The following is a 57671-nucleotide window of genomic DNA, read 5'->3' as shown; positions in this document are numbered from 1 at the left end:
GCGTCGCGCTCACGCTGTACTTCTGCGGCCGTACCCTGCGGCGGCTGGGTCAGCCCCGGCGGTCGGCTGATGCCCTGAACCAGGCTGAAGACCTTCTGACGTGGCTGGGGGACGGCCGGATGAGGGCCCGCGTGAGCATCGATCGCGGTGCTGCCCTTGCGGAAGCAGGCGCGTACGACGAAGCAAGAGCGATCTTGCAGCGGGCGGCGCAGGAGCTGGGAGGACTGCACTACGCCGCCGAGGCCGAGGTCCTGCTGGCCGGCCTTGCCGGTCAGCAGGGGGACGAGGAGCGTGCCCGCGAGCATCTGCGGGCCGCATGGAGCATCTACCACCGGGCCGGGCACCCTGAGGCGGACGTCGTCGCCGCCCGACTCAGCGAGCGGCAGGCGTGACATTCACCAGGCGCAAGGGCCTTCTGACGGTGCCCAGCTGGACCGTCACCGGGCCGTCCGGGATCCGACCTTCTCGCCAGCAGGTGTAGACGACCGCCGCTGCCAGCAGCGGGTCGTCAGGCTGCCCGTCCACGAGAGAGGCGAGGATCCTCTGCCCGTCTCGCATGCCGCTCACGATGCCGTTACGTGTCGCGGCCACGCCCATCAGCGAACCCGGGTAGTGATCCAGGATCTGGCTGATCCACCGATGCGCGTCCGTCTCGCCGGAGACCCGGTGCCGGGCGACCACCGAGGCATTGCTCACCAGCAGCCGATCCGGCTCGTCCTCGTAGCAGGCCAGATGCCGGTACAGGCCGGGCATCTCGGTGCGGCGCTGGTCACCTCGCGTGGGATACCGCCAGATGGAGATGCCTGTTTTCGCGTTTCCGCGGGAGTGGATGATGAAGGATCGAGGGTTGGTGTGGCCAGGTGTCGGAGCGTCGACGGCGCGTACGGATGGCGGGTGATCGAGCTCGGGCAGCTTCAGCAGTTCGTACGTGAAACGACGTAGTTCCGCGGTGGCCTGGCCGTGCAGGGCGAACATCCCGTTGCTGATCTCGTTCAGAGCGCCTGTGCGGTGGCCTTCGATGGCTTGAGCGATTTGATCTTTGATCGGCCGGTCATCGCGAAAGACGGGCACCAGGGTGCGCAACCGGTCGGGCGGTGTGCCCGTGATCGTCTCGTCGCTGGCTCCTGAGAGCAGCAAGGGCCGGTCGATCGCCGCACCGTAGAGGGTGACTGATCCGTGATCGCCGATGATGCAGTCAGCGGCGATCAGTGCTGCCTGCCATCCCTGCGTCGGCGGAATCCGTATCAGGCCCATGTCATCGGCGTCAGCCAGGACCTGCTGGAGATGGAAGGCCCCGTGCCAGGAGACGATGTTGGGGTGCGTCACCAGAGCCACCCGATACTCATCGATCGGGAGCTGGCCGAGTGCCTTCGCCGGTAGGCCGGGATTCCTTCCCAGCAGGGAGTCTGCCCCCCACGTTGATGTCATCAGCACAAGCCGCTGGTGTGGGCCGATCCCCAGCAGGTGGCGGAAGTGCTCGCGGAGGGGCAGGCTCGCGATCAGACGATCGTAGGTCACATCCCCGACCAACACACAGTGGTCAGCGGCGTCCGGGCTCAGTTCGCGCAGTTGCTCCCGCTGGTCGGGATGGGATATCGCCATCCAGACCTTTCGGCCCCGACGATACCGGGAAGGAACCAGCCCCGAGACCCGCTCTCCCCGGGAGCGGGACTCCGGCACCATTTTGTGAAAGCCGATGCCGTGCGGCAGCACGAGGACCGGCGTTTCCGCATGGCGTAGGTCGACGTTCTCACTTGCCGTGATCACAGCGTCGCACTCCAGGTCCTGCGCCTCCTCCCAGGAGATCACGCGAGCACCCGCCGTGGCCAGCAACGCATGGATGCCGCCGCTGAACGCCGATGATTCATCGATCGAGAAGAGAACCTGGACACGAGTGTCGCCCCGGAACATCGACAGCGCGTCTATCAGCCGGATCGCCGAGGTGAAGGTACGGACGACCGCCAGAACCACCCTCTGCGCGGCAAGAGTCTGCCAACGGCCGCCTGCCAGGGGCGGCCTTGGTGACACCGAAGCTCCATCAGCCACGAAGGCCCACCCCTATCGCGTGGTCGCGTGGTCGCGTGGTCGCGTGGTCGCGTGGTCGCGTGGTCGCGTGGTCGCGTGGTCGCGTGGTCGCGTGGTCGCGTGGTCGCGTGGTCGCGTGGTCGCGTGGTCGCGTGGTCGCGTGGCGGCAATTCAATTATCTCATTCAGAAAATCAAATGTAAAGACATGAGGACAATTCTGCTGCGTCAGCCCCATGAGCGCTCGCGATAAATACCTGCCATCCCACGAACTTCCTGCATTGAAATCGAACTAAATTTGACCACTACTCGACCTTCTTCGCCCAACCCAGCAAGTTATCTGCGACACGAACCGCATCAAGGCATTCTCAACACTGATCACAGAAGTCGTACCCATTCCGGCTAATGATCTTCCGGAGGCGGGTCCACCAGTCGATCAAGTGTACGGCTCCGCCTGCGAAATGCTGGACCGACCAGGACGACGGGGCACCTCAGGACAACCAGAGCAGTATCGAACTGGGCGACGATTCATGCTCCACATGTCCGCGGCGAGGGCGGTCGGCGACTGGGCCGCTGATGGTCCGCACCACCGTCCGTCCAGCATGATGGCAGGACCTCCTCGGCCCCTGACCGTGGCGCATCTCGCATCCGCACCACCAGAGACCGGTGGCCTCCAGACGCTCTCGCCGAACCAGGCCCAGCCCCTCAGGTGAGGGTGATCGGCCCGTTGCTCTCCTGGATCTGGAGGACGTTCTTGGCAGTGCCGGTGAAGGAGTTCCCTTGGTTGACCTGCTGCCACAACGCACGAATCTCTTCGGCGAAGGCCGGGTCACGAACGAACTCTTCGTGGAGAGCCGCAGCCGTTTCCTCCGTGCTCTGCTGCGCTCCGGTGAGGCGCTGACGGACTCGGCCGATCAGCGTCGCCAATGCGGTCCCTGCCCGTTCGCCGGCACCGGTCGCCATTCCCGTACCAAGGGCCGAGGCGATGGCCAAGATCATCGGGTCCATACGGTTCCCTTCCACGCGGGGCCTCCATGCAGTCAACCACGACCGCGAGCTTCGCTGAAAGCAAACAGGCGATGTGCCCACCCGGACGGCCGTGTCGACGAAGAGTCCCAACGTTGTGACACCCCGTTTCGCGACCATTGACCAGCCGACGACCCCACGATCAGCGTAGCCCGATGCAGGCAGCTACGCGGCACTTGTCAGGCGCCGCCGCAGATCGGCGCACCGCCGGAGCCATCGGCTCCTCCACTCGTCCATGGGATTGAGCGACATGCCGTTTGAATCGCTCCGCGATTGCTTTAGGCCCCGGGTCGCTCGTCACGGGGCAACCAGATCCCATCGCGAGGTGCTGACTGCTCGCCAGACTCAAGTTGATCGAAACCCGGCTGCCACCGCTCTCGGAGGAACAGGACAAGATCACATCATCCGTCCCTTGCGCCCCGCTATGATTAACCCCTTGTGACGGACTGGGTAGCGGATCCTCCCCTTGTCGCCCGGCGGGTCAGCTCGGTCCTGACGGCATGGCGGACGGCTCGAACATCGATACGCGTCCTTCTTGTCATCCACAGCCTCACCGCCGCGACGAGGTTGGCGGACCTTCTCCCCGCTCTCCAAGATCAACGCATTCAACTGTTCTGTACGCAGACCAGCGACTCCATGTTTCCCGCAGGAGTGAAGACTTTCATTCAGCGACTCGGCCTTCTTCATCTGTCCTGGGAACAAGCAAGAGCGATTGAATTTCACGCAGTCATCACAGCAAGCCTAGGCGACAATCTTCATGAGATAAACTCGCCAATATTGCGAATTCCTCACGGAAACGGTTACAATAAACGCTGGGATCAGCGATCAGCGATCAGCGATCAGCGATCAGCGATCAGCGATCAGCGATCAGTCTTCGGTCTGTCTGCTGAAACTCTGAAGAACGGCGAGCGGATAATCCCTGCAGCCATCGGCCTCTCCCACCCCGAGCAGTTCGAACGACTTGCCGAGGGGTGTCCCGATGCAATCTCCCGAGCGTTTGTCGCAGGAGACCCCTGCTACGACCGGATGCTCGCGAGCCTGCCGCGCAGACTCCACTATCGTCGCTCCTTCCACCTCCGCCCTGGCCAGCGGCTGATCACCGTCGCCTCGACCTGGCGGGAGGATTCTCTCTTCGGCATCGACCCGTTGCTCGTTTCCCGACTGCTCGGCGAATTGCCCTTCGACCGGTACCGGGTAGCGCTGATCCTTCACCCCAATGTCTGGGCCTCTCACAGCAGCTTCCAGATCAAGGCGTGGCTGGCCGAGGCGTTGCGCGCCGGGCTCTTACTCCTACCCCCGGAAGAAGGCTGGCGAGCCGCGGTCATCGCTGCCGACTGGGTGCTGTCTGACCATGGGTCCGTCGGCATTTACGCGGCAGCCATCGGACGGCCGGTGCTCCTGGACAAAACCGGTCTGGACGTGATCGATCCGCGTTCCGCGCTCGGCAGGCTGCTGACCGTCGCACCGACGCTCGACCCGCTCGCTCCCCTTGAGCCTCAGTTGCGTCGCGCTGAGGAACTGCGTGATCGTTGCCGCGATGTCGCCACCACGTGGATCAGTTCCGCGCCGGGACGTTCACTTCACTTGATCCGCGAAGAGATCTACCGGCTGACAGGCGAGGCGCCACCTGACACCGAGCCCATGCTCCTGGCCGTCGATGCTCCCGAGATCGATGACGTTCCTCCTTCGTCCTTCTGGACGCACGTCGAGCACATGGGACCCGAAAGGGGAGACCTGGCCGTCCACCGAGTGCCGGCCTCCATCACCCGATCGGGCCCGGCCGGGATACTGATAGCTTCCGATCGAGAGCTGGACCACCGCTTGGCCGGCCTGGCCAGCATCGTCCAGATAAGGCGGGACGAGCTTCCCTCGGACGAGGAAACCTGGTCAGCCGCTGTTTTCGAGTATCGACCAGGTGTCGAACTCACAGTGGCTCATGACGAGCAGAATGCCAGTCTGCGAGGCCGAGATGGCTCGCTGACGCAGGTGACTCTCAACGAGATCGACCACCCCGCTGACGCGGAACTCGTATTCGCCGTATTAGCCGAACGCTCTGTCAATGGCTCGGACGATATCACCGCCCTCAGCCCGCTCACCCTGGCCGCAGGATCAGAACACATCGTCAGGGCAACGTTTCGGGTCCACGCTCATTGAAGTTTCACTCGAACGCGCTCGCTCGCTTCCTGGGCACCGACGCTCTCGTACAGCTCAAGGGCGTTCTGCCACGCTGCCGCCCCGTCGCCGAGGTCGCCGAGCACCTCCCACACCTTGGCCTCCTGATAGGGCCGGCGCGCGGTCTGGAACAGCGTCAACGCCTCCTCGAACAGGGCGCGCGCCTGCCGCGGACGGCCACGTACGAGCAGCTCGGCCTGTCCCATGAGCACCTTGCCCTCGTTGACGTGATCGCGTCTGCCCTCGTCGGCGAGCCGGCGGAACAGCGCGGTGGCCGCCGCATAGCGTTCCAGCGCGGCCGGCACATCGCCCAGGACCGCGTGGGCGTCCCCTCGGTGCATCTGCAGCAACGCCTGACTTCGCGGACGGGCTGGATCGAGGAACGGCATCGCGCGATCGAAATACTCCAAGGCCGCCGCGGGATTGCCGCAGCGGCGTTCGGTGATGCCCAGCCATTCCAGGGCAGCGCCGATTCCCCGGTATTCGATGCCCGCCTCCGCCGCCTCCAGAGAACGTTGAAAACGCTGCTCGGCTTCCTCCAGCCGTCCCTGCCCGAGCAGCATCTCGCCCCACTGAGCCTGAATTCGCGCCTGCGCGTCTGGATTCTGGCACGCATCGGCATCCTCCTCGGCCCAAGCCAGAACGGTGGCGCGTTCGTCACTCCGTCCGCTGACGGTGAAGTACGCATGGGTGGCTTCCGCCATTTGCCACCGGTAGCCTCGCGGCAACCCGGTCCCTTCCCAGACGCGGCCGACGCGCTCCATGCAGGCCATGATCGCGGCCAGATTGTCACCGATCCACGCGATCGGATCCCGTTGCCCTTCCGATAAGGCGAACTCCGGAAGCGGGAACGGTGCCGTTTGCTCATAGAGGGGGCTCAGCGTCCAGCGTTGCGACAGATGCCTGCTCGCGGCGATGGCGCCGTACAGGTAGTAGTCGGCGATGCGCGAGCGCAGCCACGTCCGTACTGCGGGATCGAGATCTCGCCGCGCTGCTAACGCGGCATGCTCGTAGGTGAGGTCCTCCATCAGGTAGCGGTGACGTTGATCTGACTTGACCATGCCACGCTTCTTCAGCTGCTCCAGACCTGCCACGCCATCACCGGGCGACTCCGAGAAGAGCGCCGCCACCAACCCTGGATCGAAATCCCGGACCGGGTGCAGCCCGAGTGCGCGGTAGAGCTGAGCCGCCGGCGCGCCAAGCTCGCGGTACATCACCTCGAACACCGCGGACGGCCTGGCCATGGGATCGTCGTGCCCGGCTTCCAAGGCCGTCAAGCGTCCCTGCACGGCCATCTGGTGAGTGAGGTCGGAAAGTCGTAGCTCCCAGTCGTCGTGCAGCAGGCCTGCGGCATGGCTGGCCAGGATGGGAAGCCCCGCGCACAGCCGAACGAGCTCGGCCGTGGCTTCGGGCTCAGCCGCGACCCGGTCCGCCCCGACGATCTCGACCAGCATCTCCATGACCGCCTCATCGGGTAGCGACGCCAGGCTCAGCCGCTGTGGCTGGTACTGCGCGAGCCCGGCAAGAGGCAGCCGGCTTGTCGATATGACGAGCACGCCAGGTAGATTCGACAGGAACGGGAGCACCTGCGCGGCCGACTGCACGTCATCCAGGAGAAGAGCGACCTTCTCTCCCTCGATCAGCGAACTCAACAACTCCATCTTCGCGGCAGGGGTGCCGGCCGCCTGCGCCATACCGGCCAATGCGAAGTAGCGGTCACAGACCTCCTCGACGCTCCGGCCACGACCTTCGCCCGGACCACCGCCGCACTCCATCGCGATCTGAGCGTGATCGAAGCGGTGCCGGTTCTCGTTGATCCAGGTCAGTGCCAGCGTGGTCTTTCCGATACCCGACGGTCCTGTGATGTTCCACAGGCGGCTCCCACCCTCCTCGGCGCGCTCGGCCCACGCATCGAGCGTCGCGAACTCAGGCATCCGATCCCGGAACACCGACGTGATCGCGGGTACCAGCCGCACCGCTCGTCGTGTCCGTTGGCCCAGCTCCACCGAGCCGTTGAGCGTGCCAACCTGAACCACTGTGCCAGATCGGCCATCGAAGAAATTGACGCCTGCGCTCACAAGCCCCCATCTCGACCCACAATCGTTGGCGCTATCAAGCTACCAAGATCGGCCTTTGACCGTGGGTAAAACTGTCGCTTGAGTGTGAGCCAAGGTGCGGCATCTGACATGGACATCCCTCTGCCCCATGTCAGGAGGACAGTTCTCAGCCACCTCTACGGCGAAGGAAGAATGAGCGCTGCCTGCGGATCTTGGATTGCGCTTTCGAAGGATCTGTGAGTCTGGTGGTGGCACTTGAGGCGAAGCGCTGACAGGCTCGGTATCGGTGATCTCGGATGACTTACGAAGGATCTGGCCGCCCCGGGGGCCCCAGCGCGTGACGTGTCCGGTCCCCCGGCGCGCGCCGCTACCGGCCTGGTTCGCCCCGCTGACTTGATCAGAAGCCTGTCCGCGCTGCTGGCGTGACTCCTCACAGAGGTGTCCGCGCGGCGAGTTCGCCCAGGCCTTCACATCGTCAAAGGGAGCCGCATATGGCGCTGCTGTCCGACTCGGTCGATGCCGTCATCGGGGTCGACACCCACCGCGATAGCCACAGCGCTTGCCTGGTCAACCCGGTCGGCGGCGAGCTGGCCGCCATCACCGTCACCGCCGATGCGGACGGGTATGCGCACCTGGTCCGCTGGGCCACCGCACACGCGCCAGGCCCCACGGTGGTCTGGGCGATCGAGGGCCCGCAGCCACGGCTCCGGCCGGCCCGTGTCCTGCGTTCCACTAGCCGGCAGGTCATCGAGTCCGATCGCCCCAAACGCGTCAGCCGGCGGGGCAGCGGCAAGAACGACGCACTTGACGCCCGCCGCGCCGCCCGTGAAGCGCTCGGCCGCGAGCAGAACGCCATCCTCGCACCGATGGCCCGCGGGAGGCGGTCCGCATGCTGCTGGTCAAGCGTCACGGGAAGGCCGTCACCATTTCACAACACCAGGCCTCTTGCCCAGGTCAAACTCGTACATCACCCCCGTGGACGCAGGGGTATCGCTCCTGGAAATGACAACCTCTGGACGCAACCCTGCGGCTCCCGATCATGCCGTGGACAGTGAGTCTCGCATCGGAGGATGAAATAGGTTTGGTCTTCAGCACCGAACCGCCAGACTCCTTGTCGAGGCGGTTGACGCGGCATCGATTGATACCCGTGATCATCAGACATCCTCAGTTGAGAAAAGGCGTCGGAGGATGGCGTCATGTTCCTGATAGATGGCCTCGGAGGGAAGGCCCTCCATCGCGATCAGTTCGGCGCCGTAGAGTTCTGCCGCCTGGGCGGCGGCGAGTCGACCATCGGGATCGAGGTCTCCGGCGTAGCGAAGGTGGATTCCCTGGTCGTGGGCGAGTTGGAGGAGAGCGTGATCGACTCCTCGGAAGTGTCCGCTCGTGCACGCCAAAGGGATGGTTGCTCCTGCGACCATGGCTGCTTCGAGGACGGAAGGGTTTTCCACGACGGTGAGGGGTGCCGCGGTGGAGAAGGCCGGTGGGTACTCGACGAGGTCGAGGAGCGTCAGTGCCACCGGGGCAGCCGCATCACGCAATCGACGGTCGATCGGGCCATCGCCGACGACGCGGACATTGTGGAGCAGGACCGTTGCTGAGAGCCTGTCGGCGGTGATCCCCCTGCTCGCTAGCAACGCCCGGACATGATCTGGACGCCTGGGCTCCGAGACTCCGACGAGCTCGGCGACCGCTGCCACCAGACGTGCGCCGTTGAGAGTGTTCAGGTCGAAGTAGTGGGGGTCGCCTGTGGCGTCGTGTGCAAGCTTCGGCAAGCTGACGGGCGGACGGCAGGGCAGGAGCGCGATAACGAGGGCGAGCGAGTCGATCAGGTGACGGATGGCGTCCTCGTCGCTTGAGACTCCGGCCATGCGCATCCGGGTGGTGAGCTTGGGGAGCCGTGGTAGCCGCTCGGCGGCGTAGGCCCAGAGATCTTTGCGGAGAGCCGCGGCGCCCTGGCGGAGAGCCGCTTTGTCGATCACGGGGATACCAGTGGCTCTCTCGGCGAGAACAGCCACCTGTTCGGTGGCGATCTCCAAGGCGGTCAGGAGCTCCCGAAATGGGATGACGACCGAGGTCGCATCGACCACAACGGCGGAGCGTCCTCTTCGTCGCCGGGCCGTGGTGTCGAGGCAGGTTCGCAGTTCGGCGATGGCGGGCGCGGTGAGACCGCGAATCCGCAGTGCCGCGATCTTCTCTGGGGCCTCACCGGCGCAGAGGCGGTCATGGACGGCCTTCCACAAGGGCAGGAACACGGGATCGTCGACGAACATGTGTGATCCGGCGGTCACTGAGCAGGCTCGGGGGTGACGATCCGGGGTTCACCCTCCCCGGACCAGTGCCAGGGAATCGTCACTCGCCGGCGGCCGGCGGCCACGACCTGGTGCACCATGGCCCGACCGGCTTCGCGCTTCATCATCGGCGTGATCGACGGCGTGGTGGCGAGGACGTCGAACTCCCATGAGCGCAGAAGCCCGAGGATCTGCCTCAGATTCGGTTCGTCGAAGGCGGCGTCGATCTCGTCGATGGACAGCAGGCGCGGGCCCTTGAATTCCTCAGCGGAGTACATGGACCAAGCCGCCGCCAGCAACGGCAGCATCGTGGCCAGCCGCCGCTCACCGGTCGACAGCGACTCAAGGGGATTGGAGCGTGCGGTCACCTTTCGGAAGATCTCCGAGCTGCCGTCGCCGAATGAGGAGTGGGTGACAGTGATCTCCCACTCGTGCCAGCTCCGGTAGTCGAAGGTGTGCGCCACCCGGTCGAGCCATGGCTCGCCGACGGTCTCATCCATGCGCTGGCGCAGCACGGAGTACATCTGGTCGAAGGTCTCATCGGATGGCGGGCTCGTGATGAGGTCGACCATGCGCTGGGAGTCCTCGTCGTCCTTCTTGACATCCCAGGCGACCTGGACACCAACGTCGGCGACTCCTGTGCGCACCCTTTTCAGGGTGCCCCGGACCTGCCGGACCAGCTCGTGCGCCGCCTGTTTACGTTCGAGAATATCCCTCCTGAGCTTGGTGAACAGGCTCGTCTTCATCGTTCGTTTGACATCCTCGCGCAGGTCGCCTTCGAGCTGATCGATGCTCGCCCGCAACGCTAGGAGCGCCTGCCCGAGGTCCTCGCCCCGGCTGGCGTCGGGGTCGGCCACCACGGCGCGGCGCCAGTCTGTGCCCTCGATGGTGGCGAGGGTGACCTGGCGGTTGAAACGCGCGAGAGCGGTGCTCGCGGTCCGCACGCTGTTCTCCAGCCCGCTATGCGCCCGATTGCGGTTCGCGATGAGCGTGTTCATCCGCTCGGTACTCGGTGGCTGATCAGAGAGGACGCGGCGTGCCCAGACAAGGCCCGCCGTGAGATGGGCGGGCCGGCCAGCGGAGTCGGAAGGGAGGTCGTCGGGGAGGGATGCCAGACGTTCCTCGGCGAGACGGGCGAACGCGCGGAAGCATGCCTCCCTGTGGATCTCAGAGGACTCGCGCCGGGGTGCGATGCCGTTGAGCGTCGATTGTTCGGCGGCTGCCCGCTCCCCGGCTTCCTGTTTCCGCAGGTCCAACGTCCTGATCTTCTCTTTGAGGCCCGCCAGTCGCCCGGTGAGGGTCTCTTTAACCTCGATGAGATGCAGGTACTCGGCACCGTGCAGAGCTCTGATCTTGTCGACCGTGGCGCGTGCGGTCACCGCTTCTTGACGGGTGTTGGTCGCTGCAGTGGCCAACCGGTCTGCCACCTGCGCCTGGCCGGCGGCGGTGCGCAGATCTCTGCGTGCTCGGTCGAGGAGGTCGGAGCACCGCCTGGCGGCGGCCGCGCAGCCGTCGATGGATCGCACCAGTCGGTTGTTCTCCTCACCATGATGGTCGAGCGCGGCTCCCGAGGTCGGCAGGAGCGAGCCGTCCGGCAGCTTCGCCTCCGTGTTGAGGGCTTTGAGGGATTGCTGAAGATGCTCAGAGCTCTTGCGGTGCCGCTCGATCGCCTCGACGGTGAGCCGCCGCGCTTCGATCAGACGCTCCTCGGCCCGATCCTCAGCGGCCTGCGCATTTTCCGCTTCGGTGACACGGTCGCCAGGAAACCTGGCATGCTCGGCCTCTGCCTCCGCTTGTTCCTCTGCCGCGATCGTCCGGAGCCGTGTGCTCTCGGCGGCGGTCACGGCACTCTCCTCAGCCGCCTGTGCGGTGGCCTCGGCCTGCTCGTCCGTTTGCTGTTCCTGTTCCTCCAGGAGGAAAGTCGCCTGTCGCTCCGCGGCGATCCTGGCCTCCCGGCGCAAAGCGGCGGCGGCCAGGTCGGCACGGCTCTTCTCCAGAACCAGATCGGCGTCGGCCCTGCGGTGCGCGGCCGACCGCTGAGCCGCTGACACGAGGTCGGACAACTCCGCCAGCCGTTGCCGCGCCGCCGCAAGGGCATCCCAGTCCGGGAAGGAATCCGCCTCGGCCTCCGCCTCTGAGATATCCCTCTGCCGTTCGCGAACCTGTGCGCGCGCCTCTCCCAGCCTGCCCTCCAGTGTCGAGAGCCAACTCTCGAGCGCCGCGACGCGCTCACGCCGCGCCCGCTCTCGGGCGGAACGGCCGATGAAGGCGGACCGGTATCCCTCAGGACATGCCGCGGTCAGGACACCGTGGGTCAGAGTTCCTGACTCCGCACGACCGACGGGAATCGCGCGAAGCAATCCGGCGACCAGCGGTGCCGGAAGCGGGCTTCCATCGTCCGGTGTGAGCACGTCGGCCAGCGTCCGCCCATCAATCGGTCCTCCTGGAGTAAGGACCAGCTCACCCGCTACAAGCCTTCCTGAAGGCATGACGAGAGCGTCGAGCAAGCCGGCGACCAGAAGCGCGCCCTCGATCCGGTCCGCCTCCCCTTGGGCGAGGTCCGGTGCGAAGTCGACGAGCGCCCAGAGCGGAACGCCGTCACTCGGGCGTGGACGACGCCAGGTCGGCGCTGGAGGCAGCGGCGGTGTCTGACGGGCTTCGGCGAGCTCAGCTTCCAGGACGTCGATCTCATCGCCGATCCCATTGACTGTCTCCCGGGCCCGCGCCAGCTTTTCATGCAGCGCCCTGTCAGCTCTGGCATGGGCCTGAACGACGCTGAGCTTTGTCGCCGCCGGATCCAGCTGTACGTCGTTCGCAGACGGAAGCTCTGGGATCGGGATGTCGTCTCCGTTCAGCCACCGAAGGGCATTCCGCCATCGCGCCGTCCGTGCGATCCACTCCCCTCCCGCTTGCACTACGGCGGACAGTCCGTCAGCCCGGTTCAGTTCGGCCTCCGCAACCTCTTCCGCTGCCAGACGGAACTCTGCTTCATGTTCCGCGATGGCCTGGGCCTCACGCTCCGCGTCGGCCGCTGCCTCATCGGCGGCTTCGTCCTCCGTCTCGGCCAGCGCCGAGCGAGCCGTTTCCCACCGGCTCGCCGCGTCGGCGTGACGTGTCCGTGCCCGCCCGGCCTCTGCACGAGCTGCGGCTGCGACCGCCTCATCGGCACTGGCTTGCCGCTCTCGTCCTGCGAGATCGATCCGGCCGCGTGCCGTCTCGGCCGCTTCCATCAGCCAGGCACGCAGTTCCCCGAGAGCCAGACGCCCTTCTCCATCATCCGATCGGCCGAACTCGAACCCCGCAACTGGACGTCCAAGATGGCGATTCGCCGCGTCCCATTCCTCAAGAGCCAGCAGGAGCCCTTCTTCGGCTGACAGGCGATCTCCGCCTGCCACGTCGGCGGATTCCCTGGCAGCGTCCTCCGAGTCCTCCGCCCTCCGTCTGTCATCAGCCGCCCCCCGAACGCGGTGCTGAGCCTCTTCGTTCGCGCGCAGCGCCGCACGAACCCGCCCGATCTGCCCCGTACGGGCCTCTGTCCAGGCTTGCGGAGTACTGACGAGCTCGTCCATGTCCGGGGCTTCGACGACGACAGTCCGTTCAGCGTGAGTCAGTTCCCCGAGCACAGCGATCATGCGGTCCAGCGCCGCTTCCGCGCCCAGGACAGTTGCCTCACTGCGGAGACCCTGAACCAGTTGTTCCAGGTGGCTCTGGGCTTCCTGGAGGACGTCGGCCGATTCCTCAGCCTCCCGCGCGGTCACTTCCGCTCTGCCCTGGGCCTCTGCCGCGTTCTCCTCGGCCGTCCGAGCGGTGTCGGCCAGCTCAGCGGCACGCTGTTCGAGTAGCGGAAGCTCTGCGCCGGCATGGTCTCGTAACGCTGAGTCCGCCGCCGCGATCTCGCCCATCAACGCGGCCTCGTTCTCTGCCGCCTGGTCCCGCTCCCTCGCCGCAGCTCTCTTCTCTTCGACGGCAGCGTCTCTCCGCTCGGTCGCGGTACGTGCCTCCCTGGTCAGATCGCCGTGATCGTTGTCCGCTCTGACCAGTTCGGCCGCCTGGAGCTGCGCGACCGCGCCCAGATAGGTCCGGTAACGTCGGTCCGCGTCGTTCAGCAGACCCGCTTCGGTGCGCGCCCGTTCGAGCTGGTTCTCCAGCTCGGCGATGCGCTCCATCGCCTCGGCGATCAACTTGAGCTGGTCGGGATCCAGGGCGGGCAGTGCCTCGGTAAGAACCTCACGCATCCGATTCGGTGAGATCGCCTCGGCTGTGCGGACGCTGCGCAGGCTACGCAGCACCCCGATCAGAGCGTCGAACTGCACCTCATCCAGCGGCGCGAACAGTCGCGTCCTGATAGCCGACTTGAAGTGCCGCTCCTCGCCGACTGAGGCCAGAATCCCGGTCGAGGCCGAGCGTAGTGCGGATGAGGAGACGAACAGTTCTCCGGCGATCTCAGCCAGCTGTTCAGCAAGATCCACGATCCGCACCGGCTCGCGGTCGCGCTGCAGGAGGAGGTCGTGCCCGACCCTGCCCGGAGCGAGAAAGAACGCGCGTTGCAGCTCGCTGCCGGTAGATCTGAGCCAGACACCGGTGGTGAGGAACTCCGTCTCACCCGTGGCGGGATCATGCCGACCGTACTCCAACCACCAGGCTCCGGTCCGATCCTCACGTTCGTTTCTGTCGGTGTGCCGGCTGGTCAGCGTCCCACTTGCTTTGCCGGACACCGAGAGCGCGGTCTGAGACACCTCGGCGTCGAGCAGCACGGTGACGAGCATCGAAGCCGTCAATGATTTACCCGACCCGTTGGGCCCAGCCAGCGCCAGCCAGCCGTCGGCGAAGTAGAAGACCTCTTCGGCCCACGCCCAGGAGTTGACGACGCCAGCTCTGGTCGGCTGCCATCTGCCGTCGGTGTCGGGTTCCCCAAGCCGCAAGTCGTCAGCTCCGCGGAGGGTCGAGATCGTCATGTCGTGGTCTCCGAGGTCTCGACTGGTTTCGAGGGGCGGACGCGGACGCGCCACAGGTGGATTCCCGGCATCGGATGCCATGAGTCCGGCCGTTCGGAGTCCGCGCGCAGCAGCCCGACGGCGACGAGCTCGCTCGCAGCGGCCCTGGCGAGCACGGCGACTCTCGCGGAATATGCCGCCGCCCACCTGGGGACCGACTCACGAGCCTGCGCGAAGATCTGAACGATCTCGTCGAGGGGCAAGATCTCTTCCGGCCGCTCGCGCCTCGGTAGTTCAGCGAGGAGCGCGAGGGCGGCCTGCCGCTCGGTCTTCCTGCCACCGGGGAATCCGATGGCCGTCCCGACTCCGGTCGGATCCGTGACTTCCCACCAGTCCCGTCGAACGGAGACGGCGAACCCAAGCGAGTACAGGACGTTCAGCGCGCGTTCTCTACCGCTCAACGTGTGCAGGTAGGGGGAGCCGCTCGTCGGGTCATCCGATGGATCCGCAGCCGGATCGTCGACGAGTCGGCGCACTAGGCGCAGACGTCGGTTTTCGAGATCCGGAAGCTCCAAGCCGTTCCCTTCCTCACCCGGAAGGGAACCCGCGGAAAGAACGGCAGCGTGGCGGTCGGCGGAGAGATCTCCGAGCCTGAGCAGGACGGGCGAGAGCGAAGAGAACTTCGCGGCCAATCGTTCTCTCGACGAGCTGACCACCAGGTCCGCCTCTTCATCGGAGACGACCCGGTCCAAATCCGCGTCGACGGTGATCGTGCCTTCATCGACGAGAAGCCTCAACGCGTCCGCCAAAGTCTGGCGGTTCTGCCTCGCACGTCGTTTGGCTGGGCCGTCCTGCCCGACAACCTGGAACTCCGGAAGCGTCCCCGCCATGGATTCCGCAGCACACACCTGAGCCACCGCTTGAAGGAGCTCCCGAAGGCTCATCTTGGGGCGCCGCCAGAGCTGCTCGCAGATCAGCGCCTCGCAGACCAGCACCTCCCGCGGAGCCAGCCGCCCCTCGCCCTGAGCTCGAACGAGCACTGGGCCCCGGTCGCCTGGGACGTCCATCCGGCGTTTGTGCAGCCGGACCAGCTGTGCGACCTCGATAACCTCGAGCGTCCAGCCAAGTTCACCGTGGAAGAACGCGGCGAGCTCCCGTCGCCCCTTCACAGCCTGGCGGTATGTCTCTGGATCTATCTCCGCGCGCAAGCGCCCGGTCGCGATCAGCGCACGGGCGGCCTCGCTCAGATCCGGGTCGAGCAGGGCCCCGCTCATGCGATCCGCCAATCTTCATCGGCCGTGGCTGGACGCGCTCCTGCCGGGAACACGCGGACTCTCAGATCTCGGACGGTCAGCCTGCCTTCGTCGAATCCAACCGTTACGGAGACGTGGTCCGCACCGAGCCGCACCTCGACGACCACGTTCGCTCCGTCGGCGTGGGCGGTACCGAGCCCGGTGCCTGGATCGATGCGAGCCAACGCGATCTCGATCGCCCGGAACAGAACCCCGGCGGCCTCAGCATCCAGACCCGCGAAATGATCGAGCCCGACCTCCCCCGGGGTGGTCAGACGGTCAGCAAGACGGCGCCACCGCTCTGCCTCCGCGGCTGCGGCGGCCAGTGCCGAGGCACGGTCCGCGGAGGCGTCCGGGACTTTTCTCGGACGTCCGCTCGCCCGTCCCTGCCTCTCATGCTCGCGCAGCGTCACCTCGATGACGTGGCGGGACTCCCCTGACGCCGCCACCGTCCCGTGAGCGACGTCCTCGGCTCCGCCGACGGTAGCGTGCCATGCGGGCCAGTCTCCGAACGCCGCCGCACGGACGGTACGGGCCTCCGCATCGGTCGGTTGCCGGAACAGGCTCTGCGCGAGCGCATGGAAATCCGCACCGAGATCTGTGCCCCGGCGGCGGGCCGAATACCTCCGGTCGATCGCCACGAGCAACGTATAGACGGCACCGGTGGCGGAGGCGATCAACCGGTGAACCGTCCCGTCCTCGGCGAACCACGCCTCCAGGTCGGACAGACGCCGCACCCGCTCCTCGACCCAGTGCTGCTGGTCCCGGACGTCGATCAACCCCGCGTGCCGGACCGCGGCCTCGGCCACGCGCCGGTGACCCGCCTCTCGGAGATCTCCAAGTGCTGCCTCGACCCGGGCGAGCCCCCTACCGTACTCCCGCGGGAACTGGCGCAGCGCCTCGATGACGCGATCCCGGTTCTCCCCGAAGAACTCATCATCGGTGACATCCGACTGCACCATCCGGGCGAGTGCCGTGTAAAAGTCTGCGGTTACGCGCTGCAACTCATCGATGCGCGTCCGCACGTCGTCAAGATCCATCGGAAGGATCCCGGTGTCGTCGATGAGATGGCCGAGGATGGCCCTGATCGTCATCTCGACGCTGTCGAGCAGCCGGCTGGGCAGTTGCAACGCACGCCGTGCGTCAACGACCGCCGCACGTACCGCGGCGACGATACCCCTTCCCTTGCGCGTGAGCGCCCACGCCTCCTGTCGGACGATCAGACCGCGGTAGTCCCGAACCGGCGCCGCATAGTCACGGAACGGCTCCGCCATACCGCGCTCGGCGAGTCGGTCGAGGACATCGCGCAGATCGTCCTCCGGCAACCGGTCGTGATAACCGACCCCGCGCATCCGTTCGGAGATCTCCTCCAGAGTGGACATAGGCCCTCTCGTAGACAATTCCTCCAACGCCGCGAGCAGCGCCGTATATCGATCCCGAGCGAGGTCGTCAGCAAGGCCGAACACTCCCCAGTCGGCCGGATACACCGATTGCCACCATCGCCGAGGATCATCCATCCGCCCCTCCCCGCGCGACGCTCTAGGTCACGAACACCCCATGCCGCACGATATCGATATCACCCCTCACGCACCTCGTTTTCGTGGTCACCCGATATCTGTAGGTAGTGACAGTTTGGTTGCCTAGCGGACACCTACCGGCGCCTCTCCGCTAGCGAGAGGGGCTCCCCGCGGCGGCCGCGATACAGCCGCATCCGGCAAATCAGCCGGTCCGCTGCCCGGGCTTGAGGCAGATCAGCCCGGCCAGCGAGACGCGACCGGAACGTTTGCCGGTGACGGTGACGACCGGGATGCAGCCCCGGCGGGACCAGGTTCGGGCCTTAGGCGGTTTCAGCAACTGGCCTGCCTCGTCCTCGAAGCAGATCCACGCGTCCTGGTCCCGGGTATTCTTACCGCGCTCGGCCAGGTCTCTTCCCCCACGTGGCGGTGGCCTCCTCGTCCCGCTCCCCAGTGCGCCGCTGCGGCACCTGCGGACTCCAGCCCAGCCAGTGCAGCAGGTAGGAGGTGCCGCGCAGGGTGTAGGACACCGGAACAACTGCTCCATCAGCGACGTTACCGTGCCAGCATCCACCGCTGGTCCTCGGCCCAGCCATGGGCGGCCGCCGGGTCGGCGTCCAGCCCGTACTCCAGGAGCGCCATCTGCTGCTCCGTCAGCCGACATGACGACGCGCTCGGCCCCTTGGCCCACAGCGCCAGCGCGCCGGCCCGCCAGGCTCGATGCCAGGCATGAGAGGACTTCTTCGACACCGTCAACTGCTCGGCAACTAGCGAGGGCGTCACGCGGCAACGAATAAGCTCCCCGGCCTGCATGCGCACCTGCTCGCGCTTGGCGCTAGCTGTACTTGGCCGGTCTCTCGCCGATCAGCCGAGTGTCACCAATCTCATGACCGAGTACAGCTAGCGGCCAGGCTCAGGCCACCACCACCCGGGTACCGCATCCCCCCGGGATAGTCACAGATCAGCACGAAGACAGGCAACCACGCCTAGGAACCTCAACTTTTCGGCTCTGTAGACGCTGCGCGTATTCGTTCGCCACGGCCTGCGAAACCGGCTCGAATGTTCCGGAGGTGGAAGCGTCCAGGGCTTCGCGAACTGTGGTCCTCCACCAGCCCCTCCGCATGTTTCATCCATCCAAGAAGCGTCGTTGCCCTTGTGCTTGGAAGCCTCGATATGCCCGACTCATTGTGGCTTCAGGGACAGCCGCCCAGCAGCCCATTAAGTAAAGGATGCCCATGGCCTAAGCTCGCCAATAGCGCACTCGGCCTGAAACCCTTCTCAGCACCTTGCAATGTCGTCGGCCGACCGACATCAGAGTGTCGACAAAGCCGCACACGCCGCAGGCATCGAACGGTCAAGAGTTCGCAACCGGCATCGGCACACCGCCCAGTGCCATGGCTACTGCTCGGGACGTGCTCTTCGACATGCGATACGCCCCGACACCTGCTGCACTCTTGGACCTCTTAGGCGGAATCCTCAACCAGGCCGGGATCGACCCGGCCCGGCGCCGCAGCGGGCCCACATGAAAGCGGTTCCTGACCTCCCAGGCCGAGCACATCGTCGCCGTCGACTATCTCCATGTGGACACCATCACCTCACACGCTTGTACGCCCTGATCATGCTCGAACACGGTAGCCGCCTCGCCCACCTACCCGGCATCACTGCCAACCCCACAGGCCCCTGGACCGCCCAGGTCGCGCAGGCCGCCCGCAACCTCCTCATCGACACCGCCACCAACATGCCAAGTCGAAGTTCCTGGTCCGCGATCGTGGCGGCCAGCTCACCGATGCTTTCGACGCAGTCTTCACCGACGCCTACCTGCGGGTCATCACGACTCCACCGCAGGCCCCGAAGACGAACGCGCACTGCCTCACCGCGGCATCGACCAACTGGCCTCAGCGCAAGCCGAAACAGGATCGCCAGCGAATCAGGTGGCGAGTTGACACCACCCGAGAAGGCCAGACACTGCATCCTATTTATGAGTCCACAGGCGTCCCGCAGGTTCCGCCGCAGACAGCTTGATCAACTCTCGGCCAGTGGGAAAGCGCACCCCGGCCCGGAATGCCCGCTGCACCTTCCGATTTGGCGTTCTCTTGATCGTCTTATGGATCTGACCGAGCAACCACAGGAGCGACTCAACCCCGCCGGAGCCCCTCGAAAACCGAGAAACCCCAGCTCAGGGCCCCGAGCTGGGGTTTTCGCGTGGTGCGCCGCCAGGGACTCGAACCCCGGACCCGCTGATTAAGAGTCCGCAGGCAGAATCCGAGTGATGGAATCGGCCGAAAAGTGCTCGATCCGCTCAGCCAGCTCACTGGCTTCATGACCGCCGACCGTCGCCAGCACCGCACGGACCTGAGTGATCCTCTTAACGAGCCCCTCGACCCGCTTCTCCATGGGGAGGCCGAAGACAGGAGACAACGCTTCGGCCGCCCCGGAAGTATCCCCGGCGAGCAGATAAGCGATGGAAAGATCGACTGACGCGCTCGCTTCCGCCGCATACCACCGCTGCTGCACTGGAACAGACCGGTACAGCTCAAGCGCACGCCTGCATTCATCGATGGCCTCGGATGACCTGCCCAGCGTCACGTACGCACTGCCGCTGCAGAACGCGTGCCGTGCCTCGTCGAACCCGAACTCGCCGCCGATCTCGTCATGCATCTCATGAGCTCCACCATCGACCTGGCGCGCAGTCTGGAGGGCCTTGTTCACATACGCTGCGTCACCTTGCAAGGCCGCCGCCCGAGCACCGATGGAAAGTAGTCGAATCCTCGGGGTGCCGGTGGGTGCGTCGTCCAGGCCTCGTTCCACGAGCGAGAGCGCCCGGCTGGGGTGGCCGGCCCAGAACTCGATGCAGGCGAGCATCCCGTCGGCCCAGGCTCGCAGTTCGGCGTGCCCGGTCACATCGCCGTAGGCGCGCGCCGCTCGTGCTTGCTCGGAGGCGGCGGCGGGATATCCGAGGTCGAAACTGGCGCTGGCCAGCAGTCCGCAGGCCTGTCCTGCGAGGAGATAGAGATCGCGTCGCTGGTCAGGGCGACTGGTCTGGTCGAGCATCCAGTAGGCCCTGTCACGTACTCGGGTCAGCTCGTCGAACAGCGGCAGCGGCGGCGCATGCACGTATGACCGTGCCAGCCGCACGATGTCCTCGGCGATCTGTTCCATGGCGTACGGCCCGACGCTCGCGGCTTCGGCTCGCGCGGCGTGGTCGCTGGACTCGTTCGCGGCGCTCATGATCAGTTCCCACTCCCGCGTGATGGTCCCTTCGGGTTCCACGCTATGAGACAGGACGGTGACATCGACAGGCGTGTAGTCAGTGCCGAAGCCGAGCTCCACCGGTCCGGTTTCGAACAGGCGGCAGAGCAGGTCCAGGTAGTCAGCTCCGGGCCGGCGGCCGCTCTCCCAATCAAGCCAGGAGCGCTTGGTGAGCCCCCAGTTCCTTGTCCCGGCACATGTCGTGCATCGCGCGGACGGCCTTCTCCGCGCTGCTCCAGCCATACGCGAGGCGGTGGCATTTGAGTGGATGATGCCCGCAGCAAGTCCGGATGTCCGCCGCTATCGCGTGCAGAACCGCCGCGGACGACTCGCTGACCTGGACGAGGCGCCGCAGCCGGATTCGCTCCGCGCACATCGCGTCGTGAATGGCGGCCTTCCGCCGGACCTCGTGTCGGCTCATGTACGGCTCCCGCCGTCCGCATGCGTGTGCGGCTCGTCACACCGCGTTCCCAGTAAACCGGTTCCGGATGCGAATGGCACCCCCCATCACTTGTAAGGTGCCCACAGTCCGCTCGCCTCTTCTCGGAGATCGGCCATCCTCCGCTCAAACTCCGCCGATATGGACGGACTCGAAGCCAGAGCCGGAAGCACGCCTGTCAGCATCGTCAGCTCTCGAGCCTCCCGAAGTACGGGGAAGCCAGGCCATGCGGTGACATCGTGACCGTACGCTCTGAGAAAGGACTCGTAGGACGGTTCGCCGAATCGCATCGCGTTGACGACCGTCGGGACGAGGTCCCACTCTCGCGGGCCGAAACACACCTGATCGAGATCGCTCAGGACGACACCCCGATCGGACCACAGCAGGTTGCCCACCCAGGCATCGCCATGAATCAGCGATGCAGGCAGCTCGTATCGCACCTGGGAGAGCTGACCGTCCAGCCGGTCGCACCACTGGGAGAGGAACTGAGCACTGGCCAGATCGGCGGAGTTACTCAGCCGGCGCCGTGCGTCAGCCACCGGGCTCCATCGGGGCACGGAGAACGGCGGGATCAGCTCGTGCAGCTCGGCCAGCAGGGGTACGAGAAGCGTAGGCTCGGGCTGCCGGTCCGGCTGGGGAATGAACTGCCAGAACGTAGCCAGACATCCGCCTGCCACGACGGGTCGTTCCACTCCTGCTAGGAGCCGGACGGCGGGAAAGCCGATGTTCTCCAGCCATCGTGCCATGCGCACGGTGGTCTGCGCCCTGTCGAGGAGCGCTTGAGAGACCGGCGCGAGTCGCACCACGGCGGCTTCGCGTGGGAGCAGGAAGACCGCGTTGGCGCACTGGCGCAAGAGCCGCGCGTCGCGTCCGTCGACTCCCGCCTCATGGCACAGCTCGTCCACCGCTCGATGCAGGTCCACTGCTATCGCTATTCCCACTTACGGCTCCAGCACCGGAAGAGAGGAGCGGAAGTCTTCGATCCGTTCGGCGAGTTCTCCAGCCCGCCGTGACCCCTTGAACCGGGGTTGGGCCAGCAACTGGAGGCGAATCTGGGAGAGGCGGCGGGTGAGCCCGTCGATCCGGCGGTTCGTCGACATCGTCAGCACACCGCTGATCGCGGTGGCCGCGTCGTCGATCTCTCCGGCCATGAGATAGCCCGTCGCGAGGTTGACGTGTGCCAGCGCCTCGTTGCCATAGGCCCGTGAGGTCGCCGAGCCCGACTTATACAGGTCGATGGCGAGCCGCGCCTGTTCGATGGCGCGGGCGTGGTCACCCAGATGGACATAAGTGGCGGCGGCCAGGTAGGAGAACTTGGCCGCGGGGAAGCCGAACTCGCCGCCGATGTCGTCGTGCATCTCATCCTGCGGGGTGCCCGCGGCCAGGGCGTCCCTGGCCCGCTGGATCGCGAGACCGGTTCCTCGCGGGTCATCGAGCACAGCTCGGGTGAGCGCTTCGATACTGGCCAGCCGGGACAAGGCTGTCGGTCCCGGCGCGTACCGCTGTCCGTCCCGAGCCAGATCAGCAGCCACCTCATGTGCACCGGCCCAGTAGGCGATCATCGCCTGCAGTCCCCGTACCCACGCCCGAAGGCCATGATGGTCGATGATCGACGCGTACGTCCACGCGGATCTGGCCTGAGTCACAGCGGCGGGCGGGTTGCCCAGGTCGAGACTCGCGTTGGACAGCAACCCGCACAACTGCCCGAGAGACAGGAGCAGCGCGGTCGCCTGCTCAGGATGGTGGCGACCGGCGAGCGCGTCGTGAACCTGATCCCGAAGCGTCACCATACGGCGGAAGAGGGGAAGAGGCTCCTCGTAGACGTACTCGACCGCCAGCCGCCGTATCTGCGCGTCGATGTGATCGACCGTCATCGGTGTCACGTCGCTGAGCTGCGCGGCGGCAGCGTGCGCGAAGGACGACCTGGCGGCCTCTGCCACCACGTCGTCGACGTGCCCTGGACGCGGCGGCGACGCGGGTGCCTCGTAGGAGACGGCGAAGCCGAGTTGCACGGGCCCGGTCAGGAACAACCGGCAGAGCAGATCCTGGTAGGCAGGGCTCGGTGGATGGTCTGCCTCCCATTCCAACCAGGACCGGACGGTAAGTCCCCGTGCGGGCAACTCGTCCTTCACGCACATCTGGTGGAACGCCTCGACCGCGCTCTCGACGGTCCAGCCCCGAGCCAGTCGGTGCGCCTTCAGCCGGTTGTGGCCACAGCAACGGGTGATCTCCTCGGCGACCGTCTGCGCAGGCAGGTGCCGTCGTCTTCGGTGAAGCTCGCGGGCGCAGGTGGCGTCATGTCTCGCCATGGCTCGACCGTACGGAGTCAACACGCCCGAGGGGTTCAGACGGCGGTGTGAGTCTGCCGCACCCGTCGTGCGGATTCGCCGCACCAGAGCGCGACCGGCTCTCGCTACAGCGCGTGACCGATTGCAGCGATCGTGAGGTCATGCCAGTTCACACCGGAGGAAGCGAGGCGCGATGATCGCTCTGCTCACCGGGCGGGGAGTCGATCACCCGCCGTCGCAAGACGCCATGCCGGACGCCTGGCGGCTGAGGACGGATGATCAGGCGCCCAAACAGGCGCGGAAGTTCCTCCGCGAGAAGCTGCGCACACTCAGGCTCCCGTCCGAGCTGGTCGAGGACGCGATGCTGATGGTGAGCGAACTGGTGACCAATGCCGTGCGCTACGGCGAACCGCCACTCGAACTGGCGGTAAGTGTGGAAGGCGACCAGGTCATCTGCCAGGTGCTGGATGTCAGCCCGGACACTCCGTCACCACAGAGGGAAACCGCGCTGGTCGAGCACGGTCGCGGGCTGAACATCGTGAAGGCCCTGAGCCAGGGTAGGTATGGCTGGCACGCAGCCCCATTCGTCACTGCGCCAGACCTTTGGGGTAAAGCGACCTGGTTCGGCCTCCCGCTGAACGACAGGTGTGGCCGGTGAGAGCGGCCAACGCGCTCCAAGACCGGCAGCTATGGTCCGTCCATGGCAATCACCAGCGGAAACACCCAGGTACGGCAGGCCGTCATCCTGGCGGGCGGGCAGGCCACGAGGTTGAGGCCGTACACGGACGATCGGCCCAAGGCCATGGTGCCGGTGGCGGGCAAGCCGATCCTGAACTGGCAACTGGAATGGCTGGCCGATCAGGGCGCCGAGAACGTGGTCGTCTCGTGCGGCTACCGGGCCGACGTTCTGGACGCCCATCTCGCCGGCCACACCTACCCCCTGAGAATCGAGGTGGCGGTCGAGTCCGAACCGCTCGGCCGCGGCGGGGCGCTCCGTTTTGCCGCGGACCGCCTGCCCCATCCCGATGAGCCGTGGCTGGCGCTCAACGGTGACGTCCTGACCAGGTTTCCCCTCCGGCAGATGCTGGATCGGCACGTCACCGCCGAGGCCATGGCCACGATCGCCCTTGCCCAGTACCGCACATCCTGGGGCATCGCGACACTCGACGACTCCGACAGGATCGTCGGGTTCGTGCAGTCGCCGCGGCTCCCGTACTGGATCAACGGCGGTATCTACGTCCTCCAGCCCGAAGTGATACCGCTGCTGCCGGTCAAGGGTGATCACGAGGACACCACGTTCCCGCAGCTGGCTGTGGACAAGAAGCTCGCCGCTTACAAGATCGACGCCTATTGGCGGGGCGTGGACACCGTCAAGGACGTCAACGAGGCATCCGTGGAGGTCACCGAGCTCAACTGGTGACCTCCCGAAAGGAGATCACATGTCGGAAGAGACACTCGCCGATTCCAAGCTCGCCCAGCTCGTCGCCAAGCTGGCGGGCCAGACCAAGACCCGGCCCGACAGCACGCCGACCATCCCGGCCACCGCGCCCCAGCCGACGACCATCGCCGCCTCGGCCGGCTGACCCGCTTCCCGGAGGTGGCCGCCCTCACCCGGCCACCTCCGGTACCGGATGGGAGGAAACCAATGGAAATCCGCTGGCGTGACCTGGTCATCTGCGACTACGAGGTCGCCCTCGCCGATGGCGTGTCAGGCCGCGGCGCGGTGGTCGAATACGACCTGTATGGGCGAGGACTGCATATCGCACCGCGCGTGCTGCTGGACGATCCCGCGCCTCTGGGCCGCATCCGTCGGCCAGGTATCGTCGACGTCCCCGCCACCGAATATGACGCGTTCTGCGCCGCGGTACAGCACCGGCTGCTGGACCTTCCTGGCGCTCTGGCCGTCAGAAGCGCATTCGAGACGGCGAGATCGAAATTCTGGAGCCGGATCTCGAAGCTGGAGTCTCGCCTGAACCGTAGAGGAGCGGCGGCACAGCTGGCGATGCTGACTGTAGCGCTCGACGACCTGATGGCGCTGCACACGCTGAACTGGCTACTGCCACGCGAAGCGGCCGAGGCGCATCTGACTCAGGTCTTCGCTGATGAACATGCTGCTCGTACCTGCCTTCTGGCTCTCATGGTGCCATCAGAACCCGCTCACGTGGTCGACGTGTACGCCTGGCTCCTGCGAACCGCGAGCACCGGTGACACATCTGCCTTCGCCGATCAGAAGGGGTTCCTCCAAGCTCAAGGGCTGACCGCGTCGCCTTGGGAAGATCCCGCTGTCGTCGCCCGCACGATCGAGCAGTTCTCCAATGCTGAAACCCAACAGGCGCTGACGAAGCTGCGCCACCTGCACGAACGCGCCAGCCAGCGGCGATCCGACTTCTACGCGGCAGCTCTGCTGGCCAGCAGCTCGGACGGCGCCGCCTACCAGCGGACCCAGGCTCTGGCGGTGATCTGCCGCCTCGCGGCTGACGAGGAGGAGTTCCGCAAGGTCGCCCAGCAGCAGACCCTGCGTACTCTGCGCAAGCTCGCCGAGCAGCACGGCCGGGACCCCTACGAACTGACCCTCGCCGACTTCCTCGAACTCGCTCAGGAGATGCCCGCATGATCCCTCTGGCACAGGCCGCGGATCCCGCCCAGCACGGCGGCAAGGCCGTGAATCTGGCCAGGCTCATGAGTGCCGGCGTGCCCGTTCCGGACGGGATCGTGGTTCCGGCGCAACGCGTCGCTCGGCTGGCCCGAGGCGAGGATCACGGCCTCGCTGATCAGATCGCGTTGTGGGCGGCGTCTCAGGGTCGGAGCGGGCTCGTCGTTCGTTCGTCCACACCTGGGGAGGACGGTGCGGAGGCGAGTTTTGCAGGGCTGTTCACCTCGTGCTTCGTCTCCGCCACACCGGACGACATCACTCGTGCGGTGGCCGACGTGCACGGCTCCGTCTTCAGTGATCTCGTGACCGCGTATGCACGAGCACGCGATGTTCCCGCTCCGGACGGGACGGCGGTGCTGATCCAGCCTGCCCTCCGCGCGGCCGCCTCAGGAGTGCTGTTCACCAAGTGGGGAACGGGATGGCGGATCGAGGCGACGCTTGGGCTGGCGGCCTTGCTGCTGGGCGGTGAAGTAGCACCGGATGTCTACGGGGAAGCCGACGGCCGGCGTAACGACCAGCCCAGCGTCAAGCATGTGGCCGTGATCCCTACCAGACGGCACGAGCGCGATCTGCCGCCTGGCGAATGGCTCGAATGGCCGCACAACGCACGCTCCAAGCTGGTCTTCAGTGACGGAAACCTGGCGTACGTCCGGCCGTCCACCGAGCTCGGCCGGCGGCCGGCCCTCGACCACGCCGCGGTGCACGGCGTACGCAGCCTTGGCTGGTGGGCGCAGGCCGTGATGGGCAGCGATGCTCTCGACATCGAGTGGGTCCAGGACACCGACGGCGTTCTGTGGCTGGTGCAGGCGCGTCCCGCCACCTCCACCGGATTCAACAGGCGAAAGGGCGCCGATAAGAGCGGCGACGAACTCGTCGGCGAAGCTGCTTCGAGCGGCTTGGCCACCGGCCCGGCGGCTGTCATCACTCCGGCCTCCGACTCGCCACGGATGCCGGACAACGGTGTGCTGGTGTGCGGTTCCGCCCGCCCGGAACTCGTGCCCGCCCTCGTCGAGGCCGCCGGCATCGTGTCCACTGACGCGGGCGTCCTGTGTCACACCGCCATCGTGGCTCGCGAACTCGGCAAGCCCTGCGTCACGGGCGTCCTGGCCGCCCCAGACATCATCAGGGACGGAGAGCGCATCACCGTCGACGGCGACCGCGGGGTCGTGCGCCTGAACGATGTGCCCCTCCGTGCCTCCGAGCCTCAGCCTCTTCCCCTTGGCCTGCGAGTGGTCGCCGGACCCAGACAAGGGCCGGTCGTCCTCGCGGTCGACCACGAAACCGCAGCCTTCGTCGATCGACCGCCGGACGTGGCAGGACTGCTGTTTCCCGAAGGAACCGATGTACAGGAACCTTCGGTCGAACTACCCTGCGGTGCTCGCCTTCGCTGGCTGATCGACGATGCCGAGACGCACGGACAGCTCTGGGCCGGCGCCCCAGACGGTCACCGCACCGTCCTTCCTTTGGAGCTCCCATGAACGCACCGGTACGCGTTCACATGAACGCCTGCCTCACCCAGCGCTTCCAAGCCTCGCCGCTGCGCCCCGTCATCGACAGGGTCTCGGCGCTGCCGACGGTCGAATCGGTCGAGGTCTTCGCCGACGTGGCGCCCAAGACACTCGGCATCCCCTCCGGAGTCGTTCTCACCGTCTCCGGAGACGACCCCATGGTCTACCCCACGGCAGTCACCGACATCGCCTGCGGCTTCGCCGTGATCGCCACAGGCATCGACCCCGCACGATGGACCCGCGCACAAGCACGCCGAGCGTTCGCCGACCTGATCTCAGCCGTCGCCGTCACTTCGCGCTCTCGCAAGCCACCGCCGGTCGACATGGAAGCCATCCTGACTTCGGGCTTGAACGCCCTTCCCTCTCCCACCCGCTACGCTCCGGGCCCAGGCGCCGAACAACCAGGCCATCTCATCGGCGACCCGGCGATGTTCGACGCCACCAAGCGGCAAACCCTCGCCGAACACGCCGGGTCCGTCGCCGGTCACTTCATCGCCCTCTACACCGCCGAGCCCCTGCCCGGCGCGCACACCGACCTCATCCCCGGGGAGCTGGTGCTCGTGGTCCACACCGGTGCCCCAGCCATTCGGGCCTGGGCCTACGACCAGTTGTTCGGCCTTATCGCCGAACACTGCCTCGCACTCGGCCTGGTCGAACCGCGCCTCATCGGCGAGCATCATCTCTTCGGCCTGCCTCTGAGCCACGCCCTGTCGCAGGCGTTCCTCCTTATGGCGGCCACCGCCACGCTCTACAGCTCCGCCACCCGCCATCTCGCGGCCGAAATCATTTTGGACGTGCTCACTCGGCACCGGCCGGCCCGCCTCGCCGAACCGCGTCTCATCCGCCACAACGCACACGGCTGGTACGAACATCAGCCGGGACGCCTCCGATCCGGCCGCGGCGCCCAAACTCTCACCGGCCGACCGACCTTGGTGGTCGGCGGCGGCAGGACACACTCCTATCTGTTCCGCCCCGGCCCCCGGCATTGCGGTCTACTGAGCCACGGGGTCCCCATGTGGGCTCACGCGCACGCCTCCGTCGAGCTGCCGCAACTGCCGGATCCGCAGCAGCTCCAGGCCAACACCGCTCTGGATCCAGGCACCTGGCGCGATGCCGTGACGAACCTCGAACTCGTCCGTTCCTCGCTCGAAACGACCGGCCACGCAGCCCCTGTCGTCCGGCTCCTGCCTTGGGCCAACTACAAGGAGACCCACGTCGATGCCGTCACCCGTCTACGTGCCTGAACTGTCCGTCGTCATCCCCGCGCGCGGCCACCACTTGGGCATGAACGCCACGCTCGACCTCGTCCGGGCAGCTTGGCCCGACATCGAGATCCTCGTCGTGACCGACACCGTCGTTCGCGGTCCGACCGCCGCCGACGTCCGCAGGTACGCCCTGGCGGTCGATTCACGGGTGAGGCTGCTCGACCTTCCCTGCGACAAGGCCACGGCCGTACGACACGGCTTGGCCCAGGCCACCGGCAAGGTCCTCGCCTACCTCGACGCCGATCATGGTTGGGAAGCCTCGCCTGACGATCTCCGCGCCATGACCAGGCGCATCATCGCCGGAGAAGCCGACTGCCTCGTCGCCGAACGCGCGCAGCAGGGCTGGAGTCGTACCAGGAAGCTCAAGACGAACGGATTCATCGCCCTGACCCGTGTGCTGTTCCCCCGGCTGCCGGTCCGCGACACGCAGACCCCGCTCAAGGTCATGAACCGCCGAGCAGCGGATCTGCTCCTCGCCCGCGCCTCCTGGCGATCCTGGGCCTTCGACGTCGAACTGCTGCACCTGCTTCAACGGTTCGGACACCGGGTCGCGGCCCACCCCGTGCAGTGGGCAGGTCAAGGCGGTGAGTTGCCGTGGGCATCGGCGGTGCTGATCGCTCTCATGGCACCCGGCATGATCAGGGGATTGATGGCCACTAGGCTACGCAACTCGGTGATGAGGTCAAGGGCGCGCCACCACATGACCTTTCCAGGTGTAAATGGCAGCGGAGGAGACTCATCGGCGTAAGCGTGCGGTCGTACCCGGCCGCCTTCGTGGGTGACCGGGTACTTCGATTCACCTGCCGGCGGGGTACTTCGCGGGGTTGCGCCCATCCCAGACGACTCGGCGGTCAGGCTCCAGGTGGCCCCAGTAGAGCCTGAACATCTTGACGTCCCCCAGCGCTGAGCTGTCGGTCCTGCAGCCACCCTGAGGCGCCCTGACCTCCCAGTACCTGGGATCCGCGAAGTTGTCGTTCATCCAGTGGATCTTGTAGACGAGGTTGTCGTCTCGGCCGTCGCACACCTTGACCCACGATCGGTCAGCCGCTACCTGGGCGTAGCCGTCGGAGTGGCTGTCGTAGAAGTTGTTGGCCCGTGCCGCCGCCGGGAGGGCCGTCGTGAGCACCAGACCGGCGGCCAGTGCTGCGAGTGATCTGCTACCCCATCGCGCCATTCGATCTCCGTCTCTATGCGAAGCCAGGATGATAACTTTAAGTAGCTGATCGAACACGTCAAGCTAATAGAAGCAACAGGTCCCGTCGCCACTGACTTCTCCGCAAGGAGATTCGGGGCATATCGCATCAACCCTGACAAGCCGAAAGGTCGTCGATGAATCATCCTTGGCTCATCTCTGTGCAGGCACAGCTTCACACCCGCCTCCAACGGGCTCGCACATCCCCGAGCCGCGGGGCATCCGCCGTCGAATGGGTCATCATCACGGCGATCGTGGCCGGAGTCGCGCTCGGACTCGCCCTCCTGATCAAGAATCTCGTAGAAGAGTGGGCGCACCGCATCGAGGAGATAGGGCCGAAATAGCCGGCTTGATCGCACCCCAATAGAGCATCCCCAGGCGGGCGACGCGCCGGAGGGCGAATCTCGGCGCGTCCTACAGGCGAGCGAGGGCGTCACGGACGGTGATGCGGGATATGCGAGTAGCGGCGACCTCGGTGGCCAGCACCGCACCCAGGGCCGACCTCCCGCTCTAGCTCGCCGCGGTCAACTCTCGCGAACAAAACCAGCAGCGGTGCCGTGGTGAAGAGCTCACTCTGCCCGGTGCCGAGCATGTCGGTGAAACCGAGTGCCGGCAGCACCGCCACCAAGCAGCCGACCCGTGACAGCAGTATGCCGTCAACGACGAGATGCAATGCGAGGGCACATGCCAGCACCGATGGCGGGCCGTACGCCGAACTCTCCGATTCGGCACCCCATGCGGGCATGAGTCCAGCACAGGTCCTGGCGGCGGCCTTATGGCGCGTACGTGAATGGTTCGGTCTCGAATGCTTGAGGAGGGCGCTCCTGCCGACGCCGTGGTCTAAGACGCGGACCCGCGCGAGGATCTCTCGGTCATGCGGTCATCCCTTCGTGCGATTATGGACGGCAGGGTGATCCACTAAGCCGATCGGCTGTCACTGCTCATCTCCAGGGGAAGGTAATCGTCAACGCGGAAGAGATGCACCCGGGGCATCGACAGCGTCCCGGCGCCGCTCTTCATCATGTGCCCGGTGACGATGACCCGGAGTTTGAGATCATGGGCTTCCACCGCGGTGTGATAGGCGTCTCCCCGCAGAACTATCTTGACCGGGCGAACCCGGCTACCCACGAGCGCCTTGACTTTGACGACACCCTCTTCGTCGTCCGGATCTCGGTCGAGGGAGCTGACGAACCCGTAGATGACGGTGTCCTCGACCCTGACGTGGTCCCTTAGGAGGTGACCGATCTCTCGAATGGCCCCTGCGGCTACTGCCGGGAACTCGACCGTGTCACCACCGGCCCGGGGCGGAGCAGCCGTCAGCGCCCATTGGAAGGTGATGTCCAAGTTGCTGCCGTTGGGGGCGGACACCATCGTGGCCAGGGCGGCGCACGCGTCGGCTGACAGCCCGGCGACGACCGCGCGGTTCAAGTCTTCCTTCGGCGGTATCCGCTCCCTGACGATGGCCAACTCATAGATCTCACGAAGAACGTCGGCCATGATGCCGGTGACTCGGCGCGGGAAGTAGTTGAGTTCGGACTGAGCATCGATCAGCGGTTCCTGGTCACCCTCAATGATTACGGGCTTCATGACGCCGATCGGACTGACGATGGGGATGACGAAGCTGCCTTCCCTGGTGTGTCCCATGCCTACGAAGTCGGCGTATTCGCGGGCGCGCCGTGGTTGCGACCGCCCGTGATAGGAGCGGCGCTGGATGGCCGAACAGGCGTTGGCAACGGCGAAGGCCCGCGCGCCTTCCATGAGCTTCGCCACCTCGGAAAGCGGGATGCGGGAGCGATCGTCATCGAACTCCAGATCTATGACATCATCTTCGATGTAGCGGAGTTCGGTCGCGATTTCCTCAGTCCTGGAACCTCGCTCGCCCGCGATGTCCTCGATAAAATTCCAGATTCTCCGCGGATAATCCGTAGCCTGGCGATTCAGGGGAATCAAGACTTCCCAAGCGTCTCTGGTCCATAACTCCATACGTGGCAGCGCTTTACCTTGGCAATGCCACGAGTTCGCCCTGAGATAGGCTCGCAAGCCTGCAGGAGTCACTTCGGAAGCGAGCGCATCGATGTTGATCATAACCCGCCCCTTGCCTGGCGCATGAGCTGGTCAAGTGACGCGACCGTCAACCGATTCGCCCTCGCCACCTTGACAGACCTGGTCGCCTTGTTGCTGGTAGGTGGGAGCGCCGACATGCTGGCGTAGTAGCCGCAGCGCCGCAGGTGCAACCCATCGGTGCTGCAACTCACCCAATCCGTCTTAAGTGATGGCACTTCCACGACGAACAGGTAGGCCGGGACATTTCTTCCAGGATCGCTCAGCAGATTATAAGTCCGCGTATCGAGCGGGTAGGCGATATGATCCGATTTCGCCTCAGACTCATTCGTGCACTTCATCTGCACATCCACCCGCAGGGCCCGATCACGAAGCTCGAGATCGACCCCGAAATGGTCTACATGGACAATGGTCACAGCGTACCCCGCAGCATATGCCAGAGCTTCCACATAAGCGAGACTGAACCGTTCCTTGCATGCAGAAATGTCCAAGTTGCCCACGCTGGAACGCTACCGTTGACGGACTGGAATGTCATTCTACGCAACGGGATCGTGATCTCGGTCGTATATCAGTGGAGCGCTAAGCACCCCATCCGGATGACCCAAATCCACCCGACGGGCAGGTCGTGCGGAGCCTCCCCTGATCCTTGCGCGGCGCCGACGGCAGCATGGGCAAAGATGCAGCTCAATCCAACGCTCAAAACCTGTGCGCTCCGGTTTGGCGGACACCAACGTCGCGTGTCGGGCTGGACTGATCACGCCTCCGACTGTCTCGCATGGGGCCCAGCGGTCTCCTCCGTGATCGCTTCCGTCCAGGGATCCTTGTAGTATCACGTGTCGTAAGACGGCGATCGGCCAGCCACCCGGCAAATTCCTCGCTGGCCACGACGGCGTCCACGAGATCTCGCTCGCTCCACCAAGGTTCACTCGCCACCCATTCGAGAGCCTCGCTCATCTCGTCCAGAGGTGCGTGCGAAGCGAAGCGGGCGGAGTCCGGATCACGCATACGATTCAGTGCTTTCCCACACCCTCGTCAAAGACGAGAAACGCCCATTCCACCTTCAGCGCGGCCGACCTTGAAGGCGGCGGGCGCAGTGCTTGGCCCGATCGAGTGCGAAGTAGATGGTCTCCACCCAGTCTCGCGCTAGCTCAGCTTCCTGATGATGGCCTGCAAGTTCTTCGCGCCGCGAGCCGATCGGCCTTTCCCGATCACGTATCCAGCAATGAACTCTGGATTGCGCCACTCTCTTGAGAGGTCCGCGAGGACGCGCTGAGCCTGCTGCTTGCCGAACTGGTCGCCCCAGCCGTTGTTGCCGTAGGACACGAGCCTCTCCAGCGCCTCCACGAGGACACTGTTGAGCGGCGCGGCAGTTCCGACGGCAGGCAACGTCAGATCCTCGGCACCCACCGCAACTGCCCAGCCAGCCATCGGTTGTGCGAATCCTTCAACAACGCACAGCGACGAACCGCGGGCTACTCGGACGGCCATCTCCAGCGCTTCCAGGGTCGGCACGTAGGCGAGAACCGCACCCCGGCCACGGGTCAGGTCACGCGACCGCGGGGTTGCGACACCGTACTGCCTCCCCAGTTGGCCAAGGCGGCCGACGTCTGTCACGGAGTTCTTGCCGTTCGCAATGACCAACGGCGGAGCGCCTCGGCCATGAGCTTCGCTGAGCACCCAGTCGACGGCTATGTCAGCAGCCTCTTCCCAATCACGGCCTTCCCCATCGGGAACCCATGCAGCTCGGTACATGTACACATCCGCCCTCTCATCTGGGATAACCCAATGTCCCAGACGGAAGTCGCTACGCGCGTGCGTAACCGGGTCAGCGTCTGCAGTCGGTGTCACGATGCTCGGCCCTTCATAGCCAACAACAACCAAAATCGCCTCGCTGCCGACCGCCGAGGCGGCAACTCTGGCACCGCCTTCTGGCCACGTCACGACGTAGTCGCTGCTCGGGTCGCCTCACGCGGTTGCGGACGCCGGACTCGGGCTACAATGCAAGCGGCGGGCCGTCGGCGATTGCCCTCACTACGAGCCCTAACCAGGTTACAGCCCAGCTCTTGGAGCTTCTCGCACGCTTCCGTGGCCTTGCCTTCAAGAGCTCGCCCGCCGTCTCGCGGATCTTTTCGTGCGTCTTAGCCGCCATATCGGCGTCGATGCCGCCGATGCGCTGCTTGCCCGACAGCTCACTGACTGCGGTGGGCGCGCTGGTTTGGCTGCCCGACATGGCGCTCATCGACACTTCCTTGCCCGTCCCACTGGCGCTGGGGGCTCACGACACACCGCTCAGCCAAGAGGAAAGGCCGTTGCACCGTTCCCTCATGGGAAAATGTGTGTTTACTCGGTGCCAGCCCTTCGATATAAGGTGTCTCGCGCCCAACTGCTGCGATCAGCGAAGTGGTGATGACATCTGACTTCGACCGGTAGCGCCAAAGGCCACGCAAGCGCCTACTCCACAGGTGGCGGCGGCACGGTCCTTGAACATTCGTATGGGGCAGCCCTTCTCGCTTCGCTGTTGCTTGAGATGCCCGTGCTCGGGCTCGGCAACGACGTGGCTCCTGCGGAGGTGCACTTTCAGCAGGCAGCCAATTCATCCGTAGACGATCTTGTCATCGTTGGCCAGTGTCTCACGGGTACCAGAAGGCTGTTCATCGGGGTGCGGCGCGATCCGGTCATCGGACCGAAAAACTCGCCGTTCATCGCGCTCCTGGTGGATTACCTGCGGATGCTGGAACAGCATCGGCCAGAGTTCGACGCGGATCGTTGGCGGTTGGCTCTCGCTGTGGCTGGTCCGCATACCGCTTCCCAGGAAGTAAAAAAGCTCGCCGAGTTCGCCCGTGGGCAGCCTGATGATCAGGCCTTCCGTGCTGCGGTAGACGTTCCAAGAGCGGTGAGCGGCAACGTGCGGCGACGACTTGAGCTCATGGACGCCGTCGTCGTGGCAGCTGCGGCACAAGGCGGGTTACCCGTGGCGAACGAACTCACGTGGCGTCTGCTGAAGGCCTTGCGCATCCTCGACCTGCGTCTTGAGGGCGACGACGCGATAGATCGAACCAATCTCATCCAGCACCTGATGGCGCGTGCCCCGAACGTGGCAGCAGCCGATGACTTGTGGCGCTATCTGGTCAGCCTGTCGGCCGGATACGCGACGAAGTCTGCCCAAGTGAACCGCGCAATGCTCTTGCGTGATCTCGGGTCCCGCCTCCCAGTCCTGGAGGCCGCCTCACTGCAAGCGCCGGATCAGCAGGAATTCGACGATCGACTGATGAACCTCCCGCCGGTGCACGCTGCGCGGCTCCGGCAGGTCTGGCGAGATGATCAACCATCGACCTGGCGTCTCGTAACAGCGTTGACCACCATAGAAACCTCTCCCATCGAGGTCATACGTTCCTGGGAGAACTCGACACCCTCGTGGTTACTCGATGCCCCATGGCAGATTCAGGTTGCGGCTGCGGACTTGGCTGTCGGGTACGGGGGAAGATTCCTCGCTGCCGCCCTGTTTCGCGCGGCTGCAGCGGGAGAAGCTGAGAGACGAGGCTACTGGCTCGCACGTTCGGTGATCCTCTACGACGACGGCGAACGGCCCGCGGACGCGGCCGCTGCACTGGCCGAACTGCGATCTCCCGGCACGGCGTTGAACGGCTACTCGCGCGCGGTTGATGCCCTCTTCAGGGGAGACGCTGCTACCGCATCACGTGAACTGAGTTCGTGGCATCCCCAAGATCCTAACGATCGAGGGAATCGTGTTGCACTACTGCTCCGGGTCATGTCCACGGTGGACGGCGCCATCGTCATCAACCGCACAACACTCGACAAGGGCATCCAGCTACTCTGCTCCGTCCTCCGGGATGAGTGGTTCACTGGCCTGGCAGTCGCCTGCGCTCGCTTGCTGCTTCTCCGAGTAAGACGCAGCGAGTCGACGAACTCTGACGGAGATTTGCGAGAAGCCAAGCGGCTCGCGCTGCGTGCGCGCAACGATCGCCGCACCTACCGAGGCGACAGTGTCGAGCCGACCGAGCTGGCCTGTCAGGCTGCGGCCCTCAGCTCTGATCCCCGGGCGGCAATCGCGATAGGCACGCTGGCCGATGACGGCGCGACCGAGGATGAAGCCGCCTCATCAACCGTCCGGGAATATGTAGCCATTTCGGCGATACAGCTTGGGGACCTGGCTCTCGCGGAAGATTGCATCAGCCACGTTACCCATGCGGCACGCCGAGCCCGCCTCGACGCGCTCCTTGCCGAGGCCAGAGGAAACGACGCCCAGCCCTACTGGCGGCATGCCGTCCACTTGGCCGACGACGATGAGCAATTGGCGGAAGGACTGGCCGGGATGGCGCACTCCGGGGCTGCAGTGCTCCCGAGGATAGACGAGTTCGCCGCGCGTCAGCCTGAAGCAGCGAATGAGATCCGAGCCCTCCAGGAACTAAAGACGGGTGACGCCAAGACCGCCATAAGCCGCCTGCGCACGCGCCGTCGCGTCTCAGCAGGGGCAGCCTTCACCTTGGCTAAGGCCTACCAGGCTATCGGCGACGTCGAGAAGCAGGTTCGCACTCTGCTGGACGCTGCAGAGGACTTTCGCGAGCCGTCGTTCAGATTGAACGCGGCGGAAGTCTTGGCGCGTGCTGGTCGTGGCCCCGAGGCAGAGCAGGAGCTGAATGCACTGCTGGCTGCCGCGCCAGGAGACTGGAGCGACAGGCTAGATGCGCTACGTCTGGCGGCTGAACTGGCCTACGCCGATCACAAGCCTGAGCGCGCATCCGAACTACTCGAAACAGCCCTGAGAATTCAACCAGACCACGCAGAAACGCGATGGGCGCTTGTGCGCATGCGTCTTCAGCGGGGAGACCTCGATGAAGCATGGGTCGCACTAAGCAATGCGCCAAGACCTCTCGAGCCGGCCAGCATCTCTGAGGGCGAACTGTGGGTTCATCTCCATCGCCGCTTCGGGGACCCGGAAGAGACGACATCTGGCTGCCTACGCCTGTTGCGCAGGTTTGGCGACTCCGAGCAGTTCAGCGCATTTGTGTTGACTAACCTCATCATGCCAGGGCCATGGTCTGAAGGGCGCACAGAGGCCCAGATCGCTCAGATGCATGCCCAGATGTCGCTCTTTTTCTACCGCTGGCCGGAGAGTCGGCTGATCGAGCGCTTGGAAACTACCGACCTCGAGGCCCTGGCCGAAGAACTGACAAATCGGGTCCGCCCCAGCGATGAAGCGCTACTCGAACGGCGTCGCCTGGTTCGTGGTCTGCTCCTGGGCGTGCTGCCGCTGTCCATACTGGCGCAAGCAACGAGACGCAGCCTCGCGGAAGTTACGCTCCGGCACGGCGTCAGCGTTCTTCCTGCCCGTCATCCAGACCCGCAGGAAATTGCGGCATGTGCGGCAACCGCAGCAACCTCCATTGACCAGGATCTGGTCGTTGACACCAGCGCGCTGGTGTCGTTCATAACACTGCCGCAGGACGTGCGTGAGGCCGTTACTCGGTGTTTCGCACGAGTGATGACCACGGACGACGTCAAGCGTGACGCGCTGGTTGCCCACGAAACTCTCCTGCTTCGGAGCACGGACACGCTGTTCTATGACGAGCGAGCCCAGGCGAGGCGTTCCGCTTCCATCAGCGATGACGAGGCAGACCGCTTGGCGCTTGAGGCACGGAAGCTTCTTGAGTCCGTCGACGCCCTCGCGCGGCACCCGCGGCCGGTGCCCCACGTAATTGAGACGCATGGATTTGCTGCGTTGAGCGCCTGGGCCTCTCCTGCCGATCTCGCGAGAGCTCGGGACATCGCGCTATGGAGCGATGACCCATCGCTACGCGCCATTGCGCGAAGATTCAACCTTCATGCCACCTCGACACCGGCAATCGTGAGGCATCTCGCGAACACGGGAGTCATCACAGCGAAGCAGCACGAGGACACCATTCGGACTTTCATTCGCGCCGGCATCGGCATGTTCCCTGTGGAAGAGCGACGCCTGCTCGAACTGGCAGAAGAAGACCGATGGACACCCGGATGCGTTGCGGCCGTCTTGAGCCAGCCCTCCGCCTGGGCCAACACGGTTGCCACCGCCACTCTTTTTTCCAAGATACTCGCGCAAGCTCGCACCCAGAGCCCAGAAGGGATCCAAGCATGGCTCTACCAGGCGACAAAGGGTGCTGTGCTCGCCAGCCGGAACGGCATCGCCGCATCAGAGTCCGCCGCCCGGCTCCTCACGCTCGCACTCCACGTAGCTGCCGCTCAAGGAGAACGGGCAGGCCAGCTTGTTGCGGCGTGCCGAGAAGCGCTGGATTACGTCGCCGATCCTGACCAGCCCGCGATTCCTGATCCACTCCCGACCTGCGCTGTCTTACTCCGGGACAGTTATAGCAAGGCGCTCGCCTTCGGACTTGCGACCCGGTACGTGATCGGCACGTTCTCGGCGCTTTCCGAATCAGACCGGGGAGCTGTGGTGAAAGCTCTACTTCGCTGAGGATAGAAGCGATGGCGATGGCACCATGCGCAAAACGATCTGTGGGATCCGAGTGCGCGGGACTGCTCGGCGCCTCGGGTCAGGGCTGGGATCCGAAGGCGGCGAGCCGATGCTTCAGAGCTTTGGCGGTACGGCCGGCTTCGGCCTGGAGCCCGAGGCGCCGTTGAAGTGCGATGAGATCGTGATAGGTCTCCTCGCTGTCCGGATCAAGCGTCAGTGCTTGCGCCAGGAGTTCCATCGCCCGATCGGGATGAGACTCCTCCTGTAGTCGAGCGAGCTGGACCAGGGCGTCGGCCATGGCTCGCGTCAGCGGCCACCCATCCCGTTCGCACCAGTCGAACTCCGCACCGTCCAGGGCGACGCCGCGGCACAGCCGAGCGACCTTCTCCAGCACTTCGATGCGTGCCTCATCGTTCTCTGCGGCGTGGGCTTCGGAGAGCAGCTTGTACAACCTCCACACGTCTACATCGATCAGATCCTCCATGATCCAATAGCGATCGTTCTCGTGACGGATGAAGAGCTTCTCCTTCAGGCCGGTCGCCTGTTTCAACGGATCCCGTAGATGTCGCAGCGTGCTGTGGAAGTCTCCTGGGAAGTCACCTGGCCACAGGACCTTGAGCAGATGCTTGCGGGTCGCGCCGGGGTGCAGCGCCAGGTACACGAGCAACTCAAATGCCTTCTCCCTGCGCGCCAGGGGGATGAGGCGATCACCGACCCGCACCTCGGGCGGGCCGAGTAGCAGGAGGGAAACGGGCGGGCTTTCACCTTCCTGAGCGGCGAGCGATTGCTTCGGGATTTCCGGCGCGCCTCGATGCCGAGACTCGGAAGGGAGATGGTTGTTGTGAGCCCCGTGGCTGGCCGCGATCAGCCGACCATACTCGGCCGCCTGGCTTTCGGTGATATGAACAAGGCATGCGTTGTTCAGCCGGCCCGCGAGTTCTCCTTCTACCGCGATGACCTGCCCTTCTCCATCCACGTGGCAGGTCGTTCCCGATGGCCACCGGCCCAGCAGCAGCCCCCCGATTCCATACGGCTCCGCCAGGCGTAGCAGTGACTCCAGTCGCCGGTTGGGCCGTTGGTCCAGGGCGGCGACCAGCACGATCGCGGGGAGGACATCCCCTGGGTCCGCGGCGCGAAGGGTGCCGATGTCGTCCGCTTCCCGCTCGAAGAGAATGCGCCCTCTCGTGAGATACGCCTCTTCGAGGCGGGCGTGGGCTTCATCAGGGGTCGCGGCGAGCGTCAGACCCGGTAGCGCGTCGGCTTCGGTGAGCGTGCGCAGAAGCTCCAGCGGAATACCGATGGATCGTGCTGGCTTGAGCTTCGGTGATGATGATCTCGACTCGATAGTGGTCGGATTGCTGCAGCAGGTCCAGAACGAGTGCTCGTAGAACGTCTTCGGCACCGGCGCCGGTGAGCCCCAGGTTGAGCCCGGACAGGTCCAGTGCCACCTCGCTGCCGTCCGGGTGTCGTCCCACCGTCTGGCGGGTCGGGATTTCCGAGGAGAATGATGACCGGATCAACTCCTGATCGCTGGGCTGCTCCTCCGGTGGGAGGCTCTTGAGGTGGTGTCGTCTCAGCGCTTCGACGGCCGGCTCGGGTTGGGGCTCGGCCATCACCTGGATCGGGTTCGCCGGGCTGAGGCGTACGGTGTCGTTTGCGCCGCCAGAGCCGCGATGCGGCCCAGGCGGTGCTGATGCCGGCCGCGAAAGCCATGGTCACCATGCCGCCACCGGGTACTTCGACAACGATGACCGTCTGACGCGGGCTTGATTCTTTTGCCGGCTCGGTGACGTGAATCTGTGGCGGCAGGTCCGGAACGACCGCGGGCATCGGCGCACGATCTCTATGGAGTGGCATACCGGGGAGCTTCAAGGCCCAGCCGGGATGGATGAGATCAGGGTCGCGGAAGACACGCCCGTCACCCTGACGCTCGCCGGCATTGAGCTTCCAGATCTTGAGCCACTTGCCAGGGTTGCCCAGTTTCCTCGTCGCAATGGTGGAAAGGGTGTCGCCCTCCTTGACCATGTGGATGCGCGGTTCAGTTACGGAAGGAGCGACCTCCAGGGGATGCGGCGGAGCCGAGGCTACGACGGCGGGCGGAACAGATGCAGACACGGCGGACGCGCTGGCGGCGAAGGTGATGGTCGCGATGAGTCCTGCCGCGAACCATTGCATCCAGCCCAGGCCGGGCAACCTCGGTGCCAGTTTGAGTCCCCGTAGTCTGGCCACGACCTCAGTGACCACCGTGAAGGCGAAGAGCAACCATGCAGCCCAGGCGATCAAGGTGACGAAATCCCAGAACAAGGCGCCATCATCCGGCGCGAGCAGGGCGGTACCGAGTTCGTCGATCGTCGGCATGTGGTCAGGGAGCGGCAGCCCCGCGAGCAGGTAGAGGGCAATCGGCGGGCCCACGCTCAGGAGAAGCAACGCCAGGGCCGCCAGCGTGGCTCGGACGACGCGAATCACGATCATCGCTCGCGCCTCGACACACCGGTCGCGAGGTCGGCCGTAGTTCTGGCGGTTGCCGTGACCTCGGAGATCCCGACCATGGAGAGCAGGTAGGTGCTCTTGGTGACTGTCACGGTGACCCTGACGGTCTGAGGGCCTGCGAGACCGACCGTTCCGGCATGGCCACTTTTGGCGAGATAGGCACGTGCTGCTTGAGCACCTGCTGCCGCATCTACCACGAAGGGTCTTCCCGCATACGCGGCAGCCTGGTCCACGAGCCCTGCTCCCGCTCGTGCCGCTTCCTCCGCCACCCCGACGGCTTCCCACCCAGCGCGCAACTTGGCACCACCGTCGACGGCCAAACCGGCGAACGCCATCAACGTGACGATGAAGATCAGACTGTACGGCGTCACCGATCCCCGCTCGGCGTTCCAGCGCTCCGTCACTCTTGTCTCCCCCGGTACGGGTCCAGCGGGCTGGTGAAGCTGGCTTCGCGCACCATGCCGCCACCGAAGCCGGGGAATCCGACGTCCTCGAGCGGGACCGTGCATGACACATGCGCGACGACCACAGCCGGCGTTCCCGCCTCTTGCGCGAACCCGCCTGTTTCCGTGTCCACAGCCAGCGCCTCGCAACTGACGCCACGACTGCGTAGCGATTCCTCGGCGCTGGAGGCGGCGTTCGCCTCCGCTTCGCTCGCGGTACGTGCCATCGATGCCTGTCGCGCGGCATCGCGCGCGGCGGCTTCGACGGCCGCCGTGGCCACGGTGATACGCCCGACCACGACGGCGAACATCAGGACCAGCGCGATCACCGAGATGATGATCGTCGTTTCCGCGGTACTGCTGCCGCGCTCAGCGTGCGGATCCCTCATCTCGTTCTCGCGGGCGGGTTGAACTCCTCGATGACGCCCGCGGCTTCCTCCTCCACCGGGATGGACGCCAGGAACGGCACCAGTGAAAGCGACTGTCCCGCGACCATCACCCGGACGTTGTCGGGTCCCGTCTCCTTCATGGAGGCGCTGATCCCGGACAGGAATCCGCCCGCCGTCTGCTCGGCGTACCGCTCGGCGACGGCCGCACCCGCAGTACGGGAGGCGTTTTCGGCGCGAGAGGCACGAACTCCTTCCTGTGCGGCGGCCAGGGCCACCGATCTGGCGAAGTACAACAGGATCACCTGCATGCAGGCCAGGATCGTGAGCATCAGCACGGTCAGCACGATCGCCACCTCCGCCGTGGATGTGCCTCGATCTGAGTCGTGAGCTGATCGCATCGTGGGCTCCTGGTCACAGCTTGATGCTGTTCGCCTTTTCGATGATCTTGGCAGTCACGATGGCCATGGCGGCGATGGCGACCAGGACGAGGGCACCGATGAGCACCATCAGCTCGGCGGACATGCCGTCGTCCGGATGCTTGCGGGCATGCTCGATGCGGGAGCGAAGGAGCCGCATGAGAGCCAGCCAGTACGCGGCCTCCGGGGGTAGGTGTCGGCGCATGCGCAGTCCTCCTCAGCTGGCGAAGATCCGGTAGAGAGCGGGGAAACAGACGAGCAGCAAGAACCCGATCACGGTCGAGCTGATGGCGATGGGCATGTCGCTGGTGCGCGCGTTCGCCTGCGCGCGGGCATTCGTGAGGGCCGCGGTCCGCATCGACTGCGCCTTGGCCAGCAGGGTGGTGAGGACCTGGGCACCCTCGGTGCCGGCGTCCTCGGCGATGTCGGCCAGGTCGGTGAGCTCGCTGACGCCCATCCGCTCTCCGAGCTCGGCCAGCCCACGCCATGGCTGGTCCCCGGCGCGCCTGGCCTGTTCGAGCACGGCGGCGATGCGCAGGAAGACCCAGCCGGTGCAGATGTCGACGGGCGCTTGCAGGGCCTGGGTGGGCGCGGCACCGGCCGCCCGTTCCAGGGCGACCATGTCGAGATACGTCGACAGCGCGACGCGGAACTCGGCCCGGCGTTTCGCCGCTTCGCTCCTGGCCGCGATGTCGGGGAAGAGTCCGAAGACGCCGCCGATGATCAGACCCGCAATGGCGGGGACAGCCCAGGGAAGTGAGATGCCGGTCAGCGCTGCGGCGACGTTGAGCATCATCGGCAGGAGGAGCCCGAGGGCGGTGAAGCCGATGCGCTGCAGCGCGAAGCGTTCGACCGAGATGCCGAGCAAGGCCAGGTCGGCGCGCGGCACGGGGAACCGGGCGGCGAACGCAGCCAGCCGTACGGGCATTCCATGGCCCGTCAGGGGGATCCCGGCCAAGCGGGCGAGGGCCGCATCAAGGCGAGGGCGGCCGGGGAACAGTTCGGCGATCAACAGGGCGAGCCCCAGCCCGGCCAGACAGCCGCCGGTGATGGCCAGGGTGCTCATTTCCGACCCTCCTGGGAGAGGAAGCGCTGACCCGGAGCGGCGTTGCCCAGCCGGTGCAGCCACCACACCGCCAGCCCGTAGAAGGCGGCCACGACGGCCAGCACGACTTGGCCGATCGGGGTGGAGTAGGGGGCGACGTACGCTCGCTGCCAGACCGCGAGGGAGGCGAAGAACGCGAGGATGATGACGATCCAGCGGACCGTGGTGCGGTGCTCGGCGCGGGCCGCCTCGACCTCTCTGCGATCGGAGACGTCCTTGGCCACGAGTTCGGCCAGATGGGACAGAACCACCCCGGCCTTGTTGCCTCTGCGCCGGGAGACCAGGATCAGCGCGGCGGCGATTCGGTCGCCCACTGGGTCGTTCAGCTCGTCGGCGAACTGTCGCAGGGCTTCTTCTGTGGGGATGCGCGACACCGACACCCGGCGTCCCAGGTTCGCGACGGCGGGCGCGATCGGCGCGGAGAGGTTGCGTGCGGCGCTCTGCGCCAAGGCGTGTTCCGGTGCTCGGCCTGCTTGCAGCAGTCACAGAGCCGCCGGGTCCACTGCTCCAGCGCTTCCAGCTTCTGGATGCGGGCGGTCGCGGCACGTCCCGAGATCACCCTGGGCAACGTCACTGCCGCCAGTGCGGAGGCCACGACTGCGACCGGCCAACGCGTGACGAGCCACACGGCGGTTCCCACCGCGACGGCGATCAGCAGATTCAACCGGGTCGCGGGCCGGGAGAGACTCGTGAGCAATCGGCTGGGTGGACGGGCCTCCTGGTGGTTGGCACGCCTGGTGAATTCTCTGATCAAGAGGATCAGCCCGGTAAGAATCGTCGAGGCCCCAGCCCAGCTGTGACGGCGGAGAGGTTCATGTCACCTCCCAGGTGGCGTTCCGAGCGTCCAGCAGCGCTGGATCGAAGCCGGCCGCGATGAGCCGGTCGAGGCACTGCGGAGTGATGTCCGGCATGGCCCGACCTGCTGGACCGGTCGGGCTGTAGACGGTGTTGCGACTGGGCAGGTCGTTGTCGCCGGGGGCCATGACCTCAAGGACCTCGCTGACGAACCTGGTGTGGGTGTCGGGATCCATGCGCAGATGAACGACCAGGTTGATGGTCATGCCGGTGTTGAGGTGGATGACCGAGGCCGGGGTGTGCACGCCGCTAGGGCCGCGTGTCCACAACATGACGATGCGGTTGAACACCTCCTCCGCGCCGTCCGCGTGAATGGTGCACATCGAGCCGGGATGGCCGGTGTTCATCGCCTCGAACATCGCGGTGATCTCATCCGCCCGGACTTCGCCGACGAAGATCCGCTTGATGTTCTTGCGGAGCGAGTGCGGGATCAGGTCGTTCAGCGAGATGGCTCCCGCGCCTTCGCTGTTCGGCTGCCGGGCCTGGAAGGCGACGACGTTGCGGTGGCGGTGCCTGAGCTGGTGGAAGAACAGCTCGAAGTCGCTCTCCAGCGTGGCGATGCGTTCCATCGGATCGATGACGGAGGAGAAGGCGCGCAGCGCGGTCGTCTTTCCCGCCGCGGTCGCACCGCTGATCATAATGTTCAGGCGCGCCTTCACCGCAGCCTCGATGAACGCCCGCACGCTCCGGCTCACCGTGCCCAGCCGGTGGAGATCAGACATAGTGACATCGACCAGCCGGTGGCAGCGCAAGCTCGCGTACGGCCGGGGCGTCACCGACATCGAGGCGCTGAGCCGCACGCCGACCCCGTCATCGCCTTCGCCCGGCTTGAGCGCCGCGTTCAGCAGCGGGTTCGCTTCGGAGAACTCACGCGGCGCGTACGCCTTGTGCAAGGCCCACATCTGGATCTTGCGTACCAGATCCTCGTCGGAGGCAGCCAGTGCCGGGCCTTCCTCGCACGTCCCGTCGCTGTAGGTGATCCAGACCTCGTCGTGCCCGTTGACGTCGATGCTCTCGACGCGGCTGTCCCTGATGTACGGAGTGAGCATGCCGAGCTCGAACCGCTCGTCCAGAACGGCGTCGACCAGGCGCCGCTGAGTCGCGAAGCTGATCGCCACATCGTCACGAAGCCGATCCTGAACCCAACGCTGAACTCCCGCCTGCACCGCCTGCCGTGCCGACTTCCTGTCCGTTGTCTCCTTGAGGTCGTCGGCCACCATGTCGCTGATCGCCCGGACGGCTTCACGCATGGCCGCGTCGTCCAGGTCGTTCTGCTGTGGCGGACGGACGAACTCATCCGCCTGAAGGTCGGCGGGCGGCCATTGCGGACTCGGCGGCCAACTGCTCATCGGGTCGGTTCCTTTCGGCCAGATCGCGCATGGCCGCGCCCAAGGCGGATGCGTCACGGATGAGAGAGGAGATCCGTACCGAACGGCGTGTTCGTCTGCCGTCCGACAACACCTCGGCGCAGCGGCGGGACCAGGGAAGCATCCCGATGACCGGCAACCCGTACAGCGCCTGACTGACCTGTCTCAGGCTGTAGTCACCGGACCCGATGAGGCAGAGAGCGACAGGGACCGCGGTTCCCACAACCCGCCCGAGCGCCTCCAACCTGGGCCGGGCATCGTTGATCTGCCGCAACGTCGGACGTATCACCAGAACGGCCACGTCCGAGGCGGCGATCAGGCGCAGTGGAGTGTCGGGCCTGCCGAGGGCGCCCACGTCCGCGACGACGTCGATCGTGTCGGTGGTCGCGCTTCTCAGCACGTCCACGACGGCGTCCCAGTCGACTTGGGGTGCGTGTCGAGGATCCTTGAGCCCCGGCAGGAGCAGCCACTCTCGCGCTTCCTGATCAAGCGAGACCACGTGCTCCCACAGGACCGCCGGGTTCGAGCTGTGCGCGATTCCCAGCGCGAGGTCGAGCAGACCTCCCGGGATGCCGTCCGTCTGCCCGCCCAGGAATCCGGCGAGGACGTTGCCACCCGCCGGGGCGCATTCGGCCAGCAGGGCGCGTCCACTCCAGGCGTAGGTGACGGCGAGGGCGGTGGTGGTCACGCCCGGCGAACCACTCGCGCTCATCAGCGTGTAGATCGCCATTCATGGCCTCCGTGGGGCGAGGAGCAACACCATCTCGCCACTTCCTGCCTGCTCACCCAGCGCGGTGGCGTGCTTCTCGTCCACCAGGAGATCCACGACCACGAGTCCGTCAGCGCTTTGCGGCACCACCTTGTCGACGACGGCGGGAAGGGGAGGCCGCGCGTCCTTCGCGCCGTCGGTCGCATCGAAGGTCACGACGACCACGTCACCTGGTCTCAACCCGCGCCCCGGTACGCGACTCGGTTTGACGGCCACCGGGACGAGTTGGGTGCCCGGCAGTGGGCTGATCACCTCTGTCACCACGGCGGGGCTGAGCAGCGTGCCCACCGGCAGGTCCGTCGTGGCGCGTCGTCCCACGACCCTGCCGAGTTCGCCGGCCGGGACGGTCAGGACCGTTGAGTCGGCCGCGACCATGGTGGTGGTCAGGTCCGCTCGGGCCACTTGCTGACCGGCAGGGACGGTCCGTCCCATCACGACGACGGGCCGGCGGTCGCTCAACTGGATGACTGCCTGGGCTCCGGCGATGCCTCCCACCACGACGATGAGCAGGGCGAGCGCGATCATTCCCGCTCGTCGCTGCCGAGGCAGCTTCGGCGTGGTGGCGATGGCAACAGGGGGCGGCGAGCCGTTCGCCGTTGCGGTGGGCGGGCTGGGCAGATGCTTTCTGGCCACCTCAGCTACCTCCTTGCGGCTGGATCAGCGCTTGTCCTTCGGCGACCCGGAGCGGGAACGTGATACTGGTCGTGACCGGCGGCAACGGCCCGCCAGCGCCTCCCGAGCCGACCCAGTCAGCGGTCCAGGTGATGGACGCTCTCACCTGGTACTGCTCGCCCGGCAAGCCCGCGCTGGACCGGGTGAACATGAGGCTGCAATCCGTCCGCTGCTTGCCGGGCGGCTTCTTCGGGTCGTACGGCTTCCCCGGTCCCTTGCAGGTGATGGCGTCCTGGCCGGAACCCGGCTCGATCGTCAGGTTCACCGGCGTCGCGGTCACTTCGGCCCACACCGGTCCAGCCGTGGCTCGCTCGCTGATGGGATGCCATTGGCCTGGTTCGATCCAGAAGAAGTGGCGAAGGCCGACAAGCCCATCCCTGCTGCGCGGTGGAGCCGTGCTGATCTTCGGCTTCGAAGGCGCCAGTCTGCGCCGCGCCTCTTCGAGCAGCATTTCGGGAGTCACGGCCGGAGAACCCTCGCCCGGAATGACGGTGCCGAAACGGTTGGCCTGACCGTTGGGGCCACTGCGGCACTGCACATAGGTCTCCCCGTTCGCCCCGCGGAAGCTGAAGCAGTCGGACACCGTCCCACCGCGTGTGCCAGGGTTTCCCGCGCCTGCCGGCGTTCCGGATTCGCGTTCGGCGAATCCAACCCAGCCGCCGCCCCAGGGGTAAGCCCCCTTGTCGTCACTGGTGGACACGAGGCCGAACAGCGTGGCGACGAGCGCGGTCAGGACGGTGGCGTGCATGACTCGTCCTTAATGTGCAAGCTCGCCAGACGCCAGCGCCCGTCCTTGCCCCGTTGGAGCGTGGCCTCGATATTCGCGAAAGCCTTGCCCGACTTGGCCGACGAAACGACCTGACCAGAGCGAGTGGTTACGAGATGCGCGCCTGAAACACCCTGGCAGTCGACTACCTTCGCATCGCCGCCAGCGATCCAGACCTCCTTCACATGTGGGCTCACCTGGCCTGCCGGCTCCTGGCCTTTGTCACGCATCTTGCGCACGCCGTCGACAAGGTGGTCCAGATAGGCACCCATCACGTAGGCCTTGAGCAAGGCTCGCGCCTGATCTGGATCTTCCTTGCCCGCCTGAGCAAGCACCTTCCAGTACTCGATGTACGTCTGCTGGACCCGTTCATGCGTCGTGCGCGGAGAAGAGACGGCCACCGAGGGGACCGACGCCGCCGGAGTCGCGGTGATGGGAGGCAGGGCCTCTTTCTGCCCCTGACACCCACAGACGGCCACGACAACCAGCGCCATGGCCGCGCTCATGCGCGAGCGAATTGCTCAACAAGCCGACATAGTCACTCTACGTGATGATTCAGTCGCGGAGTGCAGAGTATGCCTCCATCGATGGTTCGACAAGGCTCCATCGAGACCACTACCAGGGAGTTATCCGGAACGTAATCAGCGGCCCGACCAAATATGGGGCTATGAGCGCCTTCATCTACCTTGTCTACCAGCGTGAATGCCGAGGTTTAGCAAATGGCTGGCTACGGTACCCCTTCTCCAATGATTGACACGATCCGTAATCAGCGGAGGTCACCGTGGCCTACGACCCAGGCTCGGAAACTCAGGACATTCGCGTTCACCCCAGGCAGGCAGGTCGCCTGACTCCTGAACTACTCCTCCGCACCAGACGCCGTGCACCCGCCAATGGATGGCGCCGGATCGTCTACAAGGCGACAGGCGGCCTGATCCACCCGGGCGAGAATCCAGCGGAACTACGCCGGAGAGAACTCATCGGACGAGCCCGGACCCCGGTCGCCGGCGGACATCATCGGGTCGCGGTTCTCAGCCTCAAGGGTGGAGTCGGCAAGACCACGACCGCGGTCGGCCTGGGCTCGATGCTCGCCTCCGTACGTGGTGACCGGGTAATCGCGGTAGACGCGAACCCCGACCGGGGCACGCTGTCCGACCGGATGCGACTGGAGACGCCCGCCACCATCCGGGACCTGCTCACCGAGCTGACCACCATGGGAAACCCTCGCTACGCCGACGTCCGCGCCTTCACCTCGCAGTCCACATCCAGCCGTTTGGAGATCCTCGCCTCCGCGGAGGACCCGGAAGTTTCCGAGGCGCTCAGCGCCGACGACTACCGGACCGTCGCCCGACTGTTGGAACACTTCTACTCGATCTGCATCACCGACTGTGGCACCGGCCTGCTCCACTCGGCCATGTCCGCGACGCTCGACCTCGCCCATCAGATCGTGCTGGTCACCATCCCCTCCGTCGCCGCTGCACGGTCTGCCGACGCGACGCTGGACTGGCTGGAAGCGCACGGTCATGCCGATCTCGCGAGATCCGCGACGGTAGTGCTCTCCGGCGTGCACCGGAGCAGTAAATCCACCGTGGACATGGACGCCCTCCACGGGCATTTCACCGACCGTTGCCGCGCGGTGGTGACCATCCCCTTCGACCCGCATCTGGAAGAAGACTCGGAACTTGACCTCGACCATCTGTCCACCGACAGCCGGGAGGCATACCTGCTGTTGGCGGCAGCCGTCGGAGACGGGTTCACGAGACCCCATTCGGACGAAAGGGTCGTCGTGCCCCGCGCCTTCGGCAAGCCGGTGGACTCCTGAGTCGGCCGACTACCGGAATTCCGGCACTTCCACGATGACGATCTGACCCGTTGAGGCATACGCGGCGACCGCGGTGGAGACGTCGCTGTCCACGATCACGGTGACCTGACCAGTGGGACCTCGACCGGCGGTCTCGACCTGGTCGACCAAGGCGCGCTGGGCGAGCAGCGTGCCTTCTCTTCCTGCCGTGACGCTCGTGCCGGGAACGTGAATGACCTGCACTCGCTGGCCGACCTTCAGCCCGTCGGTTACCTGCCCCGGCTTGAGCGCCAGACCGACGCGCGCCTTGCCCGGCACCAACTCCTTGCTTGCAGGGACGGCCATGCCGCTGGTGAGCAGAGTCCCGGGAAGCAGGGTGACACTCGCGAAGGTCTTGGCGACCTGCTCCCGATCCCTCCAGAGCCGGTAGTCCCCGCCGGGATCGGCGATCAACGCCTCCTGCATCGCCTCGGGCTCGATCGGCAGCCCTGCTCCGACGTACTTGACGACGCGGATCACCGACGTGCGTTCGTCCGCCCGCATGACCAGGACCGTCGAGGCCAGTGCGCCACCCAGGATCAGCAGCACGGCGAGGGTCGCCAGGGCCGGACGCCGCTCACGCACCGACACCGGCAGCGCCCGCGTGGTCGGGCTCGTTAGCGAGCCAATCGCCCCAGCGTGTGTCTCTGAAGCCTGGACGTCGCGCAAGCTTCCCCTCCTCGTCCACATGAAGGCATAGCGTGCCTGCCTCGGGCTGCGGCTGAGGCCGAACTCATCAGCAGGGGCTCCAGTAATCGGCGCAACCAGCCTTTAAGGAAAACCGCCCCCCATCACACACCGTAGTCACGGCCTTCTCAGGGAGAGATCATGCGATCTCGCCACCAGAGGCCCGACCACATGCATCTGCGCAGAGCCGCCACCGTGTTCACTGCCGCCCTCGCGGCGGGGATCTCCTCCGTCCCCACAATCGCCAGCTCAGAGGATTGGAGCAGCAGCATCTCCGGAGGCAAGGCCGTGGTTGACGCGGATCGACGAAAGATCACCGTATGCGACCACGACAGCAACGACGGCATTCGGGTCAAGGCTGAATTCTCGACGGACAACCCCATCGATCCGACGGTCTATGTCGTCGAAGCGCCTCAAGGAGGCTGCGCCGACGACCGGACCTACATCAGCTGGATCTCCATGTTCAAGGCATGCTCTGCGCGCGGGAAGAACCCGGTCTTCAGTGGAACTGCAACGAACCGATCCGGCCTCGACCCCGCTGAGCCAGAGGAGCCGTCATTACCTTCCCTCACGAGCAGCTGACGTGAGGGGCAGCGGACCCCGGCCAGCTGTAACAGTCTTCCCCCGGTTCAGCGTCTGCGACGGCTCGGATCGTGCCGAAATCCCAGCAAGCAGGCTAATGTGACCTTCGCTCAGCGCCTGTCCGGGCGAGCAGAAGGGGGATCGACAAGCATGGCCTTAGACTTCGACACCCGCACGGCACCGCGCAACCACGCCGAGCTCAAGAAACTGGTGCAGGCGGTCCGCAGTGCGAGCAAGGCCGATGAGACATTCTGGCTGGAATGGAAGTCTGACCTAGACCTGAATCCAGCGGACAAGGTGGACAAGAGCGGTCGCGCGCATGTGGCCCGAGCCATCATTGGCTTCGCCAACCGCATGCCTGACACAGCCCACCCGATTCGCTGAAGGCTTCGGGTTCCTCCTGGCTGGAGTGAGCCCCGAGGGCACGAAGGGCGTCGCCCAGCATGACATCACCGAGTTGGTTCGATGGATCGAGCCCTACGTCGGCGAAGAGATTCGCTGGCAGCCGACCTACGTGGAAATCGAGGGTGACAGCGGACCCGCCTCCATCCTGGTCGTCACCGTCGATCCGCCCCGTTGGGGTGACCCTATCTTCTGCATGCGCAGGGAGGTGACCTCGACTTCGAAAGACAAGAGCATCCCCGAGGCAACGGTCTTCGTTCGCCGGGCAGAAGGAACGACCTCCCGCGCCAAAGCCGTTGATCTTGACACGCTCAGTGAAAGGCTGGTGCGCCGGGCACCTACCCTCGATCTGGAGGTGGCGTTGCAAGAGGGAACAGTGGTCCCGGTGACCATCACCGAGTCCGACGTCGACAAGGTGTTGCACTTCCTGGAGGACCAGGCGCTGAAGCCGCTCAGGGAACATGAGAGTAGGTCCGGCTCTCTCTTCGGGCCGGCAATGGAGTCTCGTTCGCCCCAGCGCTACCGCCAGGAGGTAAACCGCTACCTGCGAAAGTGTCGTGCGGTGCTGCCTGAAGCCGTTGATGAGGCGACTGCCGCCATCATTGACCCCGTCGTGTTGCGCCTGAGCAATCGAACGGACACGCCCCTGTCGAGCGTCCAAGTCGTCCTCCACATCCACGGGGACGTGCGGGCTTTGGAGAACGAGGAGGGTGATCAGACAGGTTTTGTGTACTTCGAGCGCGCCCTGCCTGAGCTACATCGGTACGGCGCCTTCCCTCATTTCCCCATCCAGACGGGTGCTTTCTCTGGTCTTCAGCCTGTTCATGCGGGAGCGTCTATCCGGATCGACAACTCCGGGCCAGTGATCATCCACTTGCCACCCGTCGAGCTCCGTCCGAGGCAACACGTTGACCTGGAGCCCTTCGTTCTCATCGGAGGGGAGGTTGCGGTCGGAGACATATCCGTGGAGTGGATCGCGACTGCCACGAACATGAATGGGCTGGTGAACGGGCAGTTGGCGCTCAGCTGTGATGGCCCCCGGTCCTTCCTCAATGTGCTCGCCGCTGATCTGCGCCCTGAGCGAGACCGATGATGTGGTGGTCGGCCAGGACACGGTGGACGGTGGGGCGGCCGCGGCGGGGGCGGAGCGGACCATCACGTCGTCGTGAATGAGGGCGAAGGCGTGGGAACATCTCCAGTGCCGCGGCGACCCGGATCACCGGACGGCAATCGTCCTGGCCGTGCGCGGCGTGCCAGCCGAGCACGCACAACAGAGGTCGCAGCCGCCGGCGAACAGGAAGTCGTGACTGGCCCGGGGTATCTCGTCCGACAGACGGTCGCCGGCTGCGGCGGCCACCTTGTCTCGCATGAATGCCCACAGCACCGTCTCGATCTCGTGGCGGATACTCGGCAGGCCCGGCTCGGAGACGGCGGTACGGGCCACACAGGTGGTCACGACCTCCTCCGATCACGTCGCCCAGCGGCCGACAGGCTGCACCGGTCGGGATCGCGAACCCTGGCACTCGGTGCAACGTTCGCTTCGCTGAGGACCGAGCGTTCGACCACCTATCACGCGTAGATCCTCGCGACGTACGACTGACTCATCGCCTGACAGCTGCCCTCCACAACGTTACATAAAGCAACCTATTGCCTACCAAGGCGCATAAAGCGGGTGAAAGGGGCACATGATCCCGAGCTGTATTCGGGGGCCGGAGATCATTGACGGCTTTCGAAGGGCATCATCGGCACCCCATCTATCTCTCACCCCTCAATGAGAGGCCAACCACCGCTGACTTCCACGTCTGACTGCAGCGCTGGAAACACCCAGCAGATCGACGCCACTCCGGCCGAAAGCAGCAACCGACATAGGCACCCGTCGCCTGCTTGACCCCGTTAACGTCTTCATCACCCCTCAGATCGAGACGTGATCCAGGCAGACCAGCCAGACCCAACCACAAAGGCCGACGGCGTTCCATGTTCACCTGCGGATGAGCGAGATCGTTCAAGAGGATCAGGGACACGTGTGTCCATCCTGGAGAAGCAAAGTCATCACCCATGCGATGGCGCTTCGGAACCATCGACCGACCTTCTCCCCGGCCGAGCGCGCGTCGGACGGGACCTCGCCGACACAGACGCAGACCGATTGAGCGAGCCCACCTCGTCCATCGGCGGGCTAAGTCCCACTCCCGTCGTCCAACTCACCCCCCAGTCCGGCTCTCTTCACCATCCGCCCCCATCGAGGCGACCGCTCGAACTGCTGCGCAATGGCCCGGCCAGTCGGCATCGCTCCAGTCTCTGTTCGCCTCGAACACGCCCACTGCCATGCCGCTCGCTGCAGCACCCGCTCGCCGGGCTGCAAGGTGCAAACCGGCATGACCATCAGTCAGCTCCTCGTCCACCCCTTGTGGATGCAAATCACCCTCTGGACGCCTCCTCTTCGTCGCGGCGTGCCGACGGATCTGGGTCATGAGCATCTCGTACGCGCCGATCAACGCGAAGCTGGGCCAGCCAGCGATCACCCGGCCGATTAGGGACGGCTCGGCAACAGCGATGTTCGCGCCCAGACTGGCCAGACTGCCGAGAACGAGCATGGTCCAGGGCAAGACACCACCCCGGGCACCGGAACGGCTGGCGAGCAGCAGCGACATCGAAGCCGCCACGATCGTCCCGTCCACCGCGAGAGGAATAAGAGCGGCAGCCAACCGATCCTCTCCATGCTGCAGGGCGAGTTCGTGCATGTGCCGGAAAGAGACCACCGCAGCGATCAGGGCCACCAAGAGCACGCTGGCGGTCGTCACGCCCCAGATCCACTTCTCCGGGCTTCGAGACACGGCAGGTAGCGACTCGGAGCACTTGGCGGGTTCGGGATCGCTCGCCTGCCCCAAGGGAGGCGGAGTCAGGTCATGCCTGATGATCAGCGCCATGGGATCACTGCCCCACAGCGGATCGGTCGCGCTGACTACGCCGCACAGGAAGCCTGTAAACAGCTTCGACAGTGGAACTGCGCGTTCTTTGTCTGGGCGCTGAACCGCGCCCAGGCAGTGAGGGAGATGTTCCCCCTGTTCTGTGTGCCCCCTGCAGGATTCGAACCTGCGCACCCGGCTCCGGAGACCGGCCACAATCACGGCTTTGACCTGCAAAAACGTCCCGTACGCCAACCATTCCGTACGCCGGTCGTACGTGATCATGCTCTAGGGCCTCTTCGAGAGGGCAAAATGCGCCCCTACGCGAAAGACTGAGGACATGCCCGTTCGGGCGTCATCAGCAATCTGAGCGCGTCCCCCGGCAGCTTCGCACCAATCGTCTGCGTTCCGGAGGCATGGCCGCAGAGGAGCGGTGCCAACCCTCGGGAAGCAGCCGAGGCGGAGAGCTGACGTGACGCATCCTCGTGATCGTAGGCTGCGCGTTATGGACACTGAGGGAACATTTCTTCGAGAGACGGACGTGACTGAGGTGCTGGACACTGTACTCACCGCGGTGCGTCCCGTGGACACCGATGTCGTCTACCGTCTGGGCGGTACGAGCGCAGCCCTATTACAGGGTGTTCAGCTTCCTGTCGGGGACATCGATCTCTTGGTGGCGCGACGGCAGGACGTGGATCGGTTCTCCGCCGCGCTCGCCTCGTTCCCCTGCACGCATACCGCCTCGTGGCTTCCGGACTCCTTGCAGTACTTCGCCAGGTACGAGGTGCGCGGGGTCAACGTGGAGATCAGCACCACTGAGCGACAGGTCGACTCAGACGGGATGGAATGCGTCGGGCGCGGCCCGTGGGAGCACTACCTGTGGATCGCGTGTGGATCGCACCAAGTGCCTGCGGTTCGTCTGGAGCTGCGGCTGGCCACGGAACTCCTGCGGGACCGGGCCGACCGTTACGAACCCCTCCTCGACCACATGAGCGCCAACGGGTGCGATCCTGACCTGCTGCATCGCGCTCTCAAGGACCAGTGCGTGCCGGCGGACCTGCGACGCCTGGCTTGGGACCGCCTCGTCATCCGGTGACGCGACACCAGGATGCCCGGGTCTGAGTGAATCTCACCGCCTCAACAAGCAAGCCAGATCGCTCATAAAGGCAGCGCCGCCAGGCCAGCAACCACCACAGCAGGCACCGCTTCTCGTACGTCAGGTGGGTCAAGGGCCGGATGTGCCGCGCTCTTCCCTCGCTGACACGCCACGGCGGCGAGCACTATCCGCAGAATCCGCAAAATCGCCAAGAGGGCTATAACCGCAGGCCAATTGGCCTGCATAGATGGCTCCGTTCCCAGCTCCAGACGCATCGCAAATCCCGCGTTATTCCGCAGAATTGTCAGTGTCAGCCCGTTCAGGCAACCCGGTGACTCAGGAAGCCGCGCAGAGCTGAGGGCTTCCGTCTGACCACTGCGAGAGGTAGCGGCAGACGTTGCGACGGCTGCGCTGCCAGGTGCAAGTGAAGGCGAGTTGCAGAGGAGAGTCGGCCGTCAGCTCCGGCAGGACGCCGAACGCCATCTCCTCGAACGTCAGGTTCGGCAGCGGTCGCGCGTGCCAGCCGCCATCAGGGCTGCGCCAGACGTAGAACCGCTTGAACGCGCCGCAGAGGTCCGGATTCAGCTGTGGACGGGGTGAAGCTGCCATCTGGGGTCCGTCTCTCGTGGTTCTTCCAGGTGAACAGGGTCTTGGTGGCCAGGCGGGCCCAGACTGACATGCGGTGACCGCAAGTGGCCCCACCCCAGGCGCATCCCAGGGTGGGGCCGCTTCGCCGGCGACATCCCACTACGGGATGCCGCACGCCTGGGTCAGTTCTTGGCCAGGTAGTACGCCAGCCAGGCTTCACCGGCTTGGGCGGCGAGAGCGCGGGCCTGGCGCACTTCTTCCGGCCCGTACCTGGCCTTGTAGAGGCGGAACAGCGTCCACAGAGCGGTCAGGCCGCTGATCGCCTTGGACCGGTTGTGCTGCCAGGACGGCAGCGCGCGCAGCAGCTCGTCAACCTCCTCCGGCGTGTGTCCGGCCTGGACGAGGCGCGGCGCGAACAGGGCCGCGTCCAGCCACTCCGCGCCCTGAGCGGCGAACGCCCAATCGACTACCCACACGCACCGACCCGAGACGAGCAGGTTGCTCTCGCTCAGGTCGTAGTGGACCAGCGTGTCACCGGCCAGTTCGGCCGCGTCCCAGCCGTCGAGCGCGGCCAGATACAGCTCGCGGCCGTCCAGACCCGGCTTGGCGAGCAGGTGTCTGCCCTTGTTCAGCAGGGCTTCGACGTTGTCGATGACCGGCGTGGCACCGGCCGGAGCGGGCGTGAGCTGCGTGCCCAGCAGTGCGAGCGTGTCCAGCACCCGGGGCAGGTCGTCGGAGCCGGGCGACAGGTCGGCGTGGCGGGCGTTGTCGTTGATGTACTGCCACGTCGTGGCGTACCAGCCGTCCATCGTGACGCTGCCCAGCAAGCGAGGCGCGGGGATGTCGGCGGGAAGGTGCCCGCCTGCCCACCGCTCCCGCTCGTGCAGGACCGCGCCGGGGTCTCTGGCCTCAATCGCCTTGAGGAACACCTCGCCGCTCTCGGTGTGCAGCCGAGCGGCCAGGCCGGGCATGATGCCGCCGCTGACGGTCTCGGCCTTGAGCACCGGCCCGACCTGCGCTTGTACGGCATCGCGGACGGAGTGCGGGAGTGATTCCCAGTCGGGTCGGGTCATGGCTGGAATCCTCCGTACGGGCTGGGGTCGTCGGCGCAGCCCTGATAGCACTGGCTGCACTGGGCGGGCAGCAGCCACAGGCCGGGCTGCACGGTCACGCCAGCGGCGCGCATGGCCTGGACGGTGCGTCCGATCCTGGCCACCGCCGCGGCGTGATCGCCGGTACCGGGTTCATCGGGCGTGTGGTGGATGAACCGGCCCGCGACGGCCTCGCAGAAGGCAGCGTAGTCGCGGGTGTGCAGGATGAACTGATGCCACCCCAGGTCCACCTGTGGGGACGGGGTGAGCGCCGCACCAGGGTTGAGCGCGCAGGTGTACAAAAACCCGAGCGCCTGGTCCATGATCCGTTCCGCCTCCTCCACAGGCGTGTCGTGCTCGATCGAGACGCGAGCCGTGAGCCGAGAGAACAGGTCAGGACTGATCAGACTACGGCCTTCCATGACGCCGTCCTTCGGTGGAGACGTCGCCGACGATGTGTTCATGCGGTGCTCCAATCAGGGCGATCACGTGCTGGACGATGCGGAGTGAGACTCGGGCATCACCTCCTCGGCGCTCAGCGAAGCCGGCCCCGGCCCACCGGCGGCGGCAGCAGCGGTGGGCCGGGGTGCACAGGAACGCCAGCCATGCAGGAGCGCGGCCTGCTCGGACAGCGCGAGGTGCAGGGCGTGCGGGCTGGTTGCGTCCACGGAGGTGGTGTACGAGTTTCACCTGGTCACAGGCGTGCCGCCGGGAAATGAGGACGGTCATCGCGTGATCCTTTGAATGCGACACTTCAAGATCAAAGGAGACACGTGATGACCG

At 65.6% G+C, this 57671-nt stretch carries 52 protein-coding genes (1 of these 52 running past the window's edge); 16 read left to right on the top strand and 36 right to left on the bottom strand.

The window, feature by feature from the left end; all coding sequences use genetic code 11:
• A protein-coding gene (locus HII36_RS09790) for a tetratricopeptide repeat protein (protein ID WP_173522777.1) crosses the window boundary here: on the top strand, positions 1-392 show its final stretch. It extends 1888 nt beyond the left edge of the window; the window shows 392 of its 2280 coding nt (coding positions 1889-2280); its start codon lies beyond the left edge, outside the window; its stop codon occupies positions 390-392.
• Here the strand turns inward: HII36_RS09790 and HII36_RS09785 are convergent.
• Entirely contained in the window at positions 373-1971 is a 1599-nt protein-coding gene (locus tag HII36_RS09785; RefSeq protein ID WP_173522776.1) for a hypothetical protein, read from the bottom strand. The genes HII36_RS09790 and HII36_RS09785 overlap by 20 nt on opposite strands.
• Before the next feature lie 757 nt (positions 1972-2728).
• Complete coding sequence (locus HII36_RS09780; protein WP_173522775.1) at positions 2729-3031, bottom strand: hypothetical protein; 303 nt, start codon at positions 3029-3031, stop codon at positions 2729-2731.
• Positions 3032-3700: 669 nt separating this feature from the next.
• On the opposite strand from HII36_RS09780, the gene HII36_RS09775 reads away from it, so the two are divergent.
• Positions 3701-5203 (top strand): hypothetical protein, encoded by a 1503-nt coding sequence (locus HII36_RS09775; protein WP_173522774.1) that lies wholly within the window; start codon positions 3701-3703, stop codon positions 5201-5203.
• Here the strand turns inward: HII36_RS09775 and HII36_RS09770 are convergent.
• A complete protein-coding gene (locus HII36_RS09770) occupies positions 5197-7299 on the bottom strand; it encodes a tetratricopeptide repeat protein (RefSeq protein WP_173522773.1) in 2103 nt (700 codons plus the stop codon). The genes HII36_RS09775 and HII36_RS09770 overlap by 7 nt on opposite strands.
• 470 nt (positions 7300-7769) lie before the next feature.
• Here HII36_RS09770 and HII36_RS09765 point away from each other — a divergent pair, with 470 nt between their 5' ends.
• Positions 7770-8333 (top strand): IS110 family transposase, encoded by a 564-nt coding sequence (locus tag HII36_RS09765; protein ID WP_173522772.1) that lies wholly within the window; start codon positions 7770-7772, stop codon positions 8331-8333.
• A gap of 99 nt (positions 8334-8432) precedes the next feature.
• On the opposite strand, the gene HII36_RS09760 is transcribed toward HII36_RS09765, so the two are convergent.
• The 10 genes from HII36_RS09760 to HII36_RS09720 form a co-directional block, all read right to left on the bottom strand.
• The gene (locus HII36_RS09760; protein ID WP_173522771.1) at positions 8433-9548 is read right to left on the bottom strand and encodes a TIGR02679 domain-containing protein; all 1116 of its coding nucleotides are present in this window, start codon (positions 9546-9548) and stop codon (positions 8433-8435) included.
• Positions 9549-9562: 14 nt separating this feature from the next.
• Positions 9563-14521 (bottom strand): SbcC/MukB-like Walker B domain-containing protein, encoded by a 4959-nt coding sequence (locus tag HII36_RS09755; RefSeq protein ID WP_173522770.1) that lies wholly within the window; start codon positions 14519-14521, stop codon positions 9563-9565.
• Positions 14518-15774, bottom strand: coding sequence for a DUF2398 family protein (locus HII36_RS09750; RefSeq protein ID WP_173522769.1), 1257 nt, complete (start codon positions 15772-15774; stop codon positions 14518-14520). Before HII36_RS09750 ends, HII36_RS09755 begins: the two co-directional genes overlap by 4 nt.
• Positions 15771-17279 carry a DUF2397 family protein gene (locus HII36_RS09745; RefSeq protein WP_217369338.1) on the bottom strand — a complete coding sequence of 503 codons (1509 nt, stop codon included), beginning with the start codon at positions 17277-17279 and terminating at the stop codon, positions 15771-15773. The genes HII36_RS09750 and HII36_RS09745 overlap by 4 nt, the downstream gene beginning before the upstream one ends.
• A gap of 419 nt (positions 17280-17698) precedes the next feature.
• Entirely contained in the window at positions 17699-17836 is a 138-nt protein-coding gene (locus HII36_RS55570) for a winged helix-turn-helix domain-containing protein (RefSeq protein ID WP_217369337.1), read from the bottom strand.
• A 25-nt stretch (positions 17837-17861) separates the two neighbouring features.
• Positions 17862-18056, bottom strand: a complete 195-nt coding sequence (locus HII36_RS55565; RefSeq protein WP_217369336.1) for a hypothetical protein — start codon at positions 18054-18056, stop codon at positions 17862-17864.
• 1491 nt (positions 18057-19547) lie between these two features.
• Positions 19548-20636, bottom strand: coding sequence for an XRE family transcriptional regulator (locus HII36_RS09735; RefSeq protein WP_173522767.1), 1089 nt, complete (start codon positions 20634-20636; stop codon positions 19548-19550).
• Between the two features lie 70 nt (positions 20637-20706).
• Positions 20707-20976, bottom strand: coding sequence for a hypothetical protein (locus tag HII36_RS09730; protein ID WP_173522766.1), 270 nt, complete (start codon positions 20974-20976; stop codon positions 20707-20709).
• An 86-nt stretch (positions 20977-21062) separates the two neighbouring features.
• Positions 21063-21899: a phosphotransferase gene (locus tag HII36_RS09725; protein WP_217369335.1), complete on the bottom strand. Its 837-nt coding sequence runs from the start codon at positions 21897-21899 to the stop codon at positions 21063-21065.
• 36 nt (positions 21900-21935) lie between these two features.
• A complete protein-coding gene (locus tag HII36_RS09720; RefSeq protein ID WP_173522765.1) occupies positions 21936-23327 on the bottom strand; it encodes a hypothetical protein in 1392 nt (463 codons plus the stop codon).
• Positions 23328-23475: 148 nt separating this feature from the next.
• Here HII36_RS09720 and HII36_RS09715 point away from each other — a divergent pair, with 148 nt between their 5' ends.
• The 7 genes from HII36_RS09715 (at position 23476) to HII36_RS09685 (ending at position 29456) form a co-directional block, all read left to right on the top strand.
• Positions 23476-23940: an ATP-binding protein gene (locus tag HII36_RS09715; protein WP_173522764.1), complete on the top strand. Its 465-nt coding sequence runs from the start codon at positions 23476-23478 to the stop codon at positions 23938-23940.
• 42 nt (positions 23941-23982) lie between these two features.
• Entirely contained in the window at positions 23983-24702 is a 720-nt protein-coding gene (locus tag HII36_RS09710) for a nucleotidyltransferase family protein (RefSeq protein ID WP_173522763.1), read from the top strand.
• A 19-nt stretch (positions 24703-24721) separates the two neighbouring features.
• The gene (locus HII36_RS09705) at positions 24722-24865 is read left to right on the top strand and encodes a hypothetical protein (protein ID WP_173522762.1); all 144 of its coding nucleotides are present in this window, start codon (positions 24722-24724) and stop codon (positions 24863-24865) included.
• A 62-nt stretch (positions 24866-24927) separates the two neighbouring features.
• Positions 24928-25896, top strand: coding sequence for a hypothetical protein (locus HII36_RS09700; RefSeq protein WP_173522761.1), 969 nt, complete (start codon positions 24928-24930; stop codon positions 25894-25896).
• Positions 25893-27413: a PEP/pyruvate-binding domain-containing protein gene (locus tag HII36_RS09695; protein ID WP_173522760.1), complete on the top strand. Its 1521-nt coding sequence runs from the start codon at positions 25893-25895 to the stop codon at positions 27411-27413. Before HII36_RS09700 ends, HII36_RS09695 begins: the two co-directional genes overlap by 4 nt.
• Entirely contained in the window at positions 27410-28687 is a 1278-nt protein-coding gene (locus tag HII36_RS09690) for an RtcB family protein (protein WP_173522759.1), read from the top strand. Before HII36_RS09695 ends, HII36_RS09690 begins: the two co-directional genes overlap by 4 nt.
• Positions 28662-29456 (top strand): glycosyltransferase, encoded by a 795-nt coding sequence (locus HII36_RS09685; RefSeq protein WP_173522758.1) that lies wholly within the window; start codon positions 28662-28664, stop codon positions 29454-29456. Before HII36_RS09690 ends, HII36_RS09685 begins: the two co-directional genes overlap by 26 nt.
• 48 nt (positions 29457-29504) lie before the next feature.
• Here HII36_RS09685 and HII36_RS09680 read toward each other — a convergent pair whose 3' ends face one another.
• The 5 genes from HII36_RS09680 to HII36_RS09660 all read right to left on the bottom strand — a co-directional run bounded on the left by HII36_RS09680 (position 29505) and on the right by HII36_RS09660 (position 34200).
• A complete protein-coding gene (locus HII36_RS09680; protein ID WP_173522757.1) occupies positions 29505-29882 on the bottom strand; it encodes a hypothetical protein in 378 nt (125 codons plus the stop codon).
• A 936-nt stretch (positions 29883-30818) separates the two neighbouring features.
• Positions 30819-31985, bottom strand: a complete 1167-nt coding sequence (locus HII36_RS09675; RefSeq protein ID WP_173522756.1) for a hypothetical protein — start codon at positions 31983-31985, stop codon at positions 30819-30821.
• The gene (locus HII36_RS09670; RefSeq protein ID WP_173522755.1) at positions 31982-32461 is read right to left on the bottom strand and encodes a DUF4365 domain-containing protein; all 480 of its coding nucleotides are present in this window, start codon (positions 32459-32461) and stop codon (positions 31982-31984) included. The genes HII36_RS09675 and HII36_RS09670 overlap by 4 nt, the downstream gene beginning before the upstream one ends.
• 643 nt (positions 32462-33104) lie before the next feature.
• Positions 33105-33902, bottom strand: coding sequence for a hypothetical protein (locus HII36_RS09665; RefSeq protein ID WP_173522754.1), 798 nt, complete (start codon positions 33900-33902; stop codon positions 33105-33107).
• A 52-nt stretch (positions 33903-33954) separates the two neighbouring features.
• A complete protein-coding gene (locus HII36_RS09660) occupies positions 33955-34200 on the bottom strand; it encodes a hypothetical protein (protein WP_173522753.1) in 246 nt (81 codons plus the stop codon).
• A 288-nt stretch (positions 34201-34488) separates the two neighbouring features.
• Here HII36_RS09660 and HII36_RS09655 point away from each other — a divergent pair, with 288 nt between their 5' ends.
• The gene (locus HII36_RS09655) at positions 34489-38430 is read left to right on the top strand and encodes a tetratricopeptide repeat protein (RefSeq protein ID WP_173522752.1); all 3942 of its coding nucleotides are present in this window, start codon (positions 34489-34491) and stop codon (positions 38428-38430) included.
• Positions 38431-38509: 79 nt separating this feature from the next.
• Here the strand turns inward: HII36_RS09655 and HII36_RS58600 are convergent, their stop codons facing one another.
• From HII36_RS58600 to HII36_RS09595, 12 genes are all read right to left on the bottom strand, one after another.
• The gene (locus tag HII36_RS58600) at positions 38510-39832 is read right to left on the bottom strand and encodes an AfsR/SARP family transcriptional regulator (RefSeq protein ID WP_173522751.1); all 1323 of its coding nucleotides are present in this window, start codon (positions 39830-39832) and stop codon (positions 38510-38512) included.
• A 1066-nt stretch (positions 39833-40898) separates the two neighbouring features.
• The gene (locus HII36_RS09645; RefSeq protein WP_173522750.1) at positions 40899-41324 is read right to left on the bottom strand and encodes a hypothetical protein; all 426 of its coding nucleotides are present in this window, start codon (positions 41322-41324) and stop codon (positions 40899-40901) included.
• Positions 41321-41752 (bottom strand): TadE/TadG family type IV pilus assembly protein, encoded by a 432-nt coding sequence (locus tag HII36_RS09640; protein ID WP_173522749.1) that lies wholly within the window; start codon positions 41750-41752, stop codon positions 41321-41323. Before HII36_RS09640 ends, HII36_RS09645 begins: the two co-directional genes overlap by 4 nt.
• Positions 41749-42150, bottom strand: a complete 402-nt coding sequence (locus HII36_RS09635) for a TadE family protein (RefSeq protein WP_268959482.1) — start codon at positions 42148-42150, stop codon at positions 41749-41751. Before HII36_RS09635 ends, HII36_RS09640 begins: the two co-directional genes overlap by 4 nt.
• A gap of 13 nt (positions 42151-42163) precedes the next feature.
• The gene (locus HII36_RS09630) at positions 42164-42373 is read right to left on the bottom strand and encodes a hypothetical protein (RefSeq protein WP_173522747.1); all 210 of its coding nucleotides are present in this window, start codon (positions 42371-42373) and stop codon (positions 42164-42166) included.
• A gap of 12 nt (positions 42374-42385) precedes the next feature.
• Entirely contained in the window at positions 42386-43234 is an 849-nt protein-coding gene (locus tag HII36_RS09625; protein WP_173522746.1) for a hypothetical protein, read from the bottom strand.
• Entirely contained in the window at positions 43231-43752 is a 522-nt protein-coding gene (locus tag HII36_RS09620; protein WP_268959483.1) for a type II secretion system F family protein, read from the bottom strand. The genes HII36_RS09625 and HII36_RS09620 overlap by 4 nt, the downstream gene beginning before the upstream one ends.
• Positions 43753-44085: 333 nt before the next feature.
• On the bottom strand, positions 44086-45477 hold the full coding sequence (locus HII36_RS09615) for a CpaF family protein (protein ID WP_173522744.1): 1392 nt from the start codon (positions 45475-45477) through the stop codon (positions 44086-44088).
• On the bottom strand, positions 45422-46225 hold the full coding sequence (locus HII36_RS09610; RefSeq protein WP_173522743.1) for a ParA family protein: 804 nt from the start codon (positions 46223-46225) through the stop codon (positions 45422-45424). Before HII36_RS09610 ends, HII36_RS09615 begins: the two co-directional genes overlap by 56 nt.
• A complete protein-coding gene (locus HII36_RS09605) occupies positions 46226-46897 on the bottom strand; it encodes an SAF domain-containing protein (protein ID WP_173522742.1) in 672 nt (223 codons plus the stop codon).
• Position 46898: 1 nt separating this feature from the next.
• Positions 46899-47684, bottom strand: coding sequence for a hypothetical protein (locus HII36_RS09600; RefSeq protein WP_173522741.1), 786 nt, complete (start codon positions 47682-47684; stop codon positions 46899-46901).
• Entirely contained in the window at positions 47666-48196 is a 531-nt protein-coding gene (locus HII36_RS09595; protein ID WP_173522740.1) for a hypothetical protein, read from the bottom strand. Before HII36_RS09595 ends, HII36_RS09600 begins: the two co-directional genes overlap by 19 nt.
• A 287-nt stretch (positions 48197-48483) precedes the next feature.
• Here HII36_RS09595 and HII36_RS09590 point away from each other — a divergent pair, with 287 nt between their 5' ends.
• Entirely contained in the window at positions 48484-49521 is a 1038-nt protein-coding gene (locus HII36_RS09590; protein ID WP_173522739.1) for a MinD/ParA family ATP-binding protein, read from the top strand.
• 9 nt (positions 49522-49530) lie between these two features.
• Here HII36_RS09590 and HII36_RS09585 read toward each other — a convergent pair whose 3' ends face one another.
• Positions 49531-50208 carry a hypothetical protein gene (locus HII36_RS09585; protein WP_217369333.1) on the bottom strand — a complete coding sequence of 226 codons (678 nt, stop codon included), beginning with the start codon at positions 50206-50208 and terminating at the stop codon, positions 49531-49533.
• A 159-nt stretch (positions 50209-50367) separates the two neighbouring features.
• Here HII36_RS09585 and HII36_RS09580 point away from each other — a divergent pair, with 159 nt between their 5' ends.
• From HII36_RS09580 to HII36_RS09570, 3 genes are all read left to right on the top strand, one after another.
• Positions 50368-50808 carry a hypothetical protein gene (locus HII36_RS09580; protein ID WP_173522738.1) on the top strand — a complete coding sequence of 147 codons (441 nt, stop codon included), beginning with the start codon at positions 50368-50370 and terminating at the stop codon, positions 50806-50808.
• Positions 50809-50907: 99 nt separating this feature from the next.
• Complete coding sequence (locus tag HII36_RS09575) at positions 50908-51192, top strand: hypothetical protein (RefSeq protein ID WP_173522737.1); 285 nt, start codon at positions 50908-50910, stop codon at positions 51190-51192.
• 25 nt (positions 51193-51217) lie between these two features.
• The gene (locus HII36_RS09570; RefSeq protein ID WP_173522736.1) at positions 51218-52303 is read left to right on the top strand and encodes a hypothetical protein; all 1086 of its coding nucleotides are present in this window, start codon (positions 51218-51220) and stop codon (positions 52301-52303) included.
• Between the two features lie 123 nt (positions 52304-52426).
• Here HII36_RS09570 and HII36_RS09565 read toward each other — a convergent pair whose 3' ends face one another.
• Both HII36_RS09565 and HII36_RS09560 read right to left on the bottom strand, forming a co-directional pair.
• Positions 52427-52666, bottom strand: a complete 240-nt coding sequence (locus HII36_RS09565; RefSeq protein WP_173522735.1) for a hypothetical protein — start codon at positions 52664-52666, stop codon at positions 52427-52429.
• Positions 52667-53408: 742 nt separating this feature from the next.
• Positions 53409-54398 carry a DUF2637 domain-containing protein gene (locus HII36_RS09560; protein WP_236003345.1) on the bottom strand — a complete coding sequence of 330 codons (990 nt, stop codon included), beginning with the start codon at positions 54396-54398 and terminating at the stop codon, positions 53409-53411.
• Positions 54399-54618: 220 nt separating this feature from the next.
• Between HII36_RS09560 and HII36_RS09555 the strand changes: the two genes are divergently transcribed.
• Positions 54619-55209, top strand: coding sequence for a hypothetical protein (locus HII36_RS09555; RefSeq protein WP_173522734.1), 591 nt, complete (start codon positions 54619-54621; stop codon positions 55207-55209).
• Positions 55210-55545: 336 nt separating this feature from the next.
• Here HII36_RS09555 and HII36_RS09550 read toward each other — a convergent pair whose 3' ends face one another.
• From HII36_RS09550 to HII36_RS09540, 3 genes are all read right to left on the bottom strand, one after another.
• Positions 55546-55818, bottom strand: coding sequence for a hypothetical protein (locus HII36_RS09550; protein WP_173522733.1), 273 nt, complete (start codon positions 55816-55818; stop codon positions 55546-55548).
• Between the two features lie 161 nt (positions 55819-55979).
• Positions 55980-56870 carry a phosphotransferase family protein gene (locus HII36_RS09545; RefSeq protein WP_173522732.1) on the bottom strand — a complete coding sequence of 297 codons (891 nt, stop codon included), beginning with the start codon at positions 56868-56870 and terminating at the stop codon, positions 55980-55982.
• Complete coding sequence (locus HII36_RS09540) at positions 56867-57310, bottom strand: glycine-rich domain-containing protein (protein ID WP_173522731.1); 444 nt, start codon at positions 57308-57310, stop codon at positions 56867-56869. The genes HII36_RS09545 and HII36_RS09540 overlap by 4 nt, the downstream gene beginning before the upstream one ends.
• Positions 57311-57671: the final 361 nt, after the last annotated feature.

Source organism: Nonomuraea antri (assembly GCF_013283785.1).
Taxonomy (GTDB): Bacteria; Actinomycetota; Actinomycetes; order Streptosporangiales; family Streptosporangiaceae; genus Nonomuraea; species Nonomuraea antri.
Note: the sequence above shows the minus strand (reverse complement) of the source record. Positions and strands in the feature narration are given on the sequence as shown.

Coding starts and splice junctions, on each gene's coding strand:
- HII36_RS09685 (WP_173522758.1), top strand. CDS start 28,662: ATGCCGTCACCCGTCTACGTGCCTGAACTGTCCGTCGTCATCCCCGCG.
- HII36_RS09690 (WP_173522759.1), top strand. CDS start 27,410: ATGAACGCACCGGTACGCGTTCACATGAACGCCTGCCTCACCCAGCGC.
- HII36_RS09600 (WP_173522741.1), bottom strand. CDS start 47,684: ATGCACGCCACCGTCCTGACCGCGCTCGTCGCCACGCTGTTCGGCCTC.
- HII36_RS09545 (WP_173522732.1), bottom strand. CDS start 56,870: ATGACCCGACCCGACTGGGAATCACTCCCGCACTCCGTCCGCGATGCC.
- HII36_RS09635 (WP_268959482.1), bottom strand. CDS start 42,150: ATGCGATCAGCTCACGACTCAGATCGAGGCACATCCACGGCGGAGGTG.
- HII36_RS09705 (WP_173522762.1), top strand. CDS start 24,722: ATGTCGGAAGAGACACTCGCCGATTCCAAGCTCGCCCAGCTCGTCGCC.
- HII36_RS09615 (WP_173522744.1), bottom strand. CDS start 45,477: ATGAGCAGTTGGCCGCCGAGTCCGCAATGGCCGCCCGCCGACCTTCAG.
- HII36_RS09715 (WP_173522764.1), top strand. CDS start 23,476: ATGATCGCTCTGCTCACCGGGCGGGGAGTCGATCACCCGCCGTCGCAA.
- HII36_RS09540 (WP_173522731.1), bottom strand. CDS start 57,310: ATGGAAGGCCGTAGTCTGATCAGTCCTGACCTGTTCTCTCGGCTCACG.
- HII36_RS09630 (WP_173522747.1), bottom strand. CDS start 42,373: ATGCGCCGACACCTACCCCCGGAGGCCGCGTACTGGCTGGCTCTCATG.
- HII36_RS09765 (WP_173522772.1), top strand. CDS start 7,770: ATGGCGCTGCTGTCCGACTCGGTCGATGCCGTCATCGGGGTCGACACC.
- HII36_RS09625 (WP_173522746.1), bottom strand. CDS start 43,234: ATGAGCACCCTGGCCATCACCGGCGGCTGTCTGGCCGGGCTGGGGCTC.
- HII36_RS09595 (WP_173522740.1), bottom strand. CDS start 48,196: ATGGCGCTGGTTGTCGTGGCCGTCTGTGGGTGTCAGGGGCAGAAAGAG.
- HII36_RS09680 (WP_173522757.1), bottom strand. CDS start 29,882: ATGGCGCGATGGGGTAGCAGATCACTCGCAGCACTGGCCGCCGGTCTG.
- HII36_RS09655 (WP_173522752.1), top strand. CDS start 34,489: ATGCCCGTGCTCGGGCTCGGCAACGACGTGGCTCCTGCGGAGGTGCAC.
- HII36_RS09760 (WP_173522771.1), bottom strand. CDS start 9,548: ATGTTCGTCGACGATCCCGTGTTCCTGCCCTTGTGGAAGGCCGTCCAT.
- HII36_RS09580 (WP_173522738.1), top strand. CDS start 50,368: ATGCGATCTCGCCACCAGAGGCCCGACCACATGCATCTGCGCAGAGCC.
- HII36_RS09710 (WP_173522763.1), top strand. CDS start 23,983: ATGGCAATCACCAGCGGAAACACCCAGGTACGGCAGGCCGTCATCCTG.
- HII36_RS09750 (WP_173522769.1), bottom strand. CDS start 15,774: ATGAGCGGGGCCCTGCTCGACCCGGATCTGAGCGAGGCCGCCCGTGCG.
- HII36_RS09560 (WP_236003345.1), bottom strand. CDS start 54,398: ATGATCACGTACGACCGGCGTACGGAATGGTTGGCGTACGGGACGTTT.
- HII36_RS09700 (WP_173522761.1), top strand. CDS start 24,928: ATGGAAATCCGCTGGCGTGACCTGGTCATCTGCGACTACGAGGTCGCC.
- HII36_RS09640 (WP_173522749.1), bottom strand. CDS start 41,752: ATGAGGGATCCGCACGCTGAGCGCGGCAGCAGTACCGCGGAAACGACG.
- HII36_RS09730 (WP_173522766.1), bottom strand. CDS start 20,976: ATGAGCCGACACGAGGTCCGGCGGAAGGCCGCCATTCACGACGCGATG.
- HII36_RS09755 (WP_173522770.1), bottom strand. CDS start 14,521: ATGACGATCTCGACCCTCCGCGGAGCTGACGACTTGCGGCTTGGGGAA.
- HII36_RS09610 (WP_173522743.1), bottom strand. CDS start 46,225: ATGGCGATCTACACGCTGATGAGCGCGAGTGGTTCGCCGGGCGTGACC.
- HII36_RS09675 (WP_173522756.1), bottom strand. CDS start 31,985: ATGATCAACATCGATGCGCTCGCTTCCGAAGTGACTCCTGCAGGCTTG.
- HII36_RS09550 (WP_173522733.1), bottom strand. CDS start 55,818: ATGGCAGCTTCACCCCGTCCACAGCTGAATCCGGACCTCTGCGGCGCG.
- HII36_RS09780 (WP_173522775.1), bottom strand. CDS start 3,031: ATGGACCCGATGATCTTGGCCATCGCCTCGGCCCTTGGTACGGGAATG.
- HII36_RS09660 (WP_173522753.1), bottom strand. CDS start 34,200: ATGAGCGCCATGTCGGGCAGCCAAACCAGCGCGCCCACCGCAGTCAGT.
- HII36_RS09695 (WP_173522760.1), top strand. CDS start 25,893: ATGATCCCTCTGGCACAGGCCGCGGATCCCGCCCAGCACGGCGGCAAG.
- HII36_RS09555 (WP_173522734.1), top strand. CDS start 54,619: ATGGACACTGAGGGAACATTTCTTCGAGAGACGGACGTGACTGAGGTG.